We start from the raw sequence: 57,671 nt of genomic DNA, 5'->3' as shown, positions 1-57,671 counted from the left end.
TTCTTTCTCATTTTGCATACGACTTTGCGCCTCGTGCAGCTTACTATATTCCGCACTACCGATAACAGTTTCTAGTTTATGTTCAAATTGCGAAATCATTTCATATAATGAAGATTTCCGCGCGCCTTGCTTCTCTAATTCACGATATAATTGCTGCATTTTTTCCATACGCTCAAATGCTGGCAATATGTGTGCATACGTATAAAATTCAGGAAACATATAGCGCGTTTTATATGCATTTACTTGTTCGCTAATGCAGAACGTTTCTCTCTCCCATTCTTCATACGATGAAACAACTTTATCATACGCTCGCTCCATTTGCTGCAATTTATAAGACTCACGCTCAAATAGCTTCCGAATTTCTTCGTCTTTTTCTAACTGATAGCGCACAGACATCACTTCTTCGCTTTGTCTCCCGCCAGCACTTTGCTGAAGAGTAAGAAGTTCTTCTTGTAATCCGCTTGATGAATCTTTATATAAAACAAGGGCAAGAACAATCCCTACAAAAACAATGACACTAATAAATAAGAGCGGGCGGTTATTTATTAATAAGCTCGTGAATAAAACACCTGTGTTAATAAGAAGTAACAGAAGACAAACTCTTTGCCACTGCTTTTTCTTTTGCAATGCCGCTCCTGCCTTCTCTTCATACTTGCGCTTCATTCTCTCTGCGCCCATACCGATAAACGCCGCATCTTGAAATGACTTTTCTTTCTCAACTAACGTATTTCGTTCTTCCTCCGCTAACATTTGTTTCTGAATCTGTCTTATGTTTTCTTCTTGTTCTTCTAGTTGCTCCTGCGCTACTTTAAAACGATCATCAAGCTGTGCTTTTTGCGATTCTAATTCGCGTGCTTTTTGCACTGTTTGCGTAATTAACTCTTTCGTTGCCAAACTCATATCAAACGAAAGAACTGTTTCTTTTTCAAAAGTAGCACCAATTTGTTGCTCTAGTTCTGCCAGTTCTTCTTTTATATTCGTAATCGTTCCTGTCATATCACGCATTTCTTGACGTGCATTTTCATAAGACATATGCTGCATACGAAGTTCTTCTACGTAACTTTCTTTTTGTAAAAACTCTTCATCTATTTGAATCGATTCCATTTCCGATTGCACATTCTCTATTTTTTTATGAAGTGAATCAACTTGCAACTGAAGCGGCTCCATCTTCGCCTTAATTGCCTCATAACGGGCCATTCCGTTTACCGGAAATTGCCCACCCTCATTTTCTAACACTTTCTCGTGCGCACGCTTTTCAATAACGAGAGGCCTTAGCGCTGTTAATATTTCATAATCTTGCTTTCGCTTTTCTGCATTCTCTTTTTCCACGCGAACAAAAGCTAGCTTCTCTTCACTTTCTTTTAACTGCTCCACTTGTTTTTCATACGTGCCAATTTTCCCTTGCCACTCTTTCATCTTCTCTTCAAGCTTCTTCATTTCTTGCAGTGACACGTTAATTTCTGGCTTACGACCACTCGGCTTAAAACGCTGATCCATTTCTTTTTCTAATTTTTTATCTAGCTGCAATAACGCATCACTTCCGACTGCACTTGCCGAAAATAAATAATTGCCGATATCCGCTTCGCCAAGCTGATGAATATTTTGAAGGCCATGCATATCAAAAGAAAAGACTGATTCAAATAAACTTTCATTCATCCCGCTTAATATATCGTGTAAAATTTCTTCGCCGCCCGTTTTCCCGTCTTCAAAATAAACGGTTACCTCACCATTGGCTGTCTTTGGCAATCGTTCAATTTTCAAACGGCCGTACTTCTCTGTTTGCACAGTCAGCGCACCGCCATACTTGCCGCCTTCTTTCGGCTCATAACGGCGCTGTCCTCTCGTCGGAAAACCGAATAAAATACTTTTCATAAATGAGCGAATTGTCGATTTCCCCGCTTCATTTTCACCATATAACACTGTCAGCATTGAAAGATCCATTTCCACATTTTCTAATTTTCCGTACCCATAAATATGGAGTTTTTCCATTCTCATTTTTTATCCCTCTCTTGCTGGAATAATTGCTCTAAAATAATATTTTCTGCTTCCTTTTGAATCTCTTTCTTCTCTTCCTCTGTAAAAGATTCAATACTATTACGCGCCACAGGAGATGTCCAAATCGTGCGTAACACGCCGTCCATATTGTTGAAAGCTTCTAACTCCTTTAGCACACTACCGACGAAATGATTTTCTTCTTTCAAACGCTCGATTTCCGCAAAAGAAACCGTCTCATTTTTCCACTTCATCGCATATACGAAATCTTTTCGCTCTTCGCCAGCTGCTAAAATATGAAAAACCTCTTCCACGCGCTTGTCTTCACGTAAATAAGGAGAAAGTGGCCCCTGTCCTGTAAATACGACAGTTAGTAGCGTCCCTTCCTCTTCTCTTCGGCATTCATTCATCGCAGTTGACACACTCGTCATAAGGTCATCAACAGTTTCCAGTTCATCAATATTCAATTCAATCTCATCCCATACAACATCAGCCGTATGGAAAAATGAATATTGCGTTCCTTGTTTCGTGAGTTCAATCAGGTACGCACCTTTCTCGCCTGTTTCCTTACGATGACGCCCTTGTATATTCCCCGGATAAATAATATACGGCTCTTCTGATAAAATTTCACGTTTATGTATATGGCCAAGAGCCCAATAATCAAACTGCTTTTCTTTCAGCTCACGAATTTGAAACGGCGCATAGCGATTATGCTCTGCATCCCCTTCCATACTTCCGTGAAGCATCCCAATATGAAAAGGCGCATCACTCATTTTCGTATACTGCGCTGTCATATTATCCGTTACCGCTTGCTGCAAATAACTAAACCCGTAAATAGAAGCTAATAACTCACCATTTTTATAAAATGATTTCTCTTCTACATAAGGCTCCGTAAACACATGAACATTTTCCGGAAACTCAATTGCAGCCCAGCTTCCCCCTAAATGATCGTGGTTACCGTGAATAATAAAAACAGGGATATCGTACTGCGAAAGTCTCTTCATTTGCTCACGCACAAACACTTGCGCCCTCAAACTTCTCGTCTCCGCATCATACAAATCCCCGGCTAGTAATACGAAATCAACGCGCTCTTGAATCGCTTTATCAACAATACGCTCGAACGATTCAAACGTACTCTGCTTCATTCTCTCCCAAACAGACTGCGGTACATTCATCTCCATACCTTTAAACGGACTATCCAAATGCAAATCAGCCGCATGTATAAACTTCACTTGTTTCACAAATAACGATCCTTTCCTTTTCCGTACTTTACTACGAATAGTAAATCTAGTGCTCATAAAACTTTCACTCTATTTTACCACGCAATGTCATATATTTCTTTGCATATTCTAGTGATTTATGCCAAAATAGTTATAAGATTCTGATTTTAATTATTGGAGGGAATTTTCATGGGAGTATACGTTCTAACAGTCTTTGAAAAAGATGGTTCAAAAGCATTAGACGAATCATTCGAGGCGGCAACTGAAAAAGAAGCAAAAGCAAAAGGTGAATCTATTTTACAAGAAAAAGGACTATATGAAAAAACACATCGCTGCACATCTTCTGCAGGTAAGCTCGTTTTATTCCAGCGCTAAAAAAAGAAGCGTCATCCGCTTCTTTTTCACTCTACTATATCTTCGTCACACCACGTAAACACCACATCTAGAATGCGATTACCGATACGTACGCGTTTATTCCATTTTCCTGTTTGGATCTGATGTTGCAATTCTGCTTTCATCTTTTCCGTCCAGTCGTGAATCGTTTCACTACCGTCGTACGGATATACGCTCGGAAACTCTTTCTGCAGTAGATGCAAACTCTCTACATCAAAATGAAAATGGTAGAAGTAGTTTGCTGTAAGCGATGGTTCTTGCAATCGTAAAAAATGATCATCAATTTGCTTTCTATTTCTATAGAAAGTAAAGATATTCACTTTACCACTCGTAATTTGGTCAATTTGAATTTCGTGCTTCTCTATAATCACGTCTTGTCCACCTCGTTGTATACTATCTTTAGTATATATGTCTTTTGCAACAAAGTTAATCATTTTCGCGCGAAATTCATTTCCTTCATTATATTACCTGTACCTCCAAGTACAATCAGAACAAATAAAAACAAAGTTGAAGGGGAGCGATCACATGTATTTCGGAAGCAAAGGTTGGTATGTAAAAGAACTTAAAAAATTAGGTATTCGTACTTATGAAGGTAAAAAACTAGAATCGTATCGTACACATGTGTTGTCTAGTTTACTTGAGAGAATGAAGAAGGCTTCGGCTTGATAGGTAAACAATTCATTTTCGTTATTACAACATAATTAAAGCTATATTTTATATAGTATGTGAAAGAAACTGTATCAATTTTTTGATACAGTTTCTTTTTTATTTAACAATATATCAAACCAATTTTGATTCTTGCACATTTTCTTATTTTCTTTGTTCTCTCCATCTTCCTTATTTACTGATTTAATATGATAATTAATGGGTTTTACAACCTCTAATTCCCAACATTTATTAGCTATATATAAAGTCGAATTATTTTCCATGTAATAATTCCCAAATAAATCACTTTCTTTTCCCGACTGATTTACATAAGTAATTTTAATTGTTTTTTCAAACGGTTGGTTTATTATTCTTATGAATTGTCCACTCCATAAAGAGAACCTGGGTAACGAAACAAAAGCGAATAAGAGTACAAGTCCAATTACTAACCTCACTACATTATTAGCTTTGTTAGAAAGAACACTATAACATCTATAAATCACTATATACAAAATCGAATTATTTTCAAAAGACTTTTCCTTATTTTCTTCCTGCTTCTCTTCGACTTCTCCTTCGCTTTTCTCACTAGCGCCTAATTTTACCTTTTCTTCTATCTTTTTCTGAGTTAGTTTAACTATTTTCAAAATAGCAAAATGTAAAATTGGCATTGTTACAATAAAAATCGCTTTTTCAGAAAAAAATACTATATTATTCTCCCCTAAACCCAACGATAATAGCATAGAAATTATAATAGAAAAAGGTAAGCAACTTATAAAATTGAACCATTTCTTACTATGGTAATGACGAAATATTATTAGTGTAATGAAAAGACATGGAATGAATAATACGGTAGATAATTCCATGTATATACTTTCGTCTAATAATTTCATAACGCTTAATACTTGTCCGATAAAGGCTAGTAGCAAAAACTGAAGCACAGCCGCACTTATCATTAGAATTGGGTGTTTTTCCGCTATATTAATAGTATATAAAAAACATAGTGTAAAGCCTACAAATATCCATATAAAAGCAAAACTTAACATACTAATGAATGTAATCTCATTAGCAAAAAACATTGTTATAAAAAAATTTAATAAAAAGATTATTAAAACTAATAAAATGAAGATAGCTCCCTTTTTCTCCTTATTTTTGCGCATTAAAGGAATGGATGCTGAAATTATATAATAAATACAAATAAAAAATATAGAAGTAATAGTTAGAGTTTGTATACTAAAAGGTATCAAGTTGGATACTATATTAAAATTTGAGATTTGAAAAAATTCATCCCCACTAAAATAATATCCATACAAAAAGCTATACACAATGAGAAAACCTAAAGACGATATAAGAGTAAAACCGAAAAATAAAAACCTCACATCAAAAAATAAACTCTGGGCATGTTCAAATTTCTTTTCAAAAAAAGAATTAATAAAACTCACCTTTACACATCCTTTATAAAATAATGTTCATTCCATATTTTAATAACACACTTCTAACGCTTGATTTATTTGACTACAAAATATCAAATCAAAAATCTATATATTATTATAATTTAATTATTAAGATTACCCAACTATGGATATAATTTATATTATAAAAAATACTCAAAAAAATCTCCTATGAAATAGAACTATACAGATTATTTCATAGGAGACATCTCACATATTATTTATCCTCTTTATATAACTCTACTAATCGTCTCCCACCAGCGGTACGCGTCCCAATCATCTTACGTAATTCCTGCGCTTTTTTTGGTCTCTTAGTAATTAAACGTGTTTCTTTTTCTATCACTGTAAAATCTGATTTTATTTGCATCATATCAATAACTACCACTTCATCATCTGCCTTTTTGTTCAACATAATATCATCCCTCCTTTCACGAAATGATTCGATATATACCATATACTCCGTCACTTCCTATTTCATTTCCTAATCTATTCCGAATAAAATAACCCCTCAAACCAAAAATGCTATAATAAACCCAATCAAACTAAGGGGGCAAATTACTTTGCACGGAACATGCACTCAATTTCACAAGTTTGGCAACCCAAAAGATGTATTACAAGTTGAATATAAAAATATAGAACCGTTAAAAGAGAATGAAGTTTTCGTTCGTATGTTAGTTAGACCAATTAACCCGTCTGACTTAATTCCCATAACGGGAGCGTATGCACATAGAATTCCGTTACCTAACATACCGGGTTATGAAGGTGTTGGTATTGTAGAAGATGTAGGAGCTTTTGTTTCTAGAGACCTTATCGGTAAACGTGTTTTACCGTTACGCGGGGAAGGTACTTGGCAAGAATATGTGAAAACATCAGCAGATTTTATAGTACCTATTCCTGATTCCATTAATGATTTCACAGCGGCACAAATGTATATTAACCCTCTGACGGCTTGGGTTACATGTACAGAAACACTAAACTTACAACGTAATGATGTTTTATTAGTAAATGCTTGTGGATCCGCTATTGGTCATCTTTTTGCGCAGTTATCACAAATTTTAAACTTCCGACTCATTGCCGTGACAAGAAATAGTAAACATACAGAAGAGTTACTGCGCCTTGGTGCCGAATATGTAATTGATACTTCCACTGCCCCGCTTTATGAAACCGTTATGGAATTGACGAACGGAATCGGTGCAGATGCGGCAATTGATTCTATCGGGGGACCGGATGGAAATGAATTAGCTTTCTCTTTATGTCCAAACGGGTACTTTTTAACGATCGGTCTTTTATCAGGCGTACAAGTAAACTGGGCAGAGATTGTCACGAAAGCAAAAGTACACGCGAACATATTTCATTTACGACATTGGAATAAAGAAGCATCACCTCATAAATGGCAAGAAACGTTTCGTCATTTAATCCAGTTAGTAGAAGACAAAAAATTACGTTTCATGACAGTACATTCTACGTATGACTTAGCGGATGTGAAAACGGCGGTTAATGTTGTGCAGTCTGCTGAAAAAACAAAGGGAAAAGTGTTTTTAACGAGCTATTGAATGTGGCTAATAAATTAATTTTTCAAGAGCCCCAATTAATGAACATATGGTATGTAAAACATAGGAGTATATAATTTCCTATGTTTTACATACCATACATATTAAATCCCCTTTAAAAATACATGAGCAAAAAATAAAAACGCATCCTTATTAGATAAAATGCGTTTAATTTATGACCATCTTTTCACTTTTTTTACCACTTAAAGAAAGCAATGTAACAAAAAGAAGCATTAAAACAACACCAATCAATTGGACATTTTCTAATGTTTTCCCAAACCAAATAACCGATACGATCATTACTGTTAAAGGCTCTACACTTGATAATATACTTGTTTCTACAGCACTAATATAACTTAAGCTAGCTAAAAAGAATGCGTATGCAATTGTACCGAAAATAATGAGTGCAATTGTCATTAAAGTTATGTCTACACGAGCAAAGAATACCCATTCATTCGAATTCCATATTTGAATAGCTACTCCAATAACAGATCCTCCTATAAACATTCCCCAACCTAGTATGATTAAAATCCCCCATTCCTTCATAAGACGAGTAGGGTACAATGTATAGAATGCATAAGTAAACCCAAGTCCAATCCCAAAAACAATTGCTTTTGTACTAACTAATAAACTATCCAAAGTGCCGTTGGTTAATAATAAAAATAAACCAATTAATGTTCCAATAATCCCAACAACTTGATTTCGCGGCGGTAATTCTTTCATTTTTAATGAAATATATGATACAACAATAATTGGCGCTGAAAATTGGAAAAGTGTCGCAACAACAGAATTACTCGCATCAATTGCTCCTAAAAAAGCATATTGTAATCCTAGTACACCAATTATACTAAATAAAATCAGCTGCATTGCTGACGGGAATGATTTCCAAACAGCAAAAATATCTTTTTTTGCGAGTAATGAAAAAGATAATAATAATACTCCAGCTACTGTTAAACGGATCGTTAATAAAAAAGGGACAGACATCTTAGTTACACCAAAAACCCACTCCATCATCGGGCCTGATACCCCCCATAAGATAGAACCAACAATAATCAATATTATTCCTTTTAGACGGGACATATTTTCACTTCTCTTTCTATAAAAAATAAATTGTAAAATTGTTACTTATTAAACATACAGACAAAAAACTATTATATGTATGGAAAAATAGGTAAATTGATTCTTTATAAAACTTGGTTTGAGCAAATTCATTTCGCTACTTCTAAAATGGATTACTGCTTCCTAAGATTTTCCCAACATTTGTTTAAACTACTAACTATTAGAATACAGCTTAACCTTGTGCAATTAAAGTATAGCTTTTATAAAAATTATAAAATAATACAAACTAGTAATAATTACATTTTAAAAATACAATATAGTTAAAGACGAAGTATTTTCCCTGATTCAATAGAATCTCGGTTCCTACTTCGTCTTTCTTATTATAGCTTTTCATAAAAAAGAGATATTTTCTTTCATTTTATTATACCTTACATATACTTATATTGTGAGAATCTATCACTAAGTTTATTTATTTTCAAATGTTTCATATGTAATCAATTCCTTAATTGGAAGGCGTATTGTCCTTCTTGCCGGATTAATCGCTTTACCTACACTAATAATCATTACGGGAATATATTGATTTGGAATTGAAAATTCCTGCACAAGCTTTTCAGAATTAAATCCTGTCATAGGACACGTATTTAAACCTTTTAATTCTGCTGCTATCATCAATTGCATTGCACACAAAGAAGCATTTCGAATTGCATCATCTCTCATAGCTTCAGAGTTTTCTTTATAAAAAGAATGAATATCACCTTCAGTTTTTTTATAAATATCTTCACTTAAAAATCCCGACTTCATTAATGGTGAAAATACTTTGGCATAATTTTCATACGCATGTAGATCCCCTAAAATAATAACTTGAACAGAAGCATTTAAAACTTGTTTTTGGTAATTAGCAATAGAATAGAGCTTTTCTTTACTCTCTTTTGTGGTTATCACCAAAAATCTCCAGTGCTGAAGATTCCATGCTGAGGGTGCATAAGAAGCTATTTTTATAATTTCATTTATTTCATTTTTAGAAATAACGTAACTAGGGTCATAGTTGCGAATGGAACGTCTTTTAATTAAAGTCTGTTCCATTCTCTCATTGTTTTCGTTGTTTATACTCATTTAAAATTCACTCCTATTAAGCCCATTTTTAATTAAACTAAAAAATCCACCCTTCACTTGAGATTAAAATTATAGGGGAATACGAGAAGTAAAAAAATAACATTTTAACGAAATTTTATTAGCTTACTATATAGAAACATTAATAGCACCAATAAGATTTCTAGCGTGTACAAATATAAAGAATAGTCTAGACATGAGATGCAATCCTATGACTAGAGTAAGAAAAAAACAATATGTGTTGATAAACCTATTTAGTTCATAATATTATCTCTCTATAGATTGGCAAACTTTTCAGAAACTAACCCCAACACCTTATCCCTTTCTTTATAAATAAAAAAGTGATCCCCTTCAAATTCAATGAACTCACATGATTTAATTGTATAGCAATCCCATTCTTCTATATGCTTTTCTTTTGTAAGGGGATCATTATTTGCATACAATATGAGAAGTGGAGCGTTTAATTTTATATTATTCAAATAATAGTCATACGTTTGTATTAATTCTAAATCAGCTTTTAATACTGGTAAAAACAATTCAGATATACTAGAATTCCCTAGATTTTCAGGGACTCCCCCTATTTTTTTCAAGTTTGTAAGAATCTCCTTTATATCATGCTCTGAATGGGAAGCCGGAAACTGATTGATTATAATATGTGGAGGCCTTCTACCAGAAACTATTACAAATATCGGTAAATTGTGAGCACTCTGTTGGATTTTTTTTGTTATTTCAAATGCTAATATTCCGCCCATGCTATGCCCTAAAATCACATATGGTGTCTCATCAATTTGTTTAACAATTTTATTATATAAATCTTGAACAGCAGATTCCATATTTTCGTAAAAAGGCTCCTTTACTCTACTTCCACGTCCAGCCAATTCAATAGGAATGATCTCAATATCAAATTGTTGTTGTCTTTTCCACTTATAGAATTGTCTCACTGTACCGCCTGCATGTGAAAAACAGAACATTTTAAACTTAAACAAAGATATCTACCTCATTTCAGTTATTTGTGAGCTTGAATAGCTTGTGCTGGATAGACGTGAATTGCATAAGGCCTTTCATTACGCAAAAGTAATTGATAAATACTTTTTTTTAGTTCTTCTTTCATATATAAATCTTCATTATCTATATATATATTTAAATCATATTTATATTCTCCCTCCTCTACTTGGTAAGGTTGCGTTGTAACCTTATATACACCAGGTAAAGAATTTATTAAATTTCTAATTGAGGAAAGAGAAACTTTCTCTCCATTAGTAATAATAAAATCTGAAATACGCCCTTTAAAATATAGATAACCATCTAAATCAATTTCAAAAAGATCTCCAGTTGCTATAGTATTTGGTCCAACAATTGGGTTCCCTTTAAAATCTCGACCAACTTTTTTCTTCAGTATGGTATCTGAAGTAATAATTAATTCCCCAGAATTATCATCCATATTGAGTTTTTTTAAAGATACCTCCACTCCCTCCATCGGTAGCCCAACAGATGAAAACTTTTCTACCGGTTCATTATGTGCTGCCAAAGTAGCAACTCTAGGCCCAGCTTCAGTTAACCCGTAAGTTAAATATAATTCTAGATTAGGATATAAATTAAGAAGTTGCTGTGTATATGTAGGATGTAGGAAATCCCCACCAACAGTTAAAGTCTTCAACGAATGAGGAATTCCACAGTTGGATTTTAATAAATTTTTAACTAATAAAGGTGTAATAGATGAAATCGTAATTTTATATTTTTCTAGTAAACGAATGTAATTTTTCGGTGTAAAAGGGGGGCCTGAAATAACTAACCTACATTTTCTAACAAAAGCTGCTAGCATTTGAGCAACCATAGCATAGGAATAATACAGTGGTAAGTTTATTAATAGTATGTCACTTTCCACTAAATTTACTGACTTTGTATGTCTTTGGGCATTACATATTAAAGAATTAATATTATGAAGGCAACCGCTCAAGATACCTGAAGTGCCAGAAGTTAAAATAATAACATCACCAGGAGAATATATTTTTTTATTTAACAAATTAAAAAAGGACATTCTAAAATCGCCAATAGAATAATTCTTTTCACAATAAGATACAAAATCCGCTAGTTTAGGAGCAATTATAGCTGTTGCACCTAAACTATTGGCAATTTCCATTATCCTTCTTGATGAAGTTGACGGAGACAACAATGTTGGTACTCCACCAGCTAATAAAGTAGCAAAATAATATTGAACCAAAGTTTTACTATTTGGCAGAGCAATAAGAATAACTGAACCTGGTTTAATTTCTGTTTTAACAATTTCTTTTAATATTTCATCAAATTCTACAGAATTTTCTGTATTATCACTATCTATAATTTGATTAAGAAATTCTTCAATTTCTGTTTTGCAAAAGGGAATTTTGTATAGTGAATTATTCATATACTTACCTCCTTTTAAAATATATAGCTATTTTAATCCTTGAATAATAAAAGATGTAGCTATATGGTTATTGCGATCATCTATTTCATAGCAATTTACAATAAGAAATCGAATTATTTTTTGCCTGAACCAAGAAATAGAAAGCGTATTTACCGTTTCTAAACAATCATTCGGTAACATTGAAAATGTTAATGATGGTCCTTTAAATCCATATATAATACAAGGTAAACCAGCTAACGAACCAGGATTTGCTCCCGCAAAGCGAATAGGGGATATTCTACCACCTTTTACTTGATTAGCAATTCTATGCATTGTATGTTTGGTACATTGTGCGCTTATAGCTATTACCCCGACTTCAATTCGATCCTTTTCAATATCTATGTTACAAGTTTTGATCGCCTTTTCTAAAGCATCTAACACTAACCAACTTGCCGGATCTGCATAAATAGACGGTACACTTTTTTTGATTGTATTCAAATCTGTACTTATTGATTCTTCACAACTAATCACGTGAGTGAATTGATTATTAAAAATATCAAGATTTAATCGATCCCTTCGAATATTAAGCATGTATTAAACCCTCCAAATCCTAATGTCAAACTCGCTCCAACCTTTCCTTCAAACGAATGTGGTTGTTGAATAGATAAAGGTAATGAAAATTCTTCCATAGGCTTTTGTAATCCATATATTGGAGGTGTTTTTGCATCTTTTAAAGCTAAAATTACAGAGATGGCCTCCAAAATACCTGTAGCCCCTAAGCTATGCCCAAAAGCTCCTTTCGTTGCAAAAACAACGGGTTGTTTATTTCCATCCCCAAAGAGTCGATGTAAACTAGTTTTTTCAACCATATCATTAACAGGGGTCCCTGATCCATGAGCATTAACAATGTTAATATCCTCCACATTTAAGTCCGCATCCTTTAACGCACGTTGAACTGATAGAATAATACTATCACCAGTCATATCTGGTGATGTCATCCCGCTTGCATCATTAGATGCTCCTGTACCTTTTAAATAACCATGAATAGTGGCAGAGCGTCTTATAGCGGATTCATAGGATTCTAAAACTAGAAAACCCGCTCCTTCTCCAAGCAGCATTCCATCATGTCTTTCATCAAAAGCGTATAAAAAGTTTGGAGACATAGTACCTAAGGCCGAGTGAGCAAGACGTTTACTATTTGTTAAAATATCTACTCCCCCGCAAATACAAATATCCTTCTTTTTATTCCTTATTAGTTCAGCACCTACTAAAATACTATCAGACCCTGATGAACATGCAGTAGTTAATGATATAGGAGGATTATAAGCTCCTACTTCATTTGAGATATTCATTGCCCATTCATGTAAGGAATTAAAGCTGGGATCATCTAGATGAGAACCAAAACTAGTACCAAGGATAATTTGAATATTTTTATCATTAAATTCCAAATGAGCGTGATTTAAAGCACTTACTAGTGTTTTAACTGCTAAAATTTGCTGACGTTCATTTTCTTTATATTCGAGAGAGATATCCGAAACTGCCGCAGCCAAATTATTACGAAGAGGATAAGCAGAAGGGATACAGGATATACCTGTATGCCCATCCAACAACTTCTCCCATACACTATCAAGATCAGAACCTAATGATGTCGTCCAAGCCATTCCAGTAATACAAATCGGTAATTCACCATTCTTTTCTACCATAATTGTTCACCTAAAGTATCAATCTTAGTACGAACTAAAGTTCCTTTAAACGCTGCAACTGGCTTACCATCTACCGTTGCCCTACAAGAAAAAATAAAAGTATTATTATTATCTTGTATTCCTTCACATTTCAAATTAAAAATCACTTGGTCTCCTGGCACAATAACCTTCAGAAATCTAGCTTTTACTGATCCTATTAAAGTCAGTTCATCATCTTCTAAAGGACTTGTACTTAGTTGATAAAATACAATTCCAGCTTGAGCAAAACATTGCGTAAGATGGGTCCCTGGGAAAATTGCTCTTTCAGGAAAGTGACCCGCAATACAATCCATTGTACCTGAGACAGACATCATACATTGGAAATATTCACTCGGCTCATAATCTAATACGCGATCAATATAAATCATTGGGTGTCGATGACGAAGCCATTTTTTGAGCTCAGTAAATCCAATTGTATTCGCTTTTTTTTCAGTAGTCACGTTCATTAAACATAACACTCCTTCAAAGTATTTTTCATGTAACTTGGCATACGTGAAACCGCCCCACTACATTTATTTACAATTACGTATGTCATCTCTGCACTTGATAATAAAGTCTTTTCGTCGTTTTGTTCTTGTCTATAAATTTCGCCTGTAATTTTAAAACTTGCCGTACCAATATGATTAATTTGAATATCAATCAAAAGATAATCTAAAAAATAAGCAGAAGATAAATATTTAATCTTCATCTCACTTACTACTAAATCTAATTGCTCAGATTCAAGCGCATGCATACCAATTTTAAGATTATCTAAATTTTCCAACACCGCAGTTTCCATTAAAGATGGATACCTAGAGAAGTGAACCACTCCCGATGCATCCGTATCAAGATGTTCTACACGTTTATTTAATATGGATAACTTCTGCATCAAATAATAACCCCTTCAAATTCTTTAGAAGCTGTAGATAATCTTTCAAATACAGTTTGAATTTCTTGCTTTGTCGAAATCAGTGCTGGCGCTATTCTCATCGTTGGATATATATAACGCTTTCCATGAGAACGCCTTCCTGCACCAGCCATAAATTCAACATATACACCATTACGGATTATACAATTTCTCAGTTCTGCTAATTTAGCAGTAGATTTTTCCGTTAGCTCGATTCCATGCATTACACCGATACCACGGGCTTCCTGATAAACACCAGGGAATTTTAAAACTAGCTCAGCACTTAATTGCTTAATATATTCCCCTAATTCTATCGCATTGCTCAAAAGTTTGGCCTCTTCAACAAATTGAATGCCATCATTAATGACAGCACACGTTATAGGACGTAAATCTGACGTAGACACGCCACCAGAGCTACGGATAGTTAAATCCTTTCTTGCAATAACCATTGAAGTAGATAGGACTCCCATTCCAAGGCTTTTTCCGATTACAGTAATATCTGTTGGAATATGTCCCTCTTTATCATTCATCGCGAAGTATTTACCAGTCTTTGCAAACGTCAATACTTCATCCGCAACTAGCAGTGTTTCATTACTTTGGCATAAACCTGATAAGTGACGTAAGTATCCTTCAGGAGGAATAATAATTCCTGCATCCCCTTGAATCGGTTCCACAATAACCGCTAAAAGTTGATCCTTTTTTTCTTGAAAATATTCTTCTAATACTTTTGAATCACCAAATGGTATATGATCTATTTTGACGCCATATGGTTCACTCGTAGACGTATTTGGTAATCCTATCCGATAATGTCTTCTGTTTAGTAAAGGAACTAATCCACTTGTCCAACCATGCCAAGCGCCTTCAAAGGCTAAGATTGTATTTCTTTCTTCAAGCCCTGGCTTATATTTAAGATTTCTTGTATCGAAGCGAGATTCTAAAATTAATCTTAGAGCTAACTCCATTCCTTCAGAACCCGAATTTCGACCACTCACATGATAGCTAGATTCTGGAAAATATTGATTCCATAATCCATTTGGCCCCAGCAAATTCACCAAAAGTTGCGAGCGTTCTTTAGACGCGATCTCATCCGTTACATACCCTACATTGTCTACCGCCCTTATAAGCGCCTGTTTTGGCACGGGGTGAGAAGCACCTAAACAGGCGCTTCCATAACCACCACTCACATCAAGAACCTCAAAAGTCTCACCAATATTTTCTCCGTCTATTTTAATAAATGTTTGTGAAATACCTTTTGCACTCAAACAAGCAAAAGGCATTTTACTATTCCCGTAATGATTAAAGTGAATTTTTTGACCTAATAATATAGAATCTAGTTCAGCAATTGAAGAATTATAGGTATTTGTATTAGACATAAAAAATCATCCCTTCTTTTGTACATATACAAAATGATCTAATTATTCACAAGCTGTAATCTTCGTACTAAATTCGCAACACTATTAATTGATTGGAAATTTTCTGGAGTAAAATCATCATCCGAAATTTTCACTTCAAATTCTTCTTCACAATTCACTCGAAGTTCTACAAATCCTAGTGAATCAATTCCAAATTCATTTCTTAAACTATCATCTAACCCCATATTTTCCTCAGGAATTTCTACAAAGATTTCAGAAACTAATATTTTCTTTATTTTTTTTTCGATTTCCATAATAATCCACCTTTTCTTATTTATATTTTTAAATTTAAAAAATCTACTTAAATCTCTTGCATTCATGTAAACCTTTTATACTGAAGATTCCAGTTAATAATTAAATAAATACCGTCTTTAAAGTACCCCCATTCCGCCACAAAAGTAAGAATCATCAATATATTCTAAATTCTACCATGTTTTTTTTTGAGGATTATTGAGAAAAATCTCTACTAACTATTAATTCCTCGCTATATGCCAAGATTATTGAAAAGCATCTTGGTATATAAAAAGGCGCCCGAAGCGCCTTTTGCTAAATAAAATATTCATTTTTCTACCTAAATTGAATATTCTATTTTTTATTATCCCTACTCCTCATTTACACTTTAAGGTGACCCCTTTCTTCAAAATAGAAAGAAGCTTTATAATCTCTTCAAACCGCTATTCATCGAATCGAATCGTATCTTAATCCATACTTTAAAGTAAAAAACTCATTTCAAAAAATATTAGGGGAATTTATCCAGTTGATAAAAAATTTTCTCAAAATTCCCCATTTTCCGCTAATTAATACTATGCATTGAAATTGTTAAAGAAAAAGCTTTTATTTTTTAAAAAATCAGTTACACATCACGTTATCTAAATAAGAAACATTTGCAACATGCTCTTTTTCCGATTCAGATAATAATTAGCGTTCTATATGTCCGTTCAAAATATAATTTGCACTACTTCATTTCTATCCAATCGAATATTTCCCCTAAAAAAACCCCTCAAAGCTTCTGCTTTGAGGGGTGAGCCTGTTGTTTATTTACTTATATACGTACAGCTGTACCACTTACAGCAACCATTAACATTCCATCACGAACTACTTCATAATCTACGTCAACACCAACGATAGCGTTCGCACCTTTTTGTCGTGCAAGTTCTTTCATTTCACCCATTGCGATATCACGAGCTTCTTTTAGCTTGCTTTCATAAGAACCAGCACGACCACCGACAACATCACGAACGGAAGCGAATAAATCGCGGACAATATTTGCACCCATAATAGCTTCACCATTTACAATATCGATATACTCAATAATTTCTTTACCTTGAATTCCAGACGTTGTTGTTACAATCATGACTGACACTCTCCTATAACTTATAATTTTTGATTAGCTTTCTCATGTCTTTATTATGACATGGAAAAAGTAACGAATCTATTGAATTACCTTACAGGAATGTGACAGTTTTGTAAGAGTGAAATATTATTTTACCTTCTTCTTACAATAACCGCACGAATTTACAGAAATTTGTTATAATTAAGCGTAAGGAGGGATACTATGAAAAAAATCATATCTATATGCGCTCTAACCGCTCTATCTTTCACTTTAATAGGTTGTACAAGCACCTCGGCTACAGATAAAACTTCACAAGTTAAGCAAGAACATACACAAAATACCTTTCAATTAAACTCCGCAAATATTACACATATTGAAATACTGAAAACAACAAATCATACTACTTCCAAATCTCAAACAGATAACGAAGAAATGATAAAATCTATCGTTTCAGCCGTTCAAAAAAGCCCCCCTAAAGCAATCACACTAGATCAGAAAAAGAGAGAATCTGTGCATTCTACTATAACCGTTACATATAAAGATGACTCAAAAAAAGAGTTTCTTGTGTGGGTTGATAATAAGGAGCAAATTACAATTGCTAAAGATGAGAAGAAAGGTAAAGTTGAAGGTGTGATAGTGAATATTGAAGATGTTAAAATGATGAAGAAATTTTTCTAAACGTAAAAAAGGTCCCCTTAAGCTTTGAGGGGATTCTTTTTATCATTTTCTCTCTTCATGCAACTCGCAGTGTATGTCCCATCCCCCCTATTCCTTACAATAGTAACTTCCCAGTAACTTCCTTACAAAAAAGTGCATTATTTACAGTTATAATTTTCAGAGTTAACCTATATGTAATCTTAATATTCATTCACTTCAAGGGGGTACATATGATGACAAAGAAAGCACTATTTATTATTCCACCAGAACGATTCAATGAGGAAGAATTATTTCAGCCAAAAGAAGTATTAGAAGCTGCAGGAATTCAGGTAACGATCGCCAGCACAGTAATTGGAGAAATCGCAGGTGATTATGAAGGAAAAGCTCACTCAAGCATTACATTCTCTGAGGTTTCAGCTCGTAATTATGAGGTTGTAGCTGTTATCGGGGGATCTGGTACGATAGATCATCTATGGGGAAATCAACTATTAATAAACTTTTTAAAAGAGGCTTATAATCAAAAAGTTCTTGTAACAGGGATTTGTGCTGGTTCTGTAGTAGTAAGCCAAACTGGTTTACTTTCTGGACGAAAGGCAACTTGCTATCCAGTAGACGTGATGATTCATGCATTGAAAGAAAATAATGTAGAATATATCTCCGGGCATGTCATTGCTCACGATGATGTCATTACTAGTGATGGCCCTGCAGGTGCTATGCAATTTGGAGAAAGTATAGTAACAACATTAAAATAACTTTTATCCAAAGAAGCCTTAGAAAATAATTTTCTAGGGTCTCTTTAAATGAATAATTGTTTATTGGAACTACTTAATGATATATAAAAGCATTTTTTCTCATCGTAGAATGTCATTTCAGAATATAAATTTTCACATTTAAAAAGGAAGAGGTTAACAGTATGTGTGGCTTTGTAGGTTGTTTATATAATCATTCAAGAGAACTTTCAACTAAGGATATTACAAAGCCTCTTTACAATGAGATTGCTTCCTATAATGATGTAGAAAAAATGCAGTATATCGATATGTTTACATGGTTGCGCGGTGATATACTTGTAAAAGCCGATAGAATGACACTAGCTCATTCTCTAGAACTTCGTGTTCCATTCTTAGATAAAGAGGTCTTTGATGTTGCCTCAAAACTTCCAACGCATCTAAAAATTGCGAACGGTACAACTAAACATATTTTACGCGAAGCAGTGAGAGGAATTGTTCCCGATCATGTGTTAAACCGTAAAAAACTAGGTTTCCCTGTACCCATTCGTCATTGGTTAAAAAATGAAATGTATGATCGGGCTATAACAATTATTAAAGAGAGCGAAACTGATTACTTAGTTGATAAGAACTATGTTTTAAATCTATTAGAAGCACACTGCCTTGGAAAAGGTGACTACAGCCGTAAAATTTGGACGGTCTTATCGTTTATGATTTGGCATCAAATTTATATAGAGCACAAATTTGATACGAGCTCATTCCATGAAACTATGACAGTGTAAAAGGAAGGCACCTTAAAAGTTGTCTTTTCTTTATATGTTAAAAATCCCGCCTATTTCCGTAGGCGGGATTTATCTTTATTACACAATATGAAAGTATACTCTCTTTTTCTCTGAAATTTTATGTAATTATACATATTCATGAAAATAAAAGAAGTAAAAGTAAATTGTGGGCACCAAATTTACTTTTTCGTTGAATAAATCCAATTTAATTGTATTACTTATTAGAATTGTATATGTATGTTACTGCCACTATAATAGTAGAAATAATATATTTTTCATTTCCCTTTTTGCATTTATCTTTTATTTATGATTTAAGTGTATAGCCTTAAATCAATCATTTAAGACCGTTACAAGAAAAAGCTCTCTAAAAAAGTAGGGAAATAAATAACCGGTTTCTTAACGCATAAGGAATCGGTTATTTTGTATCTAAAATGCGTTTAAACGTACAATTTTCTTTTTTGATATGGTGGCCCCTAATACACCATTTTTTACAAAAAAGAAAAAAACACCCTAAGGTGCCTTCCTCCGACTTGAACCATCTTAATTTTAATAATATGTATTGGACTCCCATCCAACTATTATTTTACCACGTTAAGTTGTTTTGTTTATTGAGAAATAAAATATTTTTTATTTATTTGTTTATATATACAAGGAAATGAAACCGGCTATAACAATCAATGGAAAGATTACTGCCAGTTTATTTTTTAGAGGGACACGTTTGTCTGGGACGCCTGGGTGGATAACAAAAGCGAGTAAAACAATTGCTCCAATAATACCTAAAAGTGTATGAATGATAATCATCCTCCTAAGGAATATTATCAAAATTATATCACACCCAAACACAAATAAAAGGAATTAATGTAAATTATCACCTATTAACCTATTTATAAATTTTAAAAATCCCCTCAAAGCGTCAGCTTTAAGGGGATTTCTCCTATCATTTTCTCTCCTCATACAACTTATTCGCTTTATATGAGAAAACTAAAAACATACTAATGGCAGCTGGGATAAATAACCATGAAATGCCTCTCATTAATGCAAATGGCGTTTCAAATAACAATGATCCTAAAAATGCTGCACCATGCATATCCCATAATCCTGGCGTTAAGTATAGTTCTTTCGGATTTACAAACGCTCCTAAATGAACTATGTTAGTAAACATAAATAGGATTAGCATCGGTAAATAACATATTGCTAATTCTAAACATGTCTTAGATAAACGTTTATACTTCCCCGCTCGTGACATTTGATCTGAAAAAATGTCATCTTCACTTTCCTCATCTACCCTTTTAAAATATTGCGTACCTGCCCACCACTTACCAGCTATATGCTTCCAGCCGCTATCTTCAAATAACGTACAGTAATTAATAAAATCACTTCGTCTATAAAATATTCTATAATCTATTTTAATTGTCGCATCCTCAGGTTCTGCAATTCTAAATTTATAACCAAATGTATTACTCTCTAGATGATAGCCTTTCCAAGCCATCTCTTCTAACCATTTTTCTTCTTTCTCAAAGTCTAAAAAGAATTTCAATTTCCACATCATCGTTTCCCCCTAACTATACGTGTAATAAACTTTTTGTAACCTCAATAATGTGCTGCATTCTCATAAAGTCTAAATGCAATACTTCTTTCCCACGTTCCGTAATGACATACACTTTTCTCCGTTTATCTTCACTTTTTACCGATTCTATTAACCCTTGTTTTAATAAATTTTCAACCGCCCCATACAATGTACCCGCTGCGATTTTCACTTGATGATTACTCAGTTCCTCCACCTTTTGCATAATTAAATAACCATGTGCTGGCTCTAATAAAGCTAAAAGAACGTAATACGTTGTTTCCGTTAATGGTAAATTTTTATCTCTATTCATAAAGACCTCCAATGTAACGATAAATATATAGCTAAACTATACAGTTCAACTGTACATTTTCATTTTATACAGTTAGACTGTATATGTCAAATACAAGAGTAACTTTATAACCCATAACAAAAACGCTACCTTTTTAAAAGATAGCGTTTTTCATATTACCCTTGCTTATTCTCACTACATAAATGTAATTGTCACTAAAGAATATCCTTCTTTCGCATTATACGGTTCAGCTTTATAAGAAACACGGTTCGCTCCTTGCGGATAACCGATTTCTCCAATTACTTTTTTCACATCTTGCAATGCGCCATCCATTGATTGCTTATAAAGGATTTCGATCTTTGCTGACTTTGTGCTATAACGCTGCTGCATTTTGTTTTTGAATTCATTATAGTTGTTTGCGATGTATTCATTTCCTAAATAATTTAACTTTGTATCTTTTAAAATCTGTTGGTATGCAGCTGTTTTAGCATTGCTCCCTGCGATTTTACCTGTCAGTGTATCATAATAATTTGTTGTAGCTTGCGGATAATCACTTCTGTTCCACTCATGATTTCTTGCGATTTGCTCATCTGATAAGTTGAAATATGAATACGTAACGCGGCCTTGTTCATCTGGCACCGGATCGTCAAATGTTGTATCAAGGTGATACCATTTGTTTTCGATTTTCACCAAATTCCAAGCATGAGGCTGACCGTCTCCAGTTCCTACTACAAAATGATTCTCAATTCCAGCTTCTTTTAATAATTGATAGGTTAATAGTGCGTAACCTTGGCAAACCGCAGAACGATTTACAAGTGCTTCATATGCTGTGTAAGCTTTATAAGACGTATCATAAGAAACACGCTTTACTACATAATCATGAATCGCCTTCACTTTTTCGTGATCATCCATTCCAACTTGCGTAATAGAAGAAACGATTGCCTTTGCTTGCTTCATTACATATTCCGTTTGTTCTTTCGTTTCACGATATGTAATCTTTAACGTAAACGTATAATTTCCAGGTGATCCAGAAATTCTATATGAAACATTCGATCTATTATAATTTGTATACTCATTTTTACTTGCGACTTCTTGATATGCATTGAAAAGTGTCTTCATTACTTCTTCCTGATTACCATTTTTCGTTTTATATGGAAGGGTAATATTCGTTTCATATGTATTAATACGCTTTTGTACTTCATCTTTAAATGCTGCTAATAATGCAGCATCTCCTGTATCTTTCATCACAACAGCAGGCTTTTCATATTTCAAAGCATTATATAAAAACTGTGCATACTGTTCGCGCGTTACCGTTTTAGCCGGTTCAAATTTCCCGTCGCCTGTACCAGATGCAATCCCGTTTGACTGCACTGCACTAATCGCGTTTTCTGCCCAAAATCCATTTGGAATATCATTAAATGTATGCTTTTGTTTAGCTGAAACTTGGAAAGCGCTTTTAATAATTTGCGCCATTTCTGCACGGCTAACAGAATCTTTTGGTCTAAATCCACCGTTTTCATCACCTTTAAAAATCCCTAATTTCGTTAACGTTAAAATTTCTTCTGGAAACAATGTAGAGCCTGAGCGAATATCTCGATACGGATTATTTAAAGTAGATCCATCTTGTAATACATAACGAGCACCCTCATTACTGAACGTACCACCTTGCTTATTCGGTAACAGCGCACGATAAATTAAAGCTGCAACTTGCTCTCTCGTCGCAACATCACCGAAACCAAACTTTCCATTTCCATAACCGGAAATAATATTTTTGCTCACTAAATCTTGAATCGCAGGATACGACCAATGCGATGTAGGCACATCAGAAAAAATACCTGCCTCAGCCGCTCTCACATCACTGCCATTTGTACATAGTAAAGCACCACCTATAAGTGATAATGATGTAATTGATTTTAATAGTTTTGTGTACATAATTCCTTCTCCCAATACGTTCTCTATTTTTATATTTTGTCGAAAAATCTAAAAAAATATGACAAAATATATTATACTATTAAAATTTTTGGAAGGATATACTAATTTTTAAAATATGCAAAAACTCATATTAATATATTTTTTTGCATTAATATTATGCTATTTTACTTGCGAATATATAAACAAAAGGAAATTATAAAATACATACAAGCAATCCTACGCCGCATAATTCACAAAGTTTCAAAAAGGCATCTATAGTATCTTGCTATATAGATATACAATTAGGTATATTTTATTGATTTTAATCTCCTAAATATAAATATATAATCTATATATATTTATATTTAATGAAAGGTAGGAATGATTAATGAAGAAAAAGTCTCAATATATGTATCATTTAATTATTAGCATAATATCACTTTTAGCTATACTATTTTTATTTTTTGGAAACTATAAAAGTCCTATTTTTAAGTACTCATTTATCTGTATATGTTTAATTAATATGATAATAAATTTCCTTTCTTATTATAAAAAAAGAAATAATTAGTTCTCCATAAAATTAAAAAAATGCTATTCTTTCTTTAAATCATAGGAAGGGATAGCGTTTTTTACTCTTTGGGATGGTTAATGAGCATGTGACGATACCTCTTCTTAAAATAATTGAATCCTGGTCTAACACAGACAAGTAAAAGGAGACGTCTAAGGGTATCTTAAATCCGTAAAAAGCAATATTATTTTTATATTTTAATCATATATATCAATATTAGGATAAAATGTTTGTTATAATTAGTAAAGAAATCTACTAATAGAGAGGATACGAAATCATGGGTTATAAGTTTCGTAGAATTATCCAAGTTTCCCCAGGTGTGAAACTTAACTTTACATACACAGGTACAGGAGGAATTGCTGTTTCACCTAAATCAAGAATAACAACTTATGTACCTGGCACCGGAATCTCATATAAACCACGAATAGCAGAGTCAAACAACTATTATAAACAACGCGAGTTTCCTAGACAAAACAATTTCTATCCCACTATAAATGAACAAGATTACAATACAGTAACAGCATTTGATCCGGTAAGAGAACCCCAAACTTACATTGTTACTGCTTTTCGTAAAAAGGATAGCCAAATAAACTCATTGGGTAGAAAACTAATGAAGCCACTTTCCATCATTGCAGGCGTTTGTGCGACCCTATTCTTAATTATGATGCTTGTTATACCTGCTCTAATCCTGGCAGTCATTTCTTACTTATGCTATAAAAGTATAAAAACACCATTTGCAGTTGTATGCCCAGAGTGTGATGCTGAAAATCTATTAATTTTTGAAGAAGAAAAGATTGCTTGTCGTAAATGTGAAAGCATTCTTATAATCCCAAAATAAAAGACGCTCAAATAAACATCTTTTTTTATTTCCATTTCGACAATATATGACAATATATAGATAAATAATTTGTTATTATGTCTAAGGATTAATTTACATTAGGAGGAATAAACAAATATGTTGAAAAAATTATCAGTTTTTATTATTGGAGCTCTATTATTATTTGGTTTAGCCGCTTGTGACAGCGTTAAATCAATGACAAGTAATGTCACGGTTGGTAAGGTAATTGAAGAATTTAAAGCTGCAGGATTAGAAGCTGAAAATCCTAGTGACCTACCAGAAAAAGAATTTGGAAATACTAGAAAAGAAGCAAAGCGCATTCTTGTCCCAGCATTAGGTGAAGATAGTGGCGGTAGAATATTTGAGTTTAAAAACAAAGAAGATCTTGAAAAAGCTAAGAAATACTATGACGATTTAGGTAATGGTAATCAAATGCTATTCTCTCATACTTACGCAAAAGGTAACTTCCTTATACAAATGAATGGGGATATGGAAGATGCCCAATTTAACAAATATAAAGAAGTTATGGACAATGTAATTAAGTAAGTTAAAGAATTCGCTTTCATTTTTCTGAAAACATGTTAGAATTATCTTTGGATGGAAATCCAATACATATTATTAAAATTAAAGTGGTTCAAGTCGGAGAAAGGCACCTTTGGGTGTCTTTTCTTTATGTAAAAAAATTCTACACAACTAGAAAAATCAATGTATCATTCTTCCTTCATAACGTGCGTCTCCATCTGGGGTAGTACCTTTGAAGTACCAATGTTATGACTTATTTAGTTTCATTTTTCTAATTCCTCCTTATGGTAATTACTTTAAATTGTTTTAATATACCATTTTATTATAAATATAGATATTTAAATGTTGCAATTATAAATAAGTTCTAACATTTTGCATCGAGGTGAAAATCATGAGAAGTTTTGGTTCATTGATGATCTCTACTATCTGCTCAGTAATCCTTATAATTTGGAATGTCTATTCCTTTTATGACGGGTTAACAACAGGACGCGTATCTTCCTGGATTAATGGCATTGCAGCTGTTATCTTCCTTCTATTCCTTATCCTAAACATGCGCGATTTCAAAAAGAAAAACTACATAACCTCATAACAATAGGAGTGGATACATATGTGGAAAAAGATTAATAATTATAAGTTTCATCTAAAAGATTTGAAATTTATGTCTTGGCTATTTCCAATTGTCGGTTTGTTATACGCTTATGAATTCTTCTCTGGACTAATGTTCCATCAGGAATTTCGTTTGCTCAAGTTAATATGCATGATAATAATGATTCTAGGATTTATAGATATTAGAAAAAAGCTTACAAACAAAGATTATAGAACGGCTTGAATCAGCAAACACTCTTGAACTCATTTTTGAATCATTGTATTATATTTTCAGGTCTTACTTCATAAATCATTATCAAGAGAATCTGCAGGTTTGCAGGTTCTTTTTTTGTAAAATAAAAAAGCAGCGGATTCGCTACTTTAAATTTGATAACCGTTCTAACGATATATATATTTATTTATTTATTTCGTTTTATACTTCCTCATCAAGAACCTCGTATCCGCAACAACTGAAAACTCTTTTAGACTTTTTCAAAGCTTCTAGAGTTACACCGTTCTTTGTTCCCCCTTGGGGATGAGCAGTTATCCCTTGCTAACTGCTCTTTTATTTATAAGCTCGTCACTTGAATTATAAAAATGAGCTTATATCCTATAACATTTTTAGGAATCATCCATATTTTATTTCTGAAAAAGTGCTTTGTTTTACTAAAAGGTGGTTGCGGAAACAACCGCCTTTTTATTTATGGAAAAATGAGATTGTTATTAAGCTTCATTACAAAGTATATTATTACTGGTACAATCCGGTATAATAGATACAGATCAAACACTGGAAGGAAATATGACAATGAAAAGATATTTTAACTTCATTTTACTTTTCTTCACTTACTAGTTCCTTTTATAATTCGTTCTTTTGATGTAGATGACATTATTTTCAATACAATAGGACCAATTATTGGAACATATTTAGTAATGTATATATCCCAAAACAATATTAAGAAGATCCCTTCCACCTTAAGGCAGAAAGGATCTTCTTATTCCTATTTCAAACTACCCACAATCTCCGTAAAGATAACCCCAAGTGCATGCGCACCTGCATCTGGATATCCTAAACTTCTTTCGCCAACTGTACCGGCGCGGCCCATGCGGGCTACGATTTCTTTCGTGTACTCTGCTCCTTTAACAGCTGCTTCTGCTCCTTTTTCAAAGGCAGTTTTCATGTCTACTTCTTTTGAAGCGCTAGCTAACCAAGAGTCTACACATGGAGCAAGTGCATCAACAAGTGTTTTATCACCAACTACCGCTCCTCTACCGAATGATCTTTCACCGATAGATTGTATACCTTGAAGTGCTGCTTGCAGCATTCCAGCAAATTCTTTCACTGTTAGTTCACGTTTTTCGCCTGCTACTTTACTAGCTGCGCGGAATGCACCGCCCCAAATTGGACCAGAAGCTCCGCCGCAATGTTCCATAATAATCATCGAGCAACCGTCAAGGAATGATCCGATCGTTACGTTTTCTTGTTCTACAATCGAATACCACTCACGTTTTAATTGCTTAAATCCTTTTGCCACACTCATTCCGAAGTCGCCGTCACCAGCGTGCGTGTCTAGCTCACAGAATGGTACTTCATTTTTAATAATAACGTCGCTCATTTTATCAACGAGATAAATCATGTTGTTTAATGTAATGACATTATCTTTTATCACAGCGTGCTCTTCCGCCGTTTCTAGTTCAAAGGAAACTTCCTTCTCTTCTGTCTCTTCAAGTACATTTACATACTCAAAACTTTCAACTGGTCCATCTACTTTAAACGCTGGTGTATTACATTCTTTCGATAGTAATGTTTTTAACTCATCATCTAATTTCATTACTGTTAAAGACATACCAGCCATATCAATACTCGTCATATAATTGCCAACGAATACTCTATTAATTGTAATGTTTCTAGCAGCTAATTCTCGCGTAACTGCGTTATTAAATAAGTAAAGTTCTTGCAGTGGTGTACCGCCAAAACCGTTTACTAGAAGCGCAATTTCTTCGCCATCTTTTACTCCTAAATCTTTCATTAAATCATTTGTCATACGGTTAGCTAATTCATCTGCTGACATCATTTTTTCGCGCTTAATTCCTGGTTCGCCGTGAATACCTACCCCGTATTCCATTTCATCTTCCGCAAGTGTGAAAGTAGGTGATCCGCTCGCTGGAACTGTACAAGACGTTAACGCTAAACCAATTGTACGCACGTTAGCGGCTGCTTTTTCAGAGGCGGCTTTCACCGCTCCTAAATCCATACCTGCTTCCGCTGCTGCACCGGCAATTTTATGAACTAAAATAACGCCCGCAACGCCGCGGCGTCCTACTGTATACAAACTATCTTCTACCGCAATATCATCGTCCACTTTTACGTAGTCAACTTCAATTCCATCTTCCGTTGCTAAATGCGCACCGTTTTTGAAATTCATAATATCGCCGCTATAATTTTTAATAATTAATAACGTACCTTTTTTACTAGCTGTCTCTTTAATCGCTTGGTATACCTGAATTTGTGAAGGAGAAGCAAACACATCTCCGCACACTGCCGCATCTAACATTCCTTTTCCGACTAATCCTGCATGTGCCGGCTCATGGCCACTACCGCCGCCACTAATTAACGTTACTTTATTTTCATTCATTTCTTTCTTCTTAATGACTTTATATTTTTTCAAAAGCTCAAGCTCTGGATGAGCCATAACCATTCCGTTGCACATTTCCATTACTAATGTTTCTGGTTTGTTTATAATCTTTTTCATTGTGATTCTCCCTCAATTCCTTTAATATATTGTGATATATTTGAAATCTTCTTCTTACTATCCATGTTAAAATGAAAGCGTTTTATAGTAAACGGACAAAATGGACAATCTGTCTAAAGACACCGCTCTCATTTATGGGTAGGATTTTTATATTAATAACATTCTAGGGATGATTTTGATGACCTCTTCTATAATTTCTAAAAAGATAATCGCGAATTCATTGAAATATTTAATGGAAACAGAGTCATTTCATAAAATATCAGTGAGCGATATTATGTTACACTGTCAAATGCGTAGGCAAACTTTTTATTATCATTTTAAAGATAAATTTGAACTATTAAGCTGGATTTATAGAGAAGAAACGAAGGAGAACATTATCGACTTTCTTGACTATGAAACATGGGAAAATATTTTCGATTTATTATTTGATTACTTTTATGAAAATCAAAAATTTTACCGAAATGCTTTTAAAGTCATTGAGCAAAACTCGTTTAATCACTATTTATTTGAGCATACGAAAAACTTATATATGAAGATTATTGATGAACTATCTGTGAGCTGTGGATTCAGCCTTTCGAACGAGACAAAAAATACGATTGCCTCCTTTTATAGTCACGGCTTCGTTGGAACGATAAAAGATTGGATTGAAAGCAAATGCGAAGTAGATCCTTCCATTATGTCTTCTCTCATGAAAAATATGATAAACAATCAATTACTACTATTACTGGAGCAATCAGCAAAGTAATTAAAGGGTGGCAAAAGCGATGAAAAAGATTATGAATGATGTACAAAATATCGTTCAAGATATGCTGCATGGCTTTTATTTTGAACATAACGACAAAGTAAATTACGACGAAACAAATAACATCATTTATGTAAAAGATATCGAAAAAATGAAGCAAAACGTCGCTATTATAAGCGGCGGTGGTAGCGGACATGAGCCTGCTGATATTGGCTATGTAGGAAAAGGAATGCTTACAGCGGCCGTAAACGGCAGCATTTTCACTCCGCCTACAGTAGAACAAATCGTAATGGCAACTCGCCTCATGCCAAAAGATAAAAGTATACTATTCATCATCAAAAACTTTAAAGATGACGTAGAAAACTTTCTAGCAGCAGAACAAATCGCCAAAGGCGAAGGAAGAAAAATTGACCATATCATCGTAAATGACGACGTTTCAATTGAAGATGATGCTTCTTTTAATAAAAGAAGACGCGGCGTAGCTGGCACCGTTTTCGTGCAAAAAATATTAGGCACGGCCGCTCTTGAAGGGCATTCTTTAGAAGAACTAACAGCACTTGGCCAAGCTGTCATCAAAAACTTGCATACACTAGGAGTTGCCCTTTCACCTGCAAACGATCCGGTGAAAGGAGAAGCTTCCTTTTCATTAAACGACGATGAAGTCTTTTACGGGGTCGGTATCCACGGAGAAAAAGGTTACCGTAAAGAAGCACTATCCTCTTCTGAAATATTAGCGATTGAACTAATGAACAAACTAAAAAGCATTTATCGCTGGAGAAAAGGTGACAACTTCGCCATCCTCATTAATGGGCTCGGTGCAACGCCATTAATGGAACAATACATTTTCGCAAACGACATTCGCCGTTTATGTGAGTTGGAAGGGGTACATATTACATTCGTAAAGGTCGGTACGTTGTTAACTTCTTTAGATATGAAAGGTGTTTCACTTAGTTTGCTTAAGGTAGAAGATTTGGATTGGGTGGAGTGGTTGAAGGAACGTACGGAAGCTGCTAGTTGGTAATATAAATAGGATGGCTTCAATTGGCCATCCTATTTTTGCACATATAATTATTGGAAGGATAATTCTTCCTATTCCCGTGTGCCATCACGTTTAAACAGTAAAAACTCTTTATTATGCCTCACCTTGAAATACCCGCTGTGCTTACCCGTATACGTAATTTTTAAATTTACAAAGCGTAATTCATCTATTAAAAAACATTGAATTACTGAAGAATTCTATCCTCAATATGACAGGACAGCAAATTCACATCAAAAATGTAAATCCTCATTTTTCTCGTATTTTCCTTTATTAATTCTTTGTCTTATGAATAATTCTGCGATAATTAAATTTGGTACCCACGCTAACCAAGCAATAATAGCGTAACTAAGTTCAAACCGTTCTATTCCAAATAGAACGATAAACAACGGTAGCCAAATTCTTAATGTAACTGCCGCAAAGGTTAAAGAATAATTTCTAATCATCCAATTCCGATGGTCTTTAATTTTTTTATTTTTAACTCTATTTAATGCTTGATATGCTGATGTTAGCCAAAATACGGATAACAAACCAAACCCCAGCTTCGCTACCAATCCCCCCGTTGCGTAAAAAGATAAGTACAGTCCAGAAACGCCGCCTAATAATATACCAACCAGATAGACTCTCCCAACTATTCGATGACGGTTGATATTCCTTTCTCTAAATTTTGCGGATAATGTAAATGGACCAATTACTAATGCTACTATACTAGTTGTAATATGTATAAATAACATCATATACCAGAACTCACTTAACTTAGATCCATACATAAGCTTCGCTTTTACAAGTCCTGTTTGAAATCCATCCATAATAAAATATTGGACAACAACATAACCAGCTACTAAAAAAGCAAAACAAGTAAATACAAACCAAACTTTCCTGTTCAAATTTTACTGCCTCCTTATTACATTTAATTAACTATATTATACATTATTGTTTATTATAGGGGAAAACAGAGAAACCTTCTTTAATTATCTATTCAACACATCGTTTTTATAAAGTGAGACTTTAATCAGTGGGGGTTTTGTTCATCTCCCACTGATTATTAGTTGAACCAATCGGGCTTTTACGGGCAGTTGATCCCCCACCTAACTTCTTTGCTTTCGCTGAATTTTGAGTTGGGGGTCTTACTGCCCGTTAATGCGGGATAAATGGAATTAGGATGAGACTTAAAATGAAAAAAGAAGACATCCATTAAGATGTCTCCCTTTCATACTTAAGACTCCAAACTCTCACCATTCGTCTTAATTACTTCCTTATACCAATCGAAGCTTTTCTTCTTCGATCTGTTTAATGAGCCTTTTCCTTCATTATCTTTATCAACGTATATATATCCGTAACGTTTCTTCATTTCTCCAGTAGAAGCACTTACAAGGTCAATTGGGCCCCAGCTTGTATATCCAATAATATCTACTCCATCTTGGATGGCTTCGGACATTTCAATCATATGCTTCTCTAGATAATCAATACGATATGCATCGTTCACTTCGTCTTCGCCATTTAATTGATCGATTGCACCAAGGCCGTTTTCAACAACAAATAACGGTTTTTGGTAACGATCGTAAAGTTGGTTCGCTGTAATACGGAAGCCTTTCGGATCAATCGTCCATCCCCACTCTGATTTTTCAAGGTATGGATTTTCAACAGAACCGAATACATTCCCGCTCGTTATGCTTTTTAATACTTCTGGATCTGTACTTGTTGCTCGGCTTGCATAATAACTAAAGCCAATATAATCAACTGTATGCTCTTTTAAAATTGCCTCGTCTTCTTTTTCCATTTCAATTGTTACATTGTTATCTGTAAAGAAGCGTTTTGCGTATCCAGGATATGCTCCTCTTGCTTGTACATCAATGAAGAAGAATGATTCACGGTCTTGTTCCATGGCGCGCTGAACGTCGTCTGGATTACATGTATATGGATACGTTGCACCAGCAGCAAGCATACAACCGATTTTTGCATCTGGAATGATTTCATGACACGCTTTTACAGCTAACGCACTTGCGACAAGTTGGTGATGCGCTGCTTGATACTTAATTTGTTTTTTATTGTCACCTTCTTTAAATGCTAGACCTGCTCCCATGAAAGGTAAATGTAAAAGCATATTAATTTCATTAAACGTCATCCAATATTTCACTTTATCTTTATATCTATTAAAAATCGTTTTTGCATACGTCTCAAAGAAGTTTACAAGCTTTCTACTTCTCCAGCTTCCATACTTTTCTACTAAATGAACAGGCACATCGAAGTGAGCCATCGTAACGACTGGTTCAATACCGTGCTTTAACAGTTCATCAAACAAATTATCATAAAACTGTAACCCTGCCTCATTCGGCTTTTCATCATCACCACTGGGGAAAATACGTGTCCAAGCAATCGATACACGCAGCGCTTTAAATCCCATTTCTGCAAAAAGAGCGATATCTTCTTTATAACGATGGTAAAAATCAATTGCTTCGTGTGATGGGTAAAACTCTCCTTCTACCGGTGTAAAGGTATGAATATTTCCTTTCATAATATCCCAGCGGTTTTCACCCGTTGGTAATAGATCAACCGTCGTTAATCCTTTTCCGTCTTCTACATACGCTCCTTCAACTTGATTGGCTGCAGTCGCTCCACCCCATAAAAATCCTTTAGGAAAAATAACTTTAGACATATAGAAAAACTCCTTTATATAAGAATGAACGAGGAAAGGTATTACCATTCTCAAACAATACCTTTCTTCGTGTGAACCTGTATGAAATGTACTACTATTTAACTCCTAACTTTAGTAAGGAATCTCCTGCTTGAATCTTTTCTACTTCTGTTTTTTTGATGCTATATTTATCATAATTTGTAACAACAACTGGTGTTGTCACAATATAACCCGCCTTTTGAATTTCAGCTATATGAAACTCAATAAGTAATTGCCCTTTTTCTACTCTCGCTCCTTGTTCAATATGAGAAGAGAAAAATTCGCCATTTAATTTCACAGTATCCATCCCAATATGGATTAAAATTTCAGCACCTGAATCCGCTGTAATTCCTACTGCATGATTCGTCGGGAACAGCGCAGAAATCGTACCAGAAACGGGTGAAAACAGCTTTCCTTCTGAAGGCTCAATTGCAACGCCTTCACCTAACGCACCTGATGCAAATGCAGCATCATCAATATTTTGAAGCGGCATAACTGCACCATGGAAAGGACTAAAGATTACCTCATCATCGCTTGATGCAGCAATTTTATTACTTGTTTCCTCTGTTTCTGTCGATGTTTGTTTTTTCGTAAAACCGAATAAATAAGTCAGAATAAAACCGACTAGTAAAGAAACAATCATCGAAACAATTGCGCCCCAAAATCCAGCTGTAATCCCATCTTTCGGACTAATAAATGTCGGAAGCGTAAATATGCCAAGCCCGCCTGTCATATAAGCTTGTGTACCAAATACGCCAAGTATTGCGCCGCCAATCCCTCCAGCGATACAACTCATAATAAATGGCTTTTTAAGAGGAAGTGTAATACCATAAATCGCCGGCTCTGTAACACCGAAAATACCTGAAATAAAAGCCGGAATACTAAGTGTTTTTAATTTCTGATCTTTCGTTTTCATCCAAACGCCAAGCACAGCACCAATTTGAGCAAATGAAGCAGCAAATATAAGTGCTAGTATTGGATCAATACCGTGTACTGCTAAATTGTTATAGCCAATTGGAACGACGCCCCAATGAAGACCGAATATAACAAGCACTTGCCAGAAAGCACCGAGTAAAGCACCCGCGACTAATGGGCTTGCATGATAAACCCAAAGCGTCGCCTGTCCTAAAAACTGCCCTGCCCACGTCGCAATTGGGCCAATAACGAGAAATGTAACTGGTACAACGATTAATAATGTAAAGAATGGTAATAAAAATGTTTTCACAACATCCGGAATGACTTTCTTTAAAGACTGTTCTACTTTCGCTCCAAAATAAGAAGCGAGAATAATTGGAATAACAGATGATGCATAGTTCATTAAAATAACTGGTATTCCTAAAAACGTAATATGAATTGGTGATTCAAACATCGTTCCTGCAAATAACGTATATAATGGCTCATTTGCTGTTAAACCAGCTAGAGCCGGATACACTAACGCTCCCCCAATTGCCATACCGATGAATGGTGATCCTCCGAATTTCTTACTTGCTGTATATCCGAGGAAGATCGGGAAGAAATAAAATAATGAATCGCCAACTGCATTTAATATTTGGTACGTTCCTGACTGTGTACTTAACCAGCCTAATGCTACAAATAGTGCATTCAATCCTTTAATCATCCCCGTTGCAGCTAATACCCCTAAAATAGGAGTGAAAATGCTAGAAAGAATATCTATAAGACTACTCTTTTTCTTCTCACCTGCATTTTCTTCCTCAGCTTCTTGAAATCCTCCAGCAGCAATAACCGCTTTATATACGTCGGATACATGGTTACCAATTACAACTTGATATTGTCCGCCGCTTTTCATAACCGTCACAACATCTTCCATACCCTTCAGTACTTCCGTATTTGCTTTCCCCTCATCTTTTAACTGAAATCGTAAGCGAGTGATACAATGTACAACACTATTTATATTTTCTCTCCCGCCAACATGTTTCAGTATGTCTTTTGCTAATTTTTCATACTTCATAGTAATTTCCCCTCCCTACAATCATCTTATTTTTATAAAAGAAAAAACCTAAACTAACCATAACGGTGCGATCCATACGAATCACTCCATTACAAGTCAATTTAGGTTTTGCCTGCCAAACAGTAACAATCCCGTTTATTCAATTACATAATTCATTGCGTTTCGTTACACGATGAATGTGCAACGTTACGTACACTTTTTCATCTTTTGAAAGATGACTATTATGTGCTTTTTGCAAGTATGCTTCAATTTTTTCTGTACAACAATATGCCTCTTCGTACTTACTTTTCACTTGCTCGTATAAAAAATCATCATCGGCCGAGCTCAATTCCTTCTGCATTAAACGCTGAGCAAAATATCGTAAATGCGTTACAAACCGACTATAATTAAATGAATTCTCATCTAAGTTCATCTTATAGTGGTACTTTACAACATTTAAAATATCTTGGACGATTTTCGTCATCGCTACCGTTTGTTGCATTGCCGGCTCTCCTTGCTGTGCATTAACGAAATGCAAGGCAATTGATCCTGCTTCATCTTCAGAAAGTCTAAGCCCAGTCTCTTCTTCAATGATGTTCAAAGCTTGTAGACCAATTTCAAACTCTTTCTGATAGAATCTCTTAATCTCCCAAAGCAAAGTATTTTTGAGATCCATTCCTTCTTTATGCCGAGTTAAAGCGAAACTTAAGTGATCCGTTAATGTAAGATAAATATAATCACTTAAAGTCCCCGGCAAAACTGTCTTAGCAAACTGAATAATTCTCTCTGTAATCTCTAAATTTTCTACAGGAATTTCAGTTAGTAACCTAGCAAGTTTCTCTGATAATTCCCTGGTTTCTAGCACAAAGGTTTTTTCTATCTTAGATTCATCAATCGCATCGCCTACTTTTTTCTGAAATCCCAAACCTCTGCCCATAAGTACAACTTCTGTCTCATTATCCTTCATCGTACAAACAACATTGTTATTTAAGATTTTATGGATTCTCATATTGTTCCGCCTTCTTCTTCTTAAAGTCACAAAAGGTAATAAAAAAACCTAAACTGATTCCAAAAGCCACACTACACCCGTAGCCTCTAGATCAATTTAGGTTTTGCCTGCCGAACAGTAACAATCCTTTTACTTATTAACTTACCTTCATTATACACAAAAAGTAAGCGGTTGCAACGATAAATTATTGAATATTTTTTTACAAAGAAAAATACTAACAGTTAATCAGCTGTGGCTTACATTCAGCTAAAACTTTCTTTCTCTCTTCATAATCTTCCGTATCTGTTTCTTCCCACAGCTCTTTCTTTTATTTTTTCATTTATATTTCAATCTTAAATATAATAAAAGTTCATTACAAGACTAGTTATATACATCATTATATTTTACAATTAATACAGGTAACATATATCCTTCACTACATCTATCATTCTGAATAAATAAACATAATCATTACAAAAATTCCATATAGACCCATTACTGGTTAAAATGTTATAATGAAATCACCCTACATAGTTACTCATATTCAGACTGAGGAACTAGCGTCTTATTAAGCAATGCGCATAACTCAAATAAAAAAGACACTTGAAAGTGTCTTTTTTATTTATTTTCAAAAGGACCTGCTCATGCTCATGCGTCAAAACATAAAGTAAATGGAATCCGTTAAAACGCATGAGTGATCCCTTGCTTTCCCCTCTTATTCTAAAGGAGGAACTGTTATGGGCTTTGGTGGTAGTTGTGGAGGCTGTGGCTTCGCTGGAGGCTTTGCTTTATTAGTTGTATTATTCATTTTATTAATCATCGTTGGAGCTGCTTGCTTCTGCTAAAAAAACTATCGGAAAAGACATTCTTATATGGGTGTCTTTTCTTTATAAACTACAAAGTATGAGAAATGAAGCCTTTAGCCATAATTACGACTAAAGGCTTTTTTCTATATAAAAATGAAAACATAGTAAAAATGGAATACTCACCCAAATTGTCTTTCACTTTACAAACTATATCCAAAAAGTTGGATAGCTTCTTTTACTACTCATATTATTAATGAATAAAGCAATAACTACAATAACAACGGAACCAACTAAAACCGGTGTTACTAAATAACTCCAACTATTTGCTCCTAAAATAACGATAATTGGATCGGCCCCTGCCGAAGGATGTGTTGTTCTCGTTAACATCATAACAGCTATTGCCATCCCCACCGCTAAAGCAATTGTCCAATATTCATTCCCAAACAAATGATATATTGATAGGCCAATAAAAGTTGAAATCAAATGTCCTCCAATAATATTACGCGGCTGAGATAGCGGTGCATTCCAAAAAGGCAGATTAACCTTTATTACATGTAGCCATTCTAATACATCTTCATCCGTTATTAATAAATCATAACGTTGTCCACGCCTAACTAGCTCTGTATTTACTAAATCTAATGAGAGATTTCCAGATATAAGCGGGAATCGTTTTGTTTCCTACATGTATTCATCACCTACTCTTTAAACAATCATATTCTAAAGTAATATAGTGTTGCAAATTTTTTATAGAAAAACCTTACTGAATGTTCATATTTAAAAAAGGTATATGTATATCTCTTTTTTTTAAATCTACAGTTCCTATTTACAAATCTATAAAAGTAGATATAATATCCTTATGGAACCTTCATTAATTTATAAAGCATTGTCAAATGAAACAAGATGTCAAATTTTATCATGGTTAAAAAATCCCAAAAACCATTTCGACGAAAAACCTTATTTAGAACAAGGAATAAATTTTCAGATTGGAGTGTGTGTAGGAGATATCCAGCTTAAAACTGGTTTAGCCCAATCCGTTATTTCTAGTTATTTATTAACTATGAAAAAGGCAGGTTTATTAGAATCTGAACGAATTGGAAAATGGACATACTATCGTCGAAATGAAAAAACGATACAAGAGTTTTCTGAATACGTCCAAAACGAATTATAAAATGAAAGTTAATAATTAATTGGGGCGCTGATTATTAACTTTCACGTATTCAGTTGTTTTCGGACATCAATTCATCTTGTATAAAATTGCAAAAGTAAGAAATATAGTAAAGAGAAATTTTTTTAATACATCACATCTAATTATTTAGATATCTGTTATTGTATTTGACAATACATAACCTTGATAATATTAGCGTCCAATCATACACATTTCTTTGTTAATGAATTTACTTTCAAAATAATAATACGAATGGAGAGTTTTATAAATGAAAAAAGTAAATCCTTTACTTATCCTGACACTGGCGACAGGCGTATTCGGAATTATTACTACCGAGATGAGTATTGTCGGCGTGCTGCCACAAATTACGCAAAAGTTTCATATCTCAACAGCCCAAGCAGGATTTTTAGTAAGCATCTTTGCACTAGTTGTCGCTATTTCTGGACCTTTCTTAATTTTGCTCGTCTCAAGCATTAATCGCAAAATCATTTTATTAGCAGCAATCTTTATTTTTGCTGTTTCTAACATAATCTACGCTTACACAACACAATTTGAAACTATGCTTATTTTTCGTATTTTACCTGCCGCACTTCACCCACTCTTCTTTTCAATCGCTCTTGTAACAGCTGCGAAACTTGTTCCCCCAGAAAAGAGCGGGCAAGCAGTTACAAAAGTTTTTATGGGTATTACTGCTGGATTTGCTCTAGGTGTACCATTAACATCCTACCTTGCAGACCAATTTTCACTAGAAATTGCTTTTTTATTCGGAGCACTTATTAACACCCTTGCATTCATTGGAATATTAATCTTACTTCCTTCTATGCCTGTTAAAGAAAAAATGTCCTTCGACAAACAAATTCGTATACTAGGCAAGCCAGGATTATGGTTAAATATTTTAACTATCACATTCCTTTTTGCAGCCATGTTCTCCGTTTACAGCTACTTTGCTGAATACCTTGCAAAAGTAACTTCCATGACTGGATCACTCATTAGCATCATGTTATTTATATTTGGTATAGTTATGATTTTAGGCAATCATGTATTCGGTAGTCTCCTGCAAAAAAGTATAGTAAATACAGTAATATCATTCCCTATTTTATATTCTATTGTTTACATATTGGTTTATTATTTAGGTTCCTACCTTGTTCCAATGATTTTTATGGTATTTATTTGGGGAATCGTACATTCTGGTGGATTAATTGTTGGTCAAACATGGTTAATAAGCGAGGCTAAAGAAGCACCTGAGTTTGGTAATAGTCTGTTTGTTTCATTCTCTAATCTCGGAATTACTTTAGGAACATCTATTGGAGGCTGGTTCATTTCAAACTTAGGCATCCACCAACTTATTTGGAGTGGTTTTATATTTACATTACTTTCATTTCTATTAATTATAATAAAACTAAAATTTTTCAATTCTAATAATCAAGCGTCATTATCAAGTTAATACATTTAGCAAAGCCGTAAATTCGTCTTTCTTTTGGAATTACATTCAAATATATAAAGTAAAACTTTAATCAGTGGAGGTTTTGTCCCTCCCCCACTGATTATTAGCCCACACCAATCAGGCATTCATCTCCCACCTAACTTCCTCGCATTTGCCAAATTTTGAGGTAGGAGTCTTACTGCCCGCAAATAGCGAGATAAATAATTTAATAAATTTTTATACACTAAAAAGTATGATACCCAAAGCCTTTAGCCATAATTACAACTAAAGGCTTTGTTTGTATATAACTAAAAAAGGAGCTAACTTTATGGAACATAATAAAAACGGAATGCTTGCTTTAATCGTTTTCTTTATTGGACTAACATTTTTTGTTATCGGTATGGTTTATCATTTATGGGGATCAGTTTAAAAATAAATAGCGATTCATTTAAGAAAAAGTACTCACATGAGTACTTTTTTCTTAAAATGTAATGTACAGACGTTCTAAACTGACTTACATGCATACAATTATCAATGACGGTTATATAGCCGAGAAGACTATCAATTTAATAATCTACATTTATATGATTAGGAAAGGAGCTAAAAGCTGAAAATGTCAGAAATCATTTTTGTTGCTGTATTACTTTTGTCTAGCATCCAACTTATCTTTATCAAGCGTGGTTTGACGAAAAGGAATGTAATCATTTTAATGATAAATTATGCATTCTTATTGGCCACCATCATTGTAATTGGCGCAAATTGGCGTATGATACCTGCTTATTGCCTAACACTCATTTTAACATTACAAGTTTTTTTGAAACCCAAAACTACAGTCGTTTCCAAGAAATTAGCTATAAAAGTTTTAAAAAGTGTAGGAATTATCGTAACTGCTATCGCAATGTTTGCGTTACCCTTACTTTTTCCGGTCATAACACTCCCAGAGCCTACAGGAAAATATACAGTAGGAACGAAAGCTTTCCATTTAATTGATACAAATCGAAAAGAAACCATTGTACCGAGTAGTCACGGAAATCGTGAACTAATGATACAAGTGTACTATCCTGCCGAAAAAGGATCTGGGAAACCTTCTGCCTACTTTGAGAACATAGACGCTCTCGCTGAACAATTGGGTGTAACAAAAGGTGCTCCGTATATCGTAACGACACATTTAGGGCTGACAAAAACACATTCTTATCAAGATGCTAAACCACTTCAAATTAAGGGGAAATTCCCCCTCCTTTTATTCGGCCATGGGATGGAATTATACGGACAACAAAATACATTCCAGTTAGAAGAGTTAGCTAGTCAAGGTTATGTAGTAATCGCTCTTAATTTCACAGGGTACGCAGCAACAACGATTTTCCCTAATGGAAAACGTATAGATTCCGTACCAATTGAATTTACACCTAACGCTTTAAATAACATGGTTCGAAATTGGGAACAGGATACTACTTTCGTTTTAAACGAAGTAATAGAAGGCACTTTCGATAAAAACTTTACAGCCATTGCAAATTTAATTGACTATGACAAAATTGGTATGTTAGGTCACTCTTATGGAGGAGCAACTGCCGCACAAATGTTAATAAAGGATAATCGTATTAAATCTGCAATTGATATGGACGGCGGATTGTATGGAGATCCAATGCCTAAAGATGGTCCTCAGAAACCATTCATGTTGATGAATGCCGAAGCCACAATTCATTATATGAAAGAAATGGAGAATCAAAAGACAGACGGAATCCAAGATGAATTGTTTGAAATATCCTATTTAAGAAATAAAACCATTGAAAAACCTGGCGCGTATACAGTTGTAATTCCAAAAACAAATCATAATAGTTTTACAGATTTAGCAGCATTTTCACCTATTATTAATGAACCCGGCGAAGATGTAGCAGCAAATTATAAACTCATTAATAAACTAGTAACTAGCTTTTTTGATCAAACGTTAAAAGGGATAAATGAAAGTCATTTAGAAGAAATTCAGAAGCAACATCCTGAACTTCCTCTCATTAAACACTAATAACCATTTTCCTAGTTATGAAACCCCTCCTTATGCTTGAGGGGTTTCCACTTTAACACAATTATAAAAAAAGGCCCCATCACTGGGGCGCTCAAAAAATAATATAAGTAAATGAATTAAAACAAATAACAGACAACTAAACTATATACAATTTAAATTATATAATCTATATATATGCAAAATTGCATAAAAGTATTTATTATTACATGCTATACTAAAATAGGAGTCGACAATCGTTATTTTCTTCTTATTTTTAAAGCAATATGGATATACCTTCTTAACTCATTTGGATTGTACAGGAAAAGAAGACATCTTAATTGATGTCTTCTTTTCTTATACTTTTATGAATTTTTTTGAGTAGCTGCTCTCCAAGCACGAAAAGATGTTGGGCGTCCAGAATGAGCTCTTTGCTTTGCAACAGCTGGTTTTTCTTCAATGGTCTTTGGTTTTTCTTCCATAATTGCTGGTTTTTCTTCAATAATCGCTGATTTTCCTTCAAGAATAGTCACAGCTGTTTGTATTTTTTCCAACTGCTCTTTTAAAGCTTGCTGTTCAATCTTTAAATCCGTAAGTAATCGTAAAATCATTTCAGAATTAGCCATAAAAATCCTCCTCCCTTAATACACAGAATAAAATACAATATGTCATCAGCATAATACCCGTGACAAAAATAAGATTGTCACCTCTTATAAAGTGAAACTTTAATCAGTGGGGGTTTTCTTCATCCCCAACTGATTATCAGCCCTCACCAATCGGGCTTTTACGGGTAGTTGATCCCCCACCTTACTTCTTTGCCTTCGCTGAATTTTGAGGTGGGGGTCTTACTGCCCGTTAATGCTTGATAAAATCCAAGTACCTTTTATTTTTCAAAAGGACCTGCTCAACTTCATACGTAAAAACATAAAGTGAATTAAATCCATTAATTAATGGTCTTTATGGAAGGAGGAGTTAATATGGGCTATGGCGGTAGTTGTGGTGGAGGCTGCGGTTTCGGCGGCGGATTCGCTTTACTTGTTGTACTCTTTATTTTATTAATCATCGTTGGCGCTAGCTGTTGGGGCGGCGGATTCGGCTGCTAAGGGGAGGCACTCTTGAGAGTGTCTTTTTTTCGATATGTGAAGTTATCCAACGCTATTAAGCTAGCGTTTTAAAGTAACCCCAAAACGAATATATTTTCTCTGTAACTAGCGGAATATTTTTCCACTATGTATTCATTTAATAAAAATCCAGCATAATTTCGCATTAAAATAACTCATAACAAGTAGCAATCCAATATTTGTAATACACTTACCCTATTCTTTCTAACTTGCAACATATTTGCGGTATCCTTGCTCAAATTATAATAAGTGAAATATATCCAGCAGTGTTATTTCTTATACTATAAAAAAACGGATATACATAATCGCATATCCATTATCAAGAATATATATTGGGAGCAACTCTTCAATCTCCCTATTTGAATAACTTTTTCAAATAAAAAACCTTGTAAATGACAAAATCTTTTCCCAGCACATAATTTATACATTCTACATTACTATTAGTTACATAGCTTCACCACCTCGCATTAAAGCCTAATTTAAGTATTGAAATTCTCTAAATCTCGATGTATTATATTTTTGTATTTTCTCAGTTCCCAAGCCGAGAAAACATCATCACTTCTGAAAGAACCCGAACTCCATCGGGTTCTTTTTTATTTACTTGAACTCATTTTCAAATCATTGTATTATATTTTCGGGTCTTACTTATATAAATCATTATCAGGAGAATCTGCATGTTTGCAGGTTCTTTTTTTATTTCCCCCTTACCTTTCCTTAATAACAAACAAGACGCCACCCAGATCACGGCAGCGCCTACGATAATTACTATTGATTTAATCATTAACAAGTATATCCGGCCCCTTCTTCAACATATACGAGAAACTCGAAATAAATACGACACTAAATATAATAATAGAAGGCCACATATTAAAATGATATTCTTTACCTGCAACTAAATTATAAATGTTATGAAACAAGAAATTAGCACCTATAATAATTCCACCTACCATTGAACTAATTAAGATGCTCATTAAATAAAACTTGATTTTCCGAAACATCTTCCATCTACTCCTTTTCTAAAATAAACTTCATTTAAGTTGTTTTAGAAAATTATACCATTTATTTTTCGGGTATTATTAAATCTATAATTTAATTAAGGTTATTTTAAGGAAGTTGTCTAAGTAAATATCCATTTTATTCAAATACACGTTTCATATATAATCTCTATATAACAGAAAAATGCCATTTTAGCTTCATAGGATCCGTTTATCACTTGGCTTCCCCCTACCCTTAATTACCTTCACAGGAGTCGAATACTCATTTATAAACGCTACCTCGCCTCTTTGATACATTTACGAAACATTTATGTGTTATCTTCAGTAAGTTCTTTTCTTTTCATAATGTCGTGTGAGATATACCAAACCGAGAAGCCCTAGACCCCTAGTCCTAGGGCTTCTTCATTTAAATATGGATTTTATGCACTTTTATTTTATTCTATTCATACACTTTTAAGCGGATCTCAGAATCATTCAATAATCACCTGAATCTAATATTTCTCAATGAACAAAATAACTTAACATAGTAAGAAAATCTTCGGATGGAAGCCCCATGCATAAAATTAAGATGGTTCAAGTCGAAGAAAGGCAACTTTGGGCGTCTTTTCTGTATTTTCAAAAGGACCTGCTCAATTACTGCGTAAAAAACATACAGTAAATTGAATCCGTTAAAATATATGAGTGACCCTATGTTTCCCCTCTTATCTAAAGGAGGCACTATTATGGGCTTTGGTGGTAGTTGTGGAGGCTGTGGCTTTGCTGGAGGATTTGCTTTATTAGTTGTATTATTTATTCTATTAATCATTATCGGATGCAGTTGCTTCTGCTAAAAAACTATCGGAAAAGACAATCTTATAAGATCATAGCCATCAACTTAAGAAAATGAATAAAATAACGAAATTAGGGAACCCTTTCATGCAGTACTGCATGAAAGGGTTCCCTAATTTATGGCTATAAACAATAATACACTAGTTTCGGGCTAGTATTCTTCTATGTAATGGGGATTATTTTTGAGAGGTTTTATGATCAGGAGCAATTGTTGCGGTATGATATTACGAGAGAAATGTAAGTTTTTTAAAATCTTACATTTCTTATTTTTCCCTATTGTATTTTCGAATATTTGAATGTAAAATATTTCAATGTAATACATAATATTGGGAAAAGGGAGAAAATCATGAAAAAATTATTAGTTTCAGCAACAGCTTTCACACTTTTAACTGTGGGGTACAGTTCTTCTGCATTTGCAGCAAAAAATCCAAACGACAAAAATTGTGGTCACTTCAAAAACAAGCAAGAAGTTATGGAGTTCTGGCACAACAATGGATATAGCGCAACTAACGACCCTCACGATCTAGACCGTGACCACGATGGTTTACCTTGTGAAGTAAAAAAAGGGGATTATGATCAATTTATAGCTAGTAAACAAGCTACTAAAAAAGATGAAAACAAACCACAAGAGCAAACTAAGCAAGAACCTGCTAAACAAGAAAACACGAAACAAGAGAATACTAAGCAGGAGCCTGCTAAACAAGAAAACACGAAACCTCAAACAACTACAAAAGAAACAAAGAAAAACACTGATACAGCTGTAAAAAAAGAAAATAAAAAACAAGGTGAAAAATTACCAAACACAGCATCAAACGGTGTTACAATGATGTTAGCAAGCTTAGGATTAGCTGCGGTTGGATCTGTATTAATGTTCCGTCGTAAAAAAACAAACGCATAACATAATTCCTTTACAGGACAGGGTTCCCCTGTCCTTTTAAAATGGAGTGATATAAATGAAAATAAACCAATGGATCGGCTTATGTTTATTTATCGTTGGAATTTCGATTTTTTCTTATTGTTTTATAGAATGGTATAGCGCTAGAAGTTCAGCGGAATCTTTAGCTACTAGCGAAATAAAGAAATACGAAACACAAATACCAATCACAGCCCCAGCTGAAGACAATGACGATAAAGTAGAAACTCCTCAAAATCATGAAGAAATTGTCCAAATTCCGTCTTCAGAAGTAAATCATAAATCAGGACAAAAAGTAGCATACTTAATCATTCCTAAAATACAAAAGAAATACTCCATCTATTGGGGCGCTGATGATAAAGTACTAAAAAAGGGCGTTGGTATGTTTGTGAGTGAATTAACGACTACACCATCTGGAAATGGTCACACAGTTTTAAGTGGACATAGAGATACTGTATTTACTGGTTTAGGTCAATTAAAGGAAAATGACCAACTTATTGTGGAATACGAAAATAAAACCTACACATATAACATTAACAAACATTGGATAACAGAAGCGGAAGATCGAACTGTCATTGTAGAAAAAGATAAACCAACATTAACATTAACAACATGTTACCCTTTCAACTACATCGGTGACGCCCCAGATCGATACATCATTGAAGCATCTTTAATTTCAAATACTTAAAAGGAGCTGTCCCACGAGTCATTTTTTGACTATGTGACACCTCCTTTTTATTTTAGAAACATTACCATAAGCTTAATTCGATACAGTATAATAAATGTATAATACAGAAATTTCCATACGCTTATTTTGTAATATTTTCTGGAGGTGATTATCTTGAGTAAAAACGTGAATTTACTTCTTCAAATCCGAACTTTCAATAATCGAATGAGAATATCCCTCTTTCCCAACTCGCACCATCGTTCTTCCTAATTGTTCCGAAGTTATCACGCTACTAAATCTCTTCAAGATAGGTTAAAAAGGCTTCATCAATGGAATAAAACGTCGATAAATTTAAGTTACAAATATTCAGAATTAATATTAAAATAAAGAATGGGGATAGGGGTATGAAATTATAAAATTTATACATAACGAGGGAATAGAAATGAAACTACAATTAAAAGCGGATTTAATGCTACTACTAGTTACATTCTTTTGGGATGCATCCATCTTACTTGCAAAGCTTGGACTTGAGGGCATAGAAGAATACAATTTAATCGCATTACGATTTATTATCGCCTTTCTTTTATCAGGTTTAATATTTTACAAACATTTATTCAAAGTCGATTTTAAAACTGTAAAATATGCATTTATACTAGCTTCTGTCCTATTTATCGTTTACATTTTCGCGACTTTCGGTACTAAATATACGAGTGTTTCTAATGCTGGTTTCTTATTATGTCTCACAGTCATCTTCATTCCGATATTATCGGCTATATTTTTAAAACACATTCCAGAAAAGAAAGTTATAGTAGGAATCATTTTAACGATAATAGGGATTGGCTTATTAACATTAACGAGCGAATTCAAGATTGGTAACGGTGATATATTTTGCATACTATCTGCCTTATTTTATGCCATTCACGTCATTATTACCGGAAGCGTAACAAAACATGTGAACTCCATTGCACTTGGGATCATACAACTCGGTTTCGTCGGCCTATTTAGTCTTATTTTTTCATTCATGATAGAAACACCAAAGCTTCCTATCACAATCAACTCATGGCTAATCATCTTAGCCTTAAGCATATTTTGCACCGCAGTCGCATTCATCGTGCAAGTAATCGCCCAGCAATACACGACGCCTACACATACAGGTCTTATCTTTTCACTAGAACCTGTCTTTTCCGCAGGCTTTGCTTTCGTTTTCACAGGCGAAACACTCACAGGAAAAGGATACTTAGGGGCGACGCTTATATTAGTAAGTGTATTGATTGCTGAGGTGGATTTTAAGGGATTGTTGCGGGTTGGTTTTAGGAGGAATGTGGAGTAAGGATCTCTTATTCCACATCCGCATCATCTAAATGAATTAATAATATCCTGTTTCATACTACCAAGTCCTATCCCTTATTCAAACTCTCCACAAACCGCCCAAACTCCTTCATAAACCTCAGCTTAAAACTCCCCACAGGCCCATTCCGATGCTTCGCCACATGAATCTCCGTCATCTCTTTCTGCACCGTTTCCTTATCATAATAATCCTCCCGATACATAAGCATAATCACATCCGCATCTTGCTCAATTTGTCCTGTCTCTCGTAAGTCAGATAAAAGAGGGCGCTTATCTTGACGTGACTCTACAGAACGAGATAATTGCGACAACGCTACTACACAAACATTTAATTCACGCGATAATAACTTAAGCTTACGAGAAATTTCACTAATCTCTTGAAATCGATTGCCCTTATGCTTCGGATCGCCCGTAATAAGCTGCAAGTAATCTACAATAATTAAAACCTTTTTATCACCGTGCTTCCTCTTTAACTTACGAGTTTGCATCCAAATATCTTGCACTGTAATGCCTGCATGACCGTAAATCTCAAGCGGTAATTCACCGATTTCCGCAAACGCCTGACTCACCCTTTCCCAGTCTTCCATCGCAAAACGGTGCTTCGGATTTTTCAGCCTACCTCCTGACACCTCGCCTACGCAAGATGCCATCCTTTTTAACAATTGCTTACTACTCATCTCTAACGAAAACAATCCAACCGCCGCTCCAGACTTCGCCGCATGCAGTCCCACATTTAGCGCAAACGCAGTCTTCCCCATAGAAGGACGCGCACCAAGAACGACAAAATCACCTTCCTGAAGTCCACACGTCATTTTATTTAGCGATGTATAACCAGTCTCAATACCAGTAATCTCTTTCGCATCTTGATGAAGCTCTTCATATAAATCAACTAGCGCATCCTTCAAATCAAACTCACATACACAGTCCTTTTCCTCTAACTCACAAAGTGCCGTAATCGTCTCACCAATAATGTTCTCATTCTTCTCCGCAATAAGACGCTCTCCCATCTTGTGCCCAAGAACCCCAGCCTGATACATTTTCCAGGCACCTCGAACAAGCCCCTCATAATAAGAGAAGTTGCTAGTAGTAGGCACACCATCCATTAACCCTATAAAATACTCCATTCCCCCGATTCCCTGCAAAAATTTCGGATCTATCCTAGAAGTGAACGTCACAAGATCAATCGCTTGCCCCTCTTCTTCCATTTTTCGCATTAACTGAAATATAGACTTATGCACTGGCATAGAAAAATACTGCTCCGTCAAACGGCACTCCTTAATAAGCTCTCCATCAAGTAATAGAGAACCTAATACTGTCTTTTCCGCCTCCACATTTTGAATACTCATGGCCGCCACCCGCGTTCCGCTAAAAAGCGCTGCAACTCTTCCTCAGACGGCGCATTCTTCTCCCACTCCTCACACCTCGCCAAAAACTCCTCCGTCTCCCCCGTACTAACAGACGACTCCTTCTTCCTAAACTTAGCCGTATCTGCCTCAACCTCACACACTTTCGTAAATCCTTTCCCGTGCCACCCTCTCAAAATCCCCTTCACATAAGCAATCGTCCGCTTATTATTCTCAAACGCAATTTGAAGAGCCTTCAGCACAAGCTCCTCTGACAAATCTTCCATCCACGCACTCAATTCCTCCACCGCAAACGGAGACAAACTACCGAAATGTTGCTCATAAAAAGAAAACACGCGACTTCCCGTTTCTTCCTCTATAACCTCTTCTTCCTCTGTCTCCTCGCAAAAAACCGGCTCAACATCATCCATAGCCAAATCACCAGGCATACCGAAATGCGCTAGAAGCATCGGAACATTCAGCTCCTCCTCTACGCACTTCTGAAGAAACATATGTACAAACTCCTTATTCTTCACACCCTTCAGCTCACGAAGCACACACTTCTCCACATTCGTATTCGTCACAGGATTATACCGAAGCCAATTCAAAACGAATAACTCCCGCGTCTCCGCATCATAAAAAATCTTCCCATAATCAACAAAGCGCTGCACAAGCTTATCAACAGTCTCCCGGTTATAACCAGTCTCCATTTCAGCTAACCGCTTCGGAAAAGGAAAAATCCCGCACTGCGTCGTCTTCGAACAAGTTAATAAGTAAACATAAAAATACCGCTCCTCCGGCGTCAAATCCAAAACAAAATCATCCTGCCAAAAATTCACCTGCACATTACGATACACCGCCATCCTAATTCCTCCCGTCTCCATTCAAAAATGAAAACCTCTTCATAATATATATGGGCAGATGGCCAGGTTTTTGGCGTGTTATTTCAAATGTTTTTTCGACTACTACTACGGTGTTTGTTGGTGTTTTTGTTTTTGTTTTGTTTTTTCTTAGTGATTTATTACTTGGTAGGGGCTTGTAAGGGGCTTAGGAGGGGCTAGTTTTCGGTTACTTCGATTAGAAAGACTCGATCTGAGAAGCCGCCTCGTTCTTCTTCTTTCTTTTTTCGGATGTTGTTGATTTCTTCTAGTGTTGTACCTTCTTGTTCGGCTAGGGCGTTTATTAGTTCTAGTAGGTCGGATAGTTCTTCTAGTTTATGTTCTTTTGTGTCTGCTTCTAGATATTCGGATAGTTCTTCTTGTGTTTTTTTGCAGATTTCTTTTATGTATTCATCTTGGGGTAGGATTCTTGTTGTGGGTGTTTTTCCATTGGCTTTTATTATTTGTGGGATTTTGTCTCGGATTAGTTTGTTGTAGGTTGGCATGGGATTTTCCTCCGTTTGGTTTTTCTTTTATTATAATAGAAAAGCAGTTTAACTAGTTGTTAAACTGCTTCATTGCTTCTTTTATATAGTTTTCTTCTTCGGTTGTGAAAAGGGCTGGGAATTCGGCTAGTGGGAGGTTTGATCGTCTAATTATGTCCTCTATATCACATTGAGGTGTATCAAGATAGTTCATTACCTCTTCTATTAAATTGAAAAATTCCTTCAAAGTAACTTGAACGTCATGATGACTAGGATCCCTCTCTTCTTCCTTATACTTTTTCAACTTCACTATCACATCCATAAAACGTCGATCAAACTTTTCTTTTAGTTCCTTATTATTATAAAACGCTCGAACACTATCCGTTGAAAAATGTTCCTCTAACCATTCCTTATTTTCTTTCTCCCATATAAAAGTTTGCAAAAACGAAGAAAACAAAGCGACATCCACTCGTTCTTCCTTTTGAAACTTCTTCGTCATCTCATCCATATGCGAAAGCACCTTCGCAATTCTTTCTTGCTCTGCCAAAAGCACTTCTCTTTGAAAATCCATTTGTCTTAAAAAATCTTCAGTATCTACATCACGCTGCAACATAATATTTTGAATTTCACCAAGTGAAAAACCAAGATGCTTAAACGATTGAATTTGTTGCAGCACATACAAATCATCTTTCGTATATAACCGATGCCCGCCTTCAGTATAATCGCTCGGCTTTAATAAATTAATCTTGTCATAATAACGAAGCGTCCGCACCGTAACATCCCCAACACTTGCAAATTCACTAATCATCCACGCCATATCATCACCTACTCCGCTAACTTCTCTCTCACATACTGAAGCATACGAGAAAAACTCATCTCATTGTGCCGACAATATTGAAACAAACCTACAACAATTAATAAAAAAGGAACATTCCCTCTATACCGATTTTCATACTCACTAATACCATCATAAAAGTACTCATACTTTCTTTTTCGTAAAACAATATAAATCGCAATAAACAACACTGCAATCATAACCAAAAGTCGCTTTCCCCTTATCTCCACTTCTTGTTTCATCACCTATTCTCCTTCCACCGCATACTTATCTTCTTTAAATAACGGTATTCGAATGAAATAGCGATATGGTTCGTCGCGTATTACACTCCATGCAACAATAATCACTTGAACGACCTCAAAGACAAATACGATCCAAAACAAAACATCACTAATACGCGAACTAATATTAAATAGAAGAAAGATTAATAAATGAAAGTTGAACGCCTTTCGGCAACGGTATTTGTACACTTCATTTTTCCGTGCCAGCGTGATGTACATGAATAGTGGCGAAAAGATTCCTATTACGGCTGAAAGCAGTAGCATGATGATGGTGTTTCTTTTTTCTTTTGTGGTGGTTTTCATGAGTGGTTTGGTCCCCCCTTTTTTGATTTGTCCTTTTTAGGTTAGGGGGTGACGTTGGGGGAGGTGCAAGGGGATTATCTAACTAAAAGATTGTAAATAATATAATCATTTTTATGTATATTGATTATATAGTTTGTTTTTCTCATATAATTAAGGTCTTTGAACAATCACAAAAAGCTAGGGGATGTCCAGTGTAGAACTATACTTACTCTCACCTCTCCCCTAGCTATTAAAGATATAGCAATATTATCAATCACAGCACACTATATTTAAATTAGATTTAATCTCCAATAATAAGAAAACTATTTCGCCCACCTAATTGCTATACCTGCAATCAATTAAACAAACTATATAAAAACTAGTTACCATTTAAAACTTTATGTATTTTATACCAATGGCGTTTTATTTGGTTCTTTATAAGGCTCTTAATTGGTAAAGATTTCATTTTTTCATGTGCCTTATTTGCATAAGAAATAAAATTCCCATGTTTTTTATATTTAAATCCTAAATGTGTATATCTTTTATATAATTTTCCTCTCTCATATTTTTTACCAGTTTTCAAAGTGATATTTTTACAAACCTTTGCTTTTCTATAGGCGCGAGTATAGTATTTAAATAAACTTTTCTCTCGCACCTTTACTGTTAATCCATCCGTAACAAACCCTAAATAATCTAGTTGACTCGCTTCTCCATTCTCTCCTTTTATTATACCATCTTGATATAATCTAACTTCAGTTTTATCTTTTTGAATAACCAATCCATCATCCCTATATTCCCCAATTATATCTGTCACTTCAGTTTTAAAAAGCTTTACCCTCTCTAAGGTAACACCATTTTCAGGAATGACAAGAATTAAATCGTCACAATATCTTCTATATAAAGCATTGTGAGATTCCGCCCACTCTTTTAATTCTTGATCAAAATCTATTAAATGTATATTGGAACAAACCGCGCTCATTCCTGATCCTTGCGGAATTCCAAAAGGTTTTTTATTTTTTAATATTTTTTTTGTTTTTTTAAACTCCCTATATTCTCTTGGATTCATAACTCTTGATAAAGATCTATCCTTCAATTTTTGCCCAAGTAAATCTTTTCCGAATTTCTGTATTAAAAATTCATCTATATCAGCCTTATTAACATAACTAAACTGAGTTATACTTTTATAAATTTTATAAATATCTTTAGGAAGCTCTTCGCAATCTAATATAGCTTTAATTTTTCGTTTAAGTGCTTTATGGTTAATATTATCAAAAAAACTTGTGAAATCTAAAGAAATTATAATCGCCTCTTTATGTTTAAAAAGAAATTCAAATACTTCGTGTGCAAAATCTATATTATTAAAACCTTTTTTATTATTTCTATACGCCAACACATTACAATCAATATGCTTTTCAATTGCATATTGATTATAAAATCTATTCAACATTTCCCCATAATACTTATATATATAACTATCAATATGAGAAGAATAATAAATATCTCTAATTTTAACCTTTTTCTCTTTTAAATCTTTAGGCAATCCGGTCTTCTTTAAAACATTTCGGTTTGGTAAATCCTTCAATGTATATTTATTAAACTTTATCTGAAAATGTATAAATGGGAAAAAAGCATGCCGCTCAATCCATACAGGGTTCTGTATAAACTTCTTCACATGCTCGATTTTTATTCTGTTATCAAAATGAATATAAGACTTCAACTTATATTTAGACCAATCAACATGTGTAGAGCTCGGGAAGTCTTGTAATTGTAGTCTATTACTCTGATTCAAACAGAAAACCTCCCTAGCATACACAAAATAGTGACTACGATTTTCATAAACAATTCAATTATAATAGAATTAAATTACTATTAATAATTGTGGAAGGAATGATTAATATGCCCGATTCATCGATTACAATGATCATAGCAATATTATCCTTGCTCGTCGATGTTCTGATTCTTCAGAACATTGACAAACAGAAACCCTTCTCTCTTACATCCAATTATGTAAGACGCCTATACCTTGTAAATAAAAAAGATATATTAACAAAAATATACCATTTCCGCCTCTCAAAAATCAATTATTACGCATCCAAATTTTCGCATTATTGTTACATAAAAGTAAAAGGGAAGTTTTATTTTACACTCCCTTCAAATTACTTTTGCTCATCTTAAGTCCATCATTTTCAAACTTACTTTAAATCAAATAGTCTCAATTAATATTATCAAAAATTCTTTACGATACATTATCTAATTTCCTCAAACCGAATACTCTCTGTATTACCATCATAACTATATTTAATCAGCTTTATATCCGTCCATTCTGCTGGAACAATAGGTCTTCTTCCAATAGTATAGTTCCTTCTACAAACAATATTTTTATAATTTATTACATGTGGAGGAAATTCAGATGCCACTAGAAATGCATTTATCATTGAATAATCACCGTAAGCATATTCCTGGTTTATCCAATCAACATACTTCATGACTTGATCAATGGCTTCACAATCAGCCTTATCCTTTTTTATCTCTATAAGTAAATATTTAGACACCACATCATATCCTGATATAAATTTATATCCAAAAACATCCATTTTATCCATATAATCAACAGGTTTAAATGGAGAAGCAATTACTTGATGAGATACATAGTCCCATTTCCCAAATAAACTAGTATCATTATTCGCTATTACATCTACTATACTCGCTTCAATTGCCATTTCATGTTTAATCTTATCGTCTACAGCTGCATAGTTTAAAATATTCTCTGACTTCATTAAATAATCATTACCAATCTTACTTTTCAGTTCTTCATGAAATGATATATCGAGATTAAACTTCCCTTCATCCTCATAAATATATTCTTCGTTTCTTTTTAAGATTATATTTTTCAACGCTCTATTTTCTTCTTCATCAATCTTAATAAATGATTTTTTCCAAAAAGCTCTTAACATCCGAAAACTTTTTGGGCTAAACGATAGTATTTCATCCATGTCTATCCCTTTTTGAAAAAATGCAGGTGCGGGTGTAAAGATGCATAAACATCTATTATTAATACTACTTTTGTCCCTATGATAAAGCATATTGCCTTTAATTAATTTATACTCTGGGATCTTAGGAACATCTGCACCTGGATAGTTTAAATACTTACAATCATCACCTATATTAATTAACTCGCCGACTCCATATATTTTTCTATTTTGAAAAAAGTATACATTATCGCCCTCTTTCATGCTGAAATAATCCGCAAAAGTTCCTTCATGATGGGATTGCCAAGAGTTCTTCTTTGGTACACTGAGATTAGTGCTATATACCCCATTCTGCAAATACTCTCCCACATTTGTTTTTTTATCTAAACTAAAAATATAGCCCGCCATATTCCAAACCCCTCTTGTTTATTTTTTTGATATAACTACTATTCATTTTAATCACTTCCTCATAAAAATGAAGACTAAATTTACATATAATTCAAATCTACTATATTTAGTTTAATCCCCCTACAGTTATCATCTATCCATACATAACAAAAGGAGTGACTATAAATAATCACTCCTTCCCTCATTTATTAAAATAAACTCAACTGCACAATACTATCCATCTTCTCTTCTTCTTCGTTAATCTCTAAAATCCTTTGACCCATTCGCTCCACCAAATCAACCACTAAAGCATTTCCCATACAAAAGTATCTGTTTCTTTGTGGCATCCCAGTATTTGTCCAGTCCATCGGGAAACCATTTAATAACTCACATTCAACTGGTGTTAAATATCTTAGTCTTTTTGTATAAGGATCTTCAATAACATGGGAACTTCTATTACATGTTCCTTCACTTGTTAACATTGTACGTCCAGGCTTATCTAAATCATCAGGGAAAGCCATTCCTCCCTCAGAGTAGAAATATTTATGACCTGTCGCCTTTGACACTCTTTCTTCTTTTTTAGGACCTTTAAGATACTTAAGTTCCTCAAATTCCGTTCTTCCCTTTTTGTTAACCTTATCCATTTTCAAATAATACGATTCATCTGCAGGGCCAAATTTATCATATACCTTTTGAACAACTTCACCTAAAGTCTCTGGACTTTCAGTTACTGGAACTAATTCTTCGGTATATACTTGTCCATCCATCATTACGCCAGAATTATAGTATTCAGCTTTAAATGTATCAGAAACCTCAATAATATCGACTGGCAACTCAAATTGCCCTCTTTTTTTGTTTTCTTCAGGTGCTTCATGCACATTAAAAATTGGAGCGAAGAATCCATTTTCACACAATATCTCTAAAGGCTTCATTTTACTTTGAACAAATGTGAAATGAGATTCTTTTAAATACGCAAAAATAAATACTCTTCGTCTTCTTTGAGAATTTCCATAATCCGCAGCGTTAATAACTCTCCATTCCACTACATATCCTGCATCTCTAAAGCTCGCCAACATAATAGAAAAATCACGACCTCTTTGTTTTGCTGGTGACTTCAATAATCTATCTACATTCTCTAACAAAACAAATCTTGGCTTACGAGAATTAACTATATTCATTATCTCCCAAAAAAGAACACCTTTTTTCCCTTGTATTCCTTTTTCATTTGATAAAGTACGTGCTACAGAATAGTCTTGGCAAGGGAATCCACCTACTAATAAATCATGCTCAGGTACTTCTGGCCAAGCTTCAGCTATATCTCTATTTACATGTATTCCTTTATTTTCAAAGCGAGTTGCATAACAATTAAATGCGTGTTGTGCTTTAGTTGAGGGCTCCCACTGGTTCCCCCAAAGAACTTCAAATTTTTCATTTGCTTCTAGTCCTAATCTAAAACCTCCTACTCCCGCGAAAAGTTCTACTACTTTCACCATAAATACACGAACATCCTTTCGGTATTTTATTTATCTATGCTTCATTATAATAAAAAGTGAGGAAAAGATCAACTATAACATTTTAGGAATCATACTTTTTAACTTGTAACCGTTAAGAAAATAATTCGTTACTATATCAATAGTATAAACGAAACAAATCGCCTTGAATAGATCCAATATAACTGTTATTTAATAGAAAAAACTGACTTTTCCTTCTTATAAATTTTACTTGTATAAAATTGAAACAGCTTTTTATTATAGCATAGATTTAATATGTATTGTTTAAAATCATATAACGCAGCACTGGATACAGAAAGGAGTTTATTATGGACTATACTACAATAGAAGAACTAATGAAAAAAGCACATGAAGCTAAAGGAAAAACATTTGGTGAAATTGATTCCACTAACCGACTTGCAAATGCTAAATCGAAAGGTGGACTAGGGCAAGTAATCGAAGAAAGCTTTTTTGGATATGAAGTCAATTCAAACGCAGAAGCTGACTTTAAACACCTTGGTATTGAACTTAAAGTAACTGCATTTAAACAAAATAAAAACGGTTCATTATCTGCCAAAGAGCGGCTAGTCTTAAATATTATCAACTATATGGAAGAAGTTCATACACACTTTGAAACCTCAAGCTTTTGGAAGAAAAACGAAAAAATACTATTAATGTTCTATGAATGGGTACCTGGTGTAGACCGTAAAGATTTTCACATTACAAAAAGCCTTTTATTCACCTATCCCGAAGCTGATTTAGAAATAATTAGACAAGACTGGGAAACCATCGTAAATAAAATTCGTGCCGGCAAAGCACATGAATTATCTGAAGGTGATACAAACTATTTAGGAGCTTGCACTAAGGGTTCCAATAAAAATTCACTTCGCTCACAACCGTATTCTGAAATTCCAGCAATGCAAAGAGCTTTTTCATTAAAGCCTTCTTATATGACAGCACTAGTTCGCAGGTATCACCTAAACGAAGAACTAGTAAGTTTTACAACAACAAATGAACTAAAAGGAAAATCTTTAGAAGAAATCCTTTATTCAAAATTTGAAAATTACATAGGCTTAACTGATCAAGAAATCGCTCAAAAATTATCTATTGATTACAAACCTACAACAAAAAGCTTTGTTCCACTATTAGTAAGCTCTTTACTTGGTATCAAAGGAACTCGACTCGATAAAATTGAAGAATTTGCGAAAGCTAATATAGAATTTAAAACAGTTCGTTTAGAGCCCAACGGTAAACCTGAACAAAGCATGTCATTTGAAACAATCGATTTTCATCAATGGACAAACGAATCATGGGAAGAAAGCGAAATTAGAGAACGCTTCTATCAAACCAAGTTTTTATTCGTAATTTTTGAATTTAACCAAACAAAAAAAGAAAATCCAAATCGTAAACTCTACTTTAAAGGCATTAAACTTTGGAACATGCCTGCTCCTACAATAGAAAAAGAAATACGTGAACTATGGGCAGAAGTTAATAAAGTAATACATGAGGGTATTCAAATTGAATATAAAAAACGTGGTGACAAAGTCGTCGAAGCAAATAACCTACCAAAAATAAATTTCAACGGTGTCGCGCATATTAGACCAAAAGCCCGCAACGGTGCCGATAAAGTAACTTTACCTGATGGCCAACATATTACAAAGCAGTGTTATTGGTTGAATAATTCTTATATCGCCCAAATCATTAA

57 protein-coding genes and 3 pseudogenes (2 of these 60 running past the window's edge) are annotated in these 57,671 nt (G+C 34.3%); 23 read left to right on the top strand and 37 right to left on the bottom strand.

The genetic code is table 11. The features are described from left to right. Window positions 1-1,995 carry the 5' portion of an ATP-binding protein gene (locus CO726_RS13055; protein WP_099684522.1) on the bottom strand. Its footprint begins 930 nt before the window's first position, so the window shows 1,995 of its 2,925 coding nt (coding positions 1-1,995); its start codon is at window positions 1,993-1,995; its stop codon lies beyond the left edge, outside the window. Continuing rightward, a complete protein-coding gene (locus tag CO726_RS13050; RefSeq protein WP_136699603.1) occupies window positions 1,992-3,233 on the bottom strand; it encodes a metallophosphoesterase family protein in 1,242 nt (413 codons plus the stop codon). Before CO726_RS13050 ends, CO726_RS13055 begins: the two co-directional genes overlap by 4 nt. Before the next feature lie 168 nt (window positions 3,234-3,401). Between CO726_RS13050 and CO726_RS13045 the strand changes: the two genes are divergently transcribed. Next, window positions 3,402-3,587: a YhzD family protein gene (locus CO726_RS13045; RefSeq protein ID WP_000539551.1), complete on the top strand. Its 186-nt coding sequence runs from the start codon at window positions 3,402-3,404 to the stop codon at window positions 3,585-3,587. Window positions 3,588-3,613: 26 nt separating this feature from the next. On the opposite strand, the gene CO726_RS13040 is transcribed toward CO726_RS13045, so the two are convergent. Then, the gene (locus CO726_RS13040) at window positions 3,614-3,976 is read right to left on the bottom strand and encodes a hypothetical protein (protein ID WP_098671137.1); all 363 of its coding nucleotides are present in this window, start codon (window positions 3,974-3,976) and stop codon (window positions 3,614-3,616) included. A gap of 154 nt (window positions 3,977-4,130) precedes the next feature. Here CO726_RS13040 and CO726_RS13035 point away from each other — a divergent pair, with 154 nt between their 5' ends. After that, on the top strand, window positions 4,131-4,271 hold the full coding sequence (locus CO726_RS13035; RefSeq protein ID WP_000273536.1) for a YflJ family protein: 141 nt from the start codon (window positions 4,131-4,133) through the stop codon (window positions 4,269-4,271). A gap of 74 nt (window positions 4,272-4,345) precedes the next feature. Here the strand turns inward: CO726_RS13035 and CO726_RS13030 are convergent, their stop codons facing one another. After that, window positions 4,346-5,689 (bottom strand): hypothetical protein, encoded by a 1,344-nt coding sequence (locus tag CO726_RS13030; protein ID WP_099684519.1) that lies wholly within the window; start codon window positions 5,687-5,689, stop codon window positions 4,346-4,348. Between the two features lie 226 nt (window positions 5,690-5,915). Beyond that, window positions 5,916-6,110 carry a hypothetical protein gene (locus tag CO726_RS13025; RefSeq protein WP_099684518.1) on the bottom strand — a complete coding sequence of 65 codons (195 nt, stop codon included), beginning with the start codon at window positions 6,108-6,110 and terminating at the stop codon, window positions 5,916-5,918. Window positions 6,111-6,258: 148 nt separating this feature from the next. Between CO726_RS13025 and CO726_RS13020 the strand changes: the two genes are divergently transcribed. After that, the gene (locus CO726_RS13020) at window positions 6,259-7,251 is read left to right on the top strand and encodes a zinc-dependent alcohol dehydrogenase family protein (RefSeq protein ID WP_099684517.1); all 993 of its coding nucleotides are present in this window, start codon (window positions 6,259-6,261) and stop codon (window positions 7,249-7,251) included. Window positions 7,252-7,416: 165 nt separating this feature from the next. Here the strand turns inward: CO726_RS13020 and CO726_RS13015 are convergent, their stop codons facing one another. The 11 genes from CO726_RS13015 to CO726_RS12965 form a co-directional block, all read right to left on the bottom strand. Next, window positions 7,417-8,328: a DMT family transporter gene (locus CO726_RS13015; protein WP_099684516.1), complete on the bottom strand. Its 912-nt coding sequence runs from the start codon at window positions 8,326-8,328 to the stop codon at window positions 7,417-7,419. A 444-nt stretch (window positions 8,329-8,772) separates the two neighbouring features. Continuing rightward, window positions 8,773-9,420 (bottom strand): nitroreductase family protein, encoded by a 648-nt coding sequence (locus tag CO726_RS13010; protein WP_099684515.1) that lies wholly within the window; start codon window positions 9,418-9,420, stop codon window positions 8,773-8,775. A 272-nt stretch (window positions 9,421-9,692) separates the two neighbouring features. Further along, window positions 9,693-10,403 carry a thioesterase II family protein gene (locus CO726_RS13005; RefSeq protein WP_099684514.1) on the bottom strand — a complete coding sequence of 237 codons (711 nt, stop codon included), beginning with the start codon at window positions 10,401-10,403 and terminating at the stop codon, window positions 9,693-9,695. A gap of 20 nt (window positions 10,404-10,423) precedes the next feature. Further along, the gene (locus tag CO726_RS13000) at window positions 10,424-11,821 is read right to left on the bottom strand and encodes an AMP-binding protein (RefSeq protein WP_099684513.1); all 1,398 of its coding nucleotides are present in this window, start codon (window positions 11,819-11,821) and stop codon (window positions 10,424-10,426) included. 27 nt (window positions 11,822-11,848) lie between these two features. Continuing rightward, entirely contained in the window at window positions 11,849-12,391 is a 543-nt protein-coding gene (locus tag CO726_RS12995) for a beta-ketoacyl-[acyl-carrier-protein] synthase family protein (protein ID WP_099684512.1), read from the bottom strand. Further along, complete coding sequence (locus CO726_RS12990) at window positions 12,364-13,503, bottom strand: beta-ketoacyl-[acyl-carrier-protein] synthase family protein (protein WP_099684511.1); 1,140 nt, start codon at window positions 13,501-13,503, stop codon at window positions 12,364-12,366. Before CO726_RS12990 ends, CO726_RS12995 begins: the two co-directional genes overlap by 28 nt. Further along, window positions 13,497-13,988 (bottom strand): 3-hydroxyacyl-ACP dehydratase FabZ family protein, encoded by a 492-nt coding sequence (locus tag CO726_RS12985; RefSeq protein ID WP_099684510.1) that lies wholly within the window; start codon window positions 13,986-13,988, stop codon window positions 13,497-13,499. Before CO726_RS12985 ends, CO726_RS12990 begins: the two co-directional genes overlap by 7 nt. After that, complete coding sequence (locus CO726_RS12980) at window positions 13,988-14,410, bottom strand: acyl-CoA thioesterase (RefSeq protein WP_098276129.1); 423 nt, start codon at window positions 14,408-14,410, stop codon at window positions 13,988-13,990. Before CO726_RS12980 ends, CO726_RS12985 begins: the two co-directional genes overlap by 1 nt. Continuing rightward, window positions 14,410-15,801 (bottom strand): aminotransferase class III-fold pyridoxal phosphate-dependent enzyme, encoded by a 1,392-nt coding sequence (locus tag CO726_RS12975; protein ID WP_099684509.1) that lies wholly within the window; start codon window positions 15,799-15,801, stop codon window positions 14,410-14,412. The genes CO726_RS12980 and CO726_RS12975 overlap by 1 nt, the downstream gene beginning before the upstream one ends. Before the next feature lie 38 nt (window positions 15,802-15,839). Then, window positions 15,840-16,094, bottom strand: a complete 255-nt coding sequence (locus CO726_RS12970) for an acyl carrier protein (RefSeq protein ID WP_098760694.1) — start codon at window positions 16,092-16,094, stop codon at window positions 15,840-15,842. Between the two features lie 788 nt (window positions 16,095-16,882). Then, window positions 16,883-17,194, bottom strand: coding sequence for a heavy metal-binding domain-containing protein (locus tag CO726_RS12965; protein ID WP_098760695.1), 312 nt, complete (start codon window positions 17,192-17,194; stop codon window positions 16,883-16,885). Window positions 17,195-17,395: 201 nt separating this feature from the next. Here CO726_RS12965 and CO726_RS12960 point away from each other — a divergent pair, with 201 nt between their 5' ends. From CO726_RS12960 to CO726_RS12950, 3 genes and pseudogenes are all read left to right on the top strand, one after another. Beyond that, complete coding sequence (locus CO726_RS12960; protein ID WP_099684508.1) at window positions 17,396-17,851, top strand: hypothetical protein; 456 nt, start codon at window positions 17,396-17,398, stop codon at window positions 17,849-17,851. A 212-nt stretch (window positions 17,852-18,063) separates the two neighbouring features. Then, the gene (locus CO726_RS12955) at window positions 18,064-18,582 is read left to right on the top strand and encodes a DJ-1/PfpI family protein (RefSeq protein WP_099684507.1); all 519 of its coding nucleotides are present in this window, start codon (window positions 18,064-18,066) and stop codon (window positions 18,580-18,582) included. A gap of 137 nt (window positions 18,583-18,719) precedes the next feature. Further along, window positions 18,720-19,337: pseudogene (locus CO726_RS12950) on the top strand (asparagine synthetase B family protein); the annotation flags it as partial. Between the two features lie 937 nt (window positions 19,338-20,274). On the opposite strand, the gene CO726_RS12945 reads toward CO726_RS12950, so the two are convergent. From CO726_RS12945 to CO726_RS12935, 3 genes are all read right to left on the bottom strand, one after another. Further along, window positions 20,275-20,883, bottom strand: coding sequence for a DUF2812 domain-containing protein (locus CO726_RS12945; protein ID WP_136699601.1), 609 nt, complete (start codon window positions 20,881-20,883; stop codon window positions 20,275-20,277). Window positions 20,884-20,899: 16 nt separating this feature from the next. Continuing rightward, window positions 20,900-21,214, bottom strand: coding sequence for a PadR family transcriptional regulator (locus tag CO726_RS12940; RefSeq protein WP_001078066.1), 315 nt, complete (start codon window positions 21,212-21,214; stop codon window positions 20,900-20,902). A 174-nt stretch (window positions 21,215-21,388) separates the two neighbouring features. Continuing rightward, the gene (locus CO726_RS12935) at window positions 21,389-23,125 is read right to left on the bottom strand and encodes an S-layer homology domain-containing protein (protein WP_099684505.1); all 1,737 of its coding nucleotides are present in this window, start codon (window positions 23,123-23,125) and stop codon (window positions 21,389-21,391) included. Between the two features lie 824 nt (window positions 23,126-23,949). Between CO726_RS12935 and CO726_RS12930 the strand changes: the two genes are divergently transcribed. The 4 genes from CO726_RS12930 (at window position 23,950) to CO726_RS32420 (ending at window position 25,861) form a co-directional block, all read left to right on the top strand. Next, on the top strand, window positions 23,950-24,510 hold the full coding sequence (locus tag CO726_RS12930; protein ID WP_099684504.1) for a DUF4236 domain-containing protein: 561 nt from the start codon (window positions 23,950-23,952) through the stop codon (window positions 24,508-24,510). Between the two features lie 117 nt (window positions 24,511-24,627). Continuing rightward, window positions 24,628-25,056 carry a stress protein gene (locus tag CO726_RS12925; protein ID WP_099684503.1) on the top strand — a complete coding sequence of 143 codons (429 nt, stop codon included), beginning with the start codon at window positions 24,628-24,630 and terminating at the stop codon, window positions 25,054-25,056. A 367-nt stretch (window positions 25,057-25,423) separates the two neighbouring features. Next, a complete protein-coding gene (locus CO726_RS32425) occupies window positions 25,424-25,621 on the top strand; it encodes a hypothetical protein (RefSeq protein ID WP_099684502.1) in 198 nt (65 codons plus the stop codon). Between the two features lie 18 nt (window positions 25,622-25,639). Next, window positions 25,640-25,861, top strand: coding sequence for a hypothetical protein (locus tag CO726_RS32420; RefSeq protein ID WP_099684501.1), 222 nt, complete (start codon window positions 25,640-25,642; stop codon window positions 25,859-25,861). A 754-nt stretch (window positions 25,862-26,615) separates the two neighbouring features. Here the strand turns inward: CO726_RS32420 and dhaK are convergent. Continuing rightward, the gene (gene dhaK / locus CO726_RS12900; protein ID WP_099684500.1) at window positions 26,616-28,367 is read right to left on the bottom strand and encodes a dihydroxyacetone kinase subunit DhaK; all 1,752 of its coding nucleotides are present in this window, start codon (window positions 28,365-28,367) and stop codon (window positions 26,616-26,618) included. Window positions 28,368-28,545: 178 nt separating this feature from the next. On the opposite strand from dhaK, the gene dhaS reads away from it, so the two are divergent. Both dhaS and dhaQ read left to right on the top strand, forming a co-directional pair. Next, window positions 28,546-29,112 (top strand): dihydroxyacetone kinase transcriptional activator DhaS, encoded by a 567-nt coding sequence (gene dhaS / locus CO726_RS12890; RefSeq protein ID WP_000204226.1) that lies wholly within the window; start codon window positions 28,546-28,548, stop codon window positions 29,110-29,112. Window positions 29,113-29,131: 19 nt separating this feature from the next. After that, window positions 29,132-30,130: a DhaKLM operon coactivator DhaQ gene (dhaQ, locus tag CO726_RS12885; protein WP_099684499.1), complete on the top strand. Its 999-nt coding sequence runs from the start codon at window positions 29,132-29,134 to the stop codon at window positions 30,128-30,130. Between the two features lie 248 nt (window positions 30,131-30,378). Here the strand turns inward: dhaQ and CO726_RS12880 are convergent, their stop codons facing one another. The 5 genes and pseudogenes from CO726_RS12880 to CO726_RS12860 all read right to left on the bottom strand — a co-directional run. Next, window positions 30,379-31,032 (bottom strand): DUF2306 domain-containing protein, encoded by a 654-nt coding sequence (locus tag CO726_RS12880; protein WP_099684498.1) that lies wholly within the window; start codon window positions 31,030-31,032, stop codon window positions 30,379-30,381. Between the two features lie 329 nt (window positions 31,033-31,361). Continuing rightward, window positions 31,362-32,801, bottom strand: a complete 1,440-nt coding sequence (locus CO726_RS12875; protein ID WP_099684497.1) for a 6-phospho-beta-glucosidase — start codon at window positions 32,799-32,801, stop codon at window positions 31,362-31,364. 94 nt (window positions 32,802-32,895) lie between these two features. Beyond that, the gene (locus CO726_RS12870; RefSeq protein WP_099684496.1) at window positions 32,896-34,788 is read right to left on the bottom strand and encodes a beta-glucoside-specific PTS transporter subunit IIABC; all 1,893 of its coding nucleotides are present in this window, start codon (window positions 34,786-34,788) and stop codon (window positions 32,896-32,898) included. 139 nt (window positions 34,789-34,927) lie between these two features. Beyond that, a complete protein-coding gene (licT, locus tag CO726_RS12865; protein ID WP_098759948.1) occupies window positions 34,928-35,776 on the bottom strand; it encodes a BglG family transcription antiterminator LicT in 849 nt (282 codons plus the stop codon). A 214-nt stretch (window positions 35,777-35,990) separates the two neighbouring features. Then, a pseudogene (locus CO726_RS12860) lies at window positions 35,991-36,077 on the bottom strand (MarR family transcriptional regulator); the annotation flags it as partial. Between the two features lie 415 nt (window positions 36,078-36,492). On the opposite strand from CO726_RS12860, the gene CO726_RS12855 reads away from it, so the two are divergent. Next, window positions 36,493-36,600, top strand: a complete 108-nt coding sequence (locus tag CO726_RS12855) for a YjcZ family sporulation protein (RefSeq protein WP_000505670.1) — start codon at window positions 36,493-36,495, stop codon at window positions 36,598-36,600. 168 nt (window positions 36,601-36,768) lie between these two features. Here CO726_RS12855 and CO726_RS12850 read toward each other — a convergent pair whose 3' ends face one another. Beyond that, the gene (locus tag CO726_RS12850; RefSeq protein ID WP_099684495.1) at window positions 36,769-37,218 is read right to left on the bottom strand and encodes an HPP family protein; all 450 of its coding nucleotides are present in this window, start codon (window positions 37,216-37,218) and stop codon (window positions 36,769-36,771) included. 199 nt (window positions 37,219-37,417) lie between these two features. Here CO726_RS12850 and CO726_RS12845 point away from each other — a divergent pair, with 199 nt between their 5' ends. From CO726_RS12845 to CO726_RS12830, 3 genes are all read left to right on the top strand, one after another. Then, the gene (locus CO726_RS12845) at window positions 37,418-37,729 is read left to right on the top strand and encodes an ArsR/SmtB family transcription factor (RefSeq protein ID WP_099684494.1); all 312 of its coding nucleotides are present in this window, start codon (window positions 37,418-37,420) and stop codon (window positions 37,727-37,729) included. Between the two features lie 265 nt (window positions 37,730-37,994). Then, window positions 37,995-39,170, top strand: coding sequence for an MFS transporter (locus tag CO726_RS12840; protein ID WP_099684493.1), 1,176 nt, complete (start codon window positions 37,995-37,997; stop codon window positions 39,168-39,170). A 592-nt stretch (window positions 39,171-39,762) separates the two neighbouring features. Further along, window positions 39,763-41,169, top strand: a complete 1,407-nt coding sequence (locus CO726_RS12830; RefSeq protein WP_099684492.1) for an alpha/beta hydrolase family protein — start codon at window positions 39,763-39,765, stop codon at window positions 41,167-41,169. Window positions 41,170-41,510: 341 nt separating this feature from the next. Here CO726_RS12830 and CO726_RS12825 read toward each other — a convergent pair whose 3' ends face one another. Next, window positions 41,511-41,771: a hypothetical protein gene (locus tag CO726_RS12825; protein ID WP_098759955.1), complete on the bottom strand. Its 261-nt coding sequence runs from the start codon at window positions 41,769-41,771 to the stop codon at window positions 41,511-41,513. 351 nt (window positions 41,772-42,122) lie between these two features. Between CO726_RS12825 and CO726_RS12815 the strand changes: the two genes are divergently transcribed. After that, window positions 42,123-42,248, top strand: coding sequence for a YjcZ family sporulation protein (locus CO726_RS12815; protein WP_000540377.1), 126 nt, complete (start codon window positions 42,123-42,125; stop codon window positions 42,246-42,248). 791 nt (window positions 42,249-43,039) lie between these two features. Here the strand turns inward: CO726_RS12815 and CO726_RS12810 are convergent. After that, window positions 43,040-43,264: a hypothetical protein gene (locus CO726_RS12810; protein WP_098759956.1), complete on the bottom strand. Its 225-nt coding sequence runs from the start codon at window positions 43,262-43,264 to the stop codon at window positions 43,040-43,042. A gap of 719 nt (window positions 43,265-43,983) precedes the next feature. Between CO726_RS12810 and CO726_RS12805 the strand changes: the two genes are divergently transcribed. From CO726_RS12805 to CO726_RS12785, 5 genes and pseudogenes are all read left to right on the top strand, one after another. Next, window positions 43,984-44,091, top strand: a complete 108-nt coding sequence (locus CO726_RS12805; protein ID WP_099684491.1) for a YjcZ family sporulation protein — start codon at window positions 43,984-43,986, stop codon at window positions 44,089-44,091. Window positions 44,092-44,234: 143 nt separating this feature from the next. Continuing rightward, window positions 44,235-44,330: pseudogene (locus CO726_RS33160) on the top strand (permease); the annotation flags it as partial. A 105-nt stretch (window positions 44,331-44,435) separates the two neighbouring features. Beyond that, window positions 44,436-44,987: an excalibur calcium-binding domain-containing protein gene (locus CO726_RS12795; protein WP_099684490.1), complete on the top strand. Its 552-nt coding sequence runs from the start codon at window positions 44,436-44,438 to the stop codon at window positions 44,985-44,987. Window positions 44,988-45,042: 55 nt separating this feature from the next. Beyond that, on the top strand, window positions 45,043-45,690 hold the full coding sequence (locus tag CO726_RS12790; RefSeq protein WP_099684489.1) for a class D sortase: 648 nt from the start codon (window positions 45,043-45,045) through the stop codon (window positions 45,688-45,690). Between the two features lie 421 nt (window positions 45,691-46,111). Further along, the gene (locus CO726_RS12785) at window positions 46,112-46,999 is read left to right on the top strand and encodes a DMT family transporter (protein WP_099684488.1); all 888 of its coding nucleotides are present in this window, start codon (window positions 46,112-46,114) and stop codon (window positions 46,997-46,999) included. A 67-nt stretch (window positions 47,000-47,066) separates the two neighbouring features. Here the strand turns inward: CO726_RS12785 and dnaB are convergent, their stop codons facing one another. The 9 genes from dnaB to dcm form a co-directional block, all read right to left on the bottom strand. Continuing rightward, window positions 47,067-48,362: a replicative DNA helicase gene (dnaB, locus tag CO726_RS12780; RefSeq protein ID WP_136699599.1), complete on the bottom strand. Its 1,296-nt coding sequence runs from the start codon at window positions 48,360-48,362 to the stop codon at window positions 47,067-47,069. Continuing rightward, window positions 48,359-49,222 carry a DnaD domain-containing protein gene (locus CO726_RS12775; protein WP_099684486.1) on the bottom strand — a complete coding sequence of 288 codons (864 nt, stop codon included), beginning with the start codon at window positions 49,220-49,222 and terminating at the stop codon, window positions 48,359-48,361. The genes dnaB and CO726_RS12775 overlap by 4 nt, the downstream gene beginning before the upstream one ends. Window positions 49,223-49,416: 194 nt before the next feature. Further along, on the bottom strand, window positions 49,417-49,743 hold the full coding sequence (locus CO726_RS12770; protein WP_099684485.1) for a nucleoside triphosphate pyrophosphohydrolase: 327 nt from the start codon (window positions 49,741-49,743) through the stop codon (window positions 49,417-49,419). Between the two features lie 52 nt (window positions 49,744-49,795). Beyond that, complete coding sequence (locus tag CO726_RS12765; protein ID WP_099684484.1) at window positions 49,796-50,539, bottom strand: MerR family transcriptional regulator; 744 nt, start codon at window positions 50,537-50,539, stop codon at window positions 49,796-49,798. 8 nt (window positions 50,540-50,547) lie between these two features. Further along, complete coding sequence (locus CO726_RS12760; protein WP_099684483.1) at window positions 50,548-50,799, bottom strand: hypothetical protein; 252 nt, start codon at window positions 50,797-50,799, stop codon at window positions 50,548-50,550. Between the two features lie 3 nt (window positions 50,800-50,802). Further along, window positions 50,803-51,141, bottom strand: a complete 339-nt coding sequence (locus CO726_RS12755; RefSeq protein ID WP_099684482.1) for a magnetosome magnetite crystal formation protein family — start codon at window positions 51,139-51,141, stop codon at window positions 50,803-50,805. A 358-nt stretch (window positions 51,142-51,499) separates the two neighbouring features. Beyond that, the gene (locus tag CO726_RS12750; RefSeq protein WP_245916634.1) at window positions 51,500-52,909 is read right to left on the bottom strand and encodes a reverse transcriptase domain-containing protein; all 1,410 of its coding nucleotides are present in this window, start codon (window positions 52,907-52,909) and stop codon (window positions 51,500-51,502) included. 457 nt (window positions 52,910-53,366) lie between these two features. Continuing rightward, window positions 53,367-54,497, bottom strand: a complete 1,131-nt coding sequence (locus tag CO726_RS12745) for a PDDEXK family nuclease (RefSeq protein WP_099684481.1) — start codon at window positions 54,495-54,497, stop codon at window positions 53,367-53,369. Between the two features lie 188 nt (window positions 54,498-54,685). Next, window positions 54,686-55,969 (bottom strand): DNA (cytosine-5-)-methyltransferase, encoded by a 1,284-nt coding sequence (gene dcm, locus CO726_RS12740; protein WP_099684480.1) that lies wholly within the window; start codon window positions 55,967-55,969, stop codon window positions 54,686-54,688. Window positions 55,970-56,295: 326 nt separating this feature from the next. Here dcm and CO726_RS12735 point away from each other — a divergent pair, with 326 nt between their 5' ends. After that, window positions 56,296-57,671 carry the 5' portion of a Sau3AI family type II restriction endonuclease gene (locus tag CO726_RS12735; protein ID WP_099684479.1) on the top strand. The gene runs 16 nt beyond the window's last position, so the window shows 1,376 of its 1,392 coding nt (coding positions 1-1,376); the start codon lies at window positions 56,296-56,298; its stop codon lies beyond the right edge, outside the window.

This window comes from Bacillus fungorum (genome assembly GCF_002746455.1).
GTDB classification, from domain to species: domain Bacteria; phylum Bacillota; class Bacilli; order Bacillales; family Bacillaceae_G; genus Bacillus_A; species Bacillus_A fungorum.
Note: the sequence above shows the minus strand (reverse complement) of the source record. Positions and strands in the feature narration are given on the sequence as shown.

Coding starts and splice junctions, on each gene's coding strand:
- CO726_RS12945 (WP_136699601.1), bottom strand. CDS start 20,883: ATGTGGAAATTGAAATTCTTTTTAGACTTTGAGAAAGAAGAAAAATGG.
- CO726_RS12855 (WP_000505670.1), top strand. CDS start 36,493: ATGGGCTTTGGTGGTAGTTGTGGAGGCTGTGGCTTCGCTGGAGGCTTT.
- CO726_RS12755 (WP_099684482.1), bottom strand. CDS start 51,141: ATGAAAACCACCACAAAAGAAAAAAGAAACACCATCATCATGCTACTG.
- CO726_RS12815 (WP_000540377.1), top strand. CDS start 42,123: ATGGGCTATGGCGGTAGTTGTGGTGGAGGCTGCGGTTTCGGCGGCGGA.
- CO726_RS13010 (WP_099684515.1), bottom strand. CDS start 9,420: ATGAGTATAAACAACGAAAACAATGAGAGAATGGAACAGACTTTAATT.
- dcm (WP_099684480.1), bottom strand. CDS start 55,969: ATGGTGAAAGTAGTAGAACTTTTCGCGGGAGTAGGAGGTTTTAGATTA.
- CO726_RS13000 (WP_099684513.1), bottom strand. CDS start 11,821: ATGAATAATTCACTATACAAAATTCCCTTTTGCAAAACAGAAATTGAA.
- CO726_RS12965 (WP_098760695.1), bottom strand. CDS start 17,194: ATGATTGTAACAACAACGTCTGGAATTCAAGGTAAAGAAATTATTGAG.
- CO726_RS12795 (WP_099684490.1), top strand. CDS start 44,436: ATGAAAAAATTATTAGTTTCAGCAACAGCTTTCACACTTTTAACTGTG.
- dhaK (WP_099684500.1), bottom strand. CDS start 28,367: ATGAAAAAGATTATAAACAAACCAGAAACATTAGTAATGGAAATGTGC.
- CO726_RS12940 (WP_001078066.1), bottom strand. CDS start 21,214: ATGAATAGAGATAAAAATTTACCATTAACGGAAACAACGTATTACGTT.
- CO726_RS13025 (WP_099684518.1), bottom strand. CDS start 6,110: ATGTTGAACAAAAAGGCAGATGATGAAGTGGTAGTTATTGATATGATG.
- CO726_RS13015 (WP_099684516.1), bottom strand. CDS start 8,328: ATGTCCCGTCTAAAAGGAATAATATTGATTATTGTTGGTTCTATCTTA.
- CO726_RS12870 (WP_099684496.1), bottom strand. CDS start 34,788: ATGAAGTATGAAAAATTAGCAAAAGACATACTGAAACATGTTGGCGGG.
- CO726_RS12925 (WP_099684503.1), top strand. CDS start 24,628: ATGTTGAAAAAATTATCAGTTTTTATTATTGGAGCTCTATTATTATTT.
- CO726_RS32425 (WP_099684502.1), top strand. CDS start 25,424: ATGAGAAGTTTTGGTTCATTGATGATCTCTACTATCTGCTCAGTAATC.
- CO726_RS12875 (WP_099684497.1), bottom strand. CDS start 32,801: ATGTCTAAAGTTATTTTTCCTAAAGGATTTTTATGGGGTGGAGCGACT.
- licT (WP_098759948.1), bottom strand. CDS start 35,776: ATGAGAATCCATAAAATCTTAAATAACAATGTTGTTTGTACGATGAAG.
- dhaQ (WP_099684499.1), top strand. CDS start 29,132: ATGAAAAAGATTATGAATGATGTACAAAATATCGTTCAAGATATGCTG.
- CO726_RS12745 (WP_099684481.1), bottom strand. CDS start 54,497: ATGGCGGGCTATATTTTTAGTTTAGATAAAAAAACAAATGTGGGAGAG.
- CO726_RS12960 (WP_099684508.1), top strand. CDS start 17,396: ATGAAAAAAATCATATCTATATGCGCTCTAACCGCTCTATCTTTCACT.
- CO726_RS12765 (WP_099684484.1), bottom strand. CDS start 50,539: ATGGCGTGGATGATTAGTGAATTTGCAAGTGTTGGGGATGTTACGGTG.
- CO726_RS12970 (WP_098760694.1), bottom strand. CDS start 16,094: ATGGAAATCGAAAAAAAAATAAAGAAAATATTAGTTTCTGAAATCTTT.
- CO726_RS13045 (WP_000539551.1), top strand. CDS start 3,402: ATGGGAGTATACGTTCTAACAGTCTTTGAAAAAGATGGTTCAAAAGCA.
- CO726_RS12775 (WP_099684486.1), bottom strand. CDS start 49,222: ATGGCGGTGTATCGTAATGTGCAGGTGAATTTTTGGCAGGATGATTTT.
- CO726_RS12930 (WP_099684504.1), top strand. CDS start 23,950: ATGGGTTATAAGTTTCGTAGAATTATCCAAGTTTCCCCAGGTGTGAAA.
- CO726_RS12840 (WP_099684493.1), top strand. CDS start 37,995: ATGAAAAAAGTAAATCCTTTACTTATCCTGACACTGGCGACAGGCGTA.
- CO726_RS32420 (WP_099684501.1), top strand. CDS start 25,640: ATGTGGAAAAAGATTAATAATTATAAGTTTCATCTAAAAGATTTGAAA.
- CO726_RS12790 (WP_099684489.1), top strand. CDS start 45,043: ATGAAAATAAACCAATGGATCGGCTTATGTTTATTTATCGTTGGAATT.
- CO726_RS12805 (WP_099684491.1), top strand. CDS start 43,984: ATGGGCTTTGGTGGTAGTTGTGGAGGCTGTGGCTTTGCTGGAGGATTT.
- dnaB (WP_136699599.1), bottom strand. CDS start 48,362: ATGAGTATTCAAAATGTGGAGGCGGAAAAGACAGTATTAGGTTCTCTA.
- CO726_RS12830 (WP_099684492.1), top strand. CDS start 39,763: ATGTCAGAAATCATTTTTGTTGCTGTATTACTTTTGTCTAGCATCCAA.
- CO726_RS12975 (WP_099684509.1), bottom strand. CDS start 15,801: ATGTCTAATACAAATACCTATAATTCTTCAATTGCTGAACTAGATTCT.
- CO726_RS12935 (WP_099684505.1), bottom strand. CDS start 23,125: ATGTACACAAAACTATTAAAATCAATTACATCATTATCACTTATAGGT.
- CO726_RS12985 (WP_099684510.1), bottom strand. CDS start 13,988: ATGAACGTGACTACTGAAAAAAAAGCGAATACAATTGGATTTACTGAG.
- CO726_RS12770 (WP_099684485.1), bottom strand. CDS start 49,743: ATGCCAACCTACAACAAACTAATCCGAGACAAAATCCCACAAATAATA.
- CO726_RS12995 (WP_099684512.1), bottom strand. CDS start 12,391: ATGCTTAATATTCGAAGGGATCGATTAAATCTTGATATTTTTAATAAT.
- CO726_RS12825 (WP_098759955.1), bottom strand. CDS start 41,771: ATGGCTAATTCTGAAATGATTTTACGATTACTTACGGATTTAAAGATT.
- CO726_RS12980 (WP_098276129.1), bottom strand. CDS start 14,410: ATGCAGAAGTTATCCATATTAAATAAACGTGTAGAACATCTTGATACG.
- dhaS (WP_000204226.1), top strand. CDS start 28,546: ATGACCTCTTCTATAATTTCTAAAAAGATAATCGCGAATTCATTGAAA.
- CO726_RS12785 (WP_099684488.1), top strand. CDS start 46,112: ATGAAACTACAATTAAAAGCGGATTTAATGCTACTACTAGTTACATTC.
- CO726_RS12760 (WP_099684483.1), bottom strand. CDS start 50,799: ATGAAACAAGAAGTGGAGATAAGGGGAAAGCGACTTTTGGTTATGATT.
- CO726_RS12990 (WP_099684511.1), bottom strand. CDS start 13,503: ATGGTAGAAAAGAATGGTGAATTACCGATTTGTATTACTGGAATGGCT.
- CO726_RS12955 (WP_099684507.1), top strand. CDS start 18,064: ATGACAAAGAAAGCACTATTTATTATTCCACCAGAACGATTCAATGAG.
- CO726_RS12810 (WP_098759956.1), bottom strand. CDS start 43,264: ATGTTTCGGAAAATCAAGTTTTATTTAATGAGCATCTTAATTAGTTCA.
- CO726_RS13035 (WP_000273536.1), top strand. CDS start 4,131: ATGTATTTCGGAAGCAAAGGTTGGTATGTAAAAGAACTTAAAAAATTA.
- CO726_RS12845 (WP_099684494.1), top strand. CDS start 37,418: ATGGAACCTTCATTAATTTATAAAGCATTGTCAAATGAAACAAGATGT.